The 56,806-nt window shown below is 73.0% G+C and carries 49 protein-coding genes and 2 pseudogenes (1 of these 51 running past the window's edge); 34 read left to right on the top strand and 17 right to left on the bottom strand.

Going from position 1 to position 56,806, the window contains the following annotated elements:
* Positions 1-1,617 carry the 5' portion of a DUF6049 family protein gene (locus ACFZB9_RS28985; protein ID WP_391451978.1) on the bottom strand. It extends 798 nt beyond the left edge of the window, so the window shows 1,617 of its 2,415 coding nt (coding positions 1-1,617); it begins with the start codon at positions 1,615-1,617; the stop codon falls past the left edge of the window.
* A gap of 223 nt (positions 1,618-1,840) precedes the next feature.
* Between ACFZB9_RS28985 and ACFZB9_RS28980 the strand changes: the two genes are divergently transcribed.
* Positions 1,841-3,355, top strand: a complete 1,515-nt coding sequence (locus ACFZB9_RS28980; RefSeq protein ID WP_391451976.1) for a CCA tRNA nucleotidyltransferase — start codon at positions 1,841-1,843, stop codon at positions 3,353-3,355.
* 49 nt (positions 3,356-3,404) lie between these two features.
* On the opposite strand, the gene ACFZB9_RS28975 is transcribed toward ACFZB9_RS28980, so the two are convergent.
* The 4 genes from ACFZB9_RS28975 to ACFZB9_RS28960 form a co-directional block, all read right to left on the bottom strand.
* Positions 3,405-4,529, bottom strand: a complete 1,125-nt coding sequence (locus ACFZB9_RS28975; RefSeq protein WP_391451974.1) for a hypothetical protein — start codon at positions 4,527-4,529, stop codon at positions 3,405-3,407.
* Positions 4,530-4,633: 104 nt separating this feature from the next.
* Positions 4,634-5,902 (bottom strand): MFS transporter, encoded by a 1,269-nt coding sequence (locus ACFZB9_RS28970; protein WP_391452124.1) that lies wholly within the window; start codon positions 5,900-5,902, stop codon positions 4,634-4,636.
* A 265-nt stretch (positions 5,903-6,167) separates the two neighbouring features.
* A complete protein-coding gene (locus ACFZB9_RS28965) occupies positions 6,168-7,250 on the bottom strand; it encodes an inositol-3-phosphate synthase (RefSeq protein ID WP_391451972.1) in 1,083 nt (360 codons plus the stop codon).
* Positions 7,251-7,385: 135 nt separating this feature from the next.
* Positions 7,386-8,069, bottom strand: a complete 684-nt coding sequence (locus tag ACFZB9_RS28960) for a PadR family transcriptional regulator (RefSeq protein WP_391451970.1) — start codon at positions 8,067-8,069, stop codon at positions 7,386-7,388.
* 617 nt (positions 8,070-8,686) lie between these two features.
* Between ACFZB9_RS28960 and ACFZB9_RS28955 the strand changes: the two genes are divergently transcribed.
* Together ACFZB9_RS28955 and ACFZB9_RS28950 are read left to right on the top strand one after the other, a co-directional pair.
* Entirely contained in the window at positions 8,687-11,329 is a 2,643-nt protein-coding gene (locus tag ACFZB9_RS28955; protein ID WP_391451969.1) for a transglycosylase domain-containing protein, read from the top strand.
* 129 nt (positions 11,330-11,458) lie between these two features.
* Entirely contained in the window at positions 11,459-13,078 is a 1,620-nt protein-coding gene (locus tag ACFZB9_RS28950; RefSeq protein ID WP_391451967.1) for a glycosyltransferase family 87 protein, read from the top strand.
* Positions 13,079-13,081: 3 nt separating this feature from the next.
* Here the strand turns inward: ACFZB9_RS28950 and ACFZB9_RS28945 are convergent, their stop codons facing one another.
* The 3 genes from ACFZB9_RS28945 to ACFZB9_RS28935 all read right to left on the bottom strand — a co-directional run bounded on the left by ACFZB9_RS28945 (position 13,082) and on the right by ACFZB9_RS28935 (position 15,886).
* Positions 13,082-14,158 (bottom strand): alanine racemase, encoded by a 1,077-nt coding sequence (locus tag ACFZB9_RS28945; protein WP_391451966.1) that lies wholly within the window; start codon positions 14,156-14,158, stop codon positions 13,082-13,084.
* Between the two features lie 65 nt (positions 14,159-14,223).
* Entirely contained in the window at positions 14,224-15,342 is a 1,119-nt protein-coding gene (locus ACFZB9_RS28940; RefSeq protein WP_391451964.1) for a lipid II:glycine glycyltransferase FemX, read from the bottom strand.
* 238 nt (positions 15,343-15,580) lie between these two features.
* Positions 15,581-15,886 (bottom strand): hypothetical protein, encoded by a 306-nt coding sequence (locus tag ACFZB9_RS28935; RefSeq protein ID WP_391451962.1) that lies wholly within the window; start codon positions 15,884-15,886, stop codon positions 15,581-15,583.
* 338 nt (positions 15,887-16,224) lie between these two features.
* Between ACFZB9_RS28935 and rpsF the strand changes: the two genes are divergently transcribed.
* From rpsF to rplI, 4 genes are all read left to right on the top strand, one after another.
* Positions 16,225-16,515, top strand: coding sequence for a 30S ribosomal protein S6 (gene rpsF / locus ACFZB9_RS28930; RefSeq protein ID WP_327067976.1), 291 nt, complete (start codon positions 16,225-16,227; stop codon positions 16,513-16,515).
* 101 nt (positions 16,516-16,616) lie between these two features.
* A complete protein-coding gene (locus ACFZB9_RS28925) occupies positions 16,617-17,231 on the top strand; it encodes a single-stranded DNA-binding protein (protein ID WP_391451960.1) in 615 nt (204 codons plus the stop codon).
* A 78-nt stretch (positions 17,232-17,309) separates the two neighbouring features.
* Complete coding sequence (rpsR, locus tag ACFZB9_RS28920) at positions 17,310-17,546, top strand: 30S ribosomal protein S18 (RefSeq protein WP_030304537.1); 237 nt, start codon at positions 17,310-17,312, stop codon at positions 17,544-17,546.
* 17 nt (positions 17,547-17,563) lie between these two features.
* The gene (gene rplI / locus ACFZB9_RS28915) at positions 17,564-18,010 is read left to right on the top strand and encodes a 50S ribosomal protein L9 (protein ID WP_184936428.1); all 447 of its coding nucleotides are present in this window, start codon (positions 17,564-17,566) and stop codon (positions 18,008-18,010) included.
* 126 nt (positions 18,011-18,136) lie between these two features.
* Here rplI and ACFZB9_RS28910 read toward each other — a convergent pair whose 3' ends face one another.
* The gene (locus ACFZB9_RS28910; protein WP_391451958.1) at positions 18,137-19,507 is read right to left on the bottom strand and encodes an MATE family efflux transporter; all 1,371 of its coding nucleotides are present in this window, start codon (positions 19,505-19,507) and stop codon (positions 18,137-18,139) included.
* Between the two features lie 566 nt (positions 19,508-20,073).
* On the opposite strand from ACFZB9_RS28910, the gene dnaB reads away from it, so the two are divergent.
* Positions 20,074-21,567: a replicative DNA helicase gene (dnaB, locus tag ACFZB9_RS28905; protein WP_391452122.1), complete on the top strand. Its 1,494-nt coding sequence runs from the start codon at positions 20,074-20,076 to the stop codon at positions 21,565-21,567.
* Positions 21,568-21,623: 56 nt separating this feature from the next.
* On the opposite strand, the gene ACFZB9_RS28900 is transcribed toward dnaB, so the two are convergent.
* Positions 21,624-21,995 (bottom strand): winged helix-turn-helix transcriptional regulator, encoded by a 372-nt coding sequence (locus ACFZB9_RS28900; protein WP_391451956.1) that lies wholly within the window; start codon positions 21,993-21,995, stop codon positions 21,624-21,626.
* A gap of 191 nt (positions 21,996-22,186) precedes the next feature.
* Here ACFZB9_RS28900 and ACFZB9_RS28895 point away from each other — a divergent pair, with 191 nt between their 5' ends.
* From ACFZB9_RS28895 to ACFZB9_RS28875, 5 genes and pseudogenes are all read left to right on the top strand, one after another.
* Complete coding sequence (locus ACFZB9_RS28895) at positions 22,187-22,747, top strand: NmrA family NAD(P)-binding protein (protein WP_391451955.1); 561 nt, start codon at positions 22,187-22,189, stop codon at positions 22,745-22,747.
* Between the two features lie 178 nt (positions 22,748-22,925).
* The gene (locus tag ACFZB9_RS28890) at positions 22,926-23,357 is read left to right on the top strand and encodes a YciI family protein (RefSeq protein WP_391451954.1); all 432 of its coding nucleotides are present in this window, start codon (positions 22,926-22,928) and stop codon (positions 23,355-23,357) included.
* A 133-nt stretch (positions 23,358-23,490) separates the two neighbouring features.
* A complete protein-coding gene (locus ACFZB9_RS28885) occupies positions 23,491-24,729 on the top strand; it encodes an RNA polymerase sigma factor (RefSeq protein WP_391452120.1) in 1,239 nt (412 codons plus the stop codon).
* 85 nt (positions 24,730-24,814) lie between these two features.
* Positions 24,815-25,480: pseudogene (locus ACFZB9_RS28880) on the top strand (HAD family hydrolase); the annotation flags it as partial.
* Positions 25,454-26,104 (top strand): class I SAM-dependent methyltransferase, encoded by a 651-nt coding sequence (locus ACFZB9_RS28875; protein WP_391452118.1) that lies wholly within the window; start codon positions 25,454-25,456, stop codon positions 26,102-26,104. The pseudogene ACFZB9_RS28880 and the gene ACFZB9_RS28875, both read left to right, overlap by 27 nt.
* A gap of 115 nt (positions 26,105-26,219) precedes the next feature.
* Here ACFZB9_RS28875 and ACFZB9_RS28870 read toward each other — a convergent pair whose 3' ends face one another.
* The gene (locus ACFZB9_RS28870) at positions 26,220-26,621 is read right to left on the bottom strand and encodes a winged helix-turn-helix transcriptional regulator (protein WP_391451952.1); all 402 of its coding nucleotides are present in this window, start codon (positions 26,619-26,621) and stop codon (positions 26,220-26,222) included.
* Positions 26,622-26,762: 141 nt separating this feature from the next.
* Between ACFZB9_RS28870 and ACFZB9_RS28865 the strand changes: the two genes are divergently transcribed.
* From ACFZB9_RS28865 to ACFZB9_RS28840, 6 genes and pseudogenes are all read left to right on the top strand, one after another.
* Positions 26,763-27,422 (top strand): FMN-dependent NADH-azoreductase, encoded by a 660-nt coding sequence (locus ACFZB9_RS28865; protein WP_391451950.1) that lies wholly within the window; start codon positions 26,763-26,765, stop codon positions 27,420-27,422.
* A 196-nt stretch (positions 27,423-27,618) separates the two neighbouring features.
* On the top strand, positions 27,619-28,593 hold the full coding sequence (locus ACFZB9_RS28860) for an MBL fold metallo-hydrolase (protein WP_391451948.1): 975 nt from the start codon (positions 27,619-27,621) through the stop codon (positions 28,591-28,593).
* A 43-nt stretch (positions 28,594-28,636) separates the two neighbouring features.
* A complete protein-coding gene (locus ACFZB9_RS28855) occupies positions 28,637-29,284 on the top strand; it encodes a molybdenum cofactor guanylyltransferase (RefSeq protein WP_391451947.1) in 648 nt (215 codons plus the stop codon).
* Between the two features lie 96 nt (positions 29,285-29,380).
* Positions 29,381-29,645 (top strand): annotated as a pseudogene (locus ACFZB9_RS28850) (DUF6457 domain-containing protein); the annotation flags it as partial.
* Between the two features lie 113 nt (positions 29,646-29,758).
* Positions 29,759-31,006, top strand: coding sequence for a molybdopterin molybdotransferase MoeA (locus ACFZB9_RS28845; RefSeq protein ID WP_391451945.1), 1,248 nt, complete (start codon positions 29,759-29,761; stop codon positions 31,004-31,006).
* A gap of 84 nt (positions 31,007-31,090) precedes the next feature.
* Positions 31,091-32,173, top strand: coding sequence for a potassium channel family protein (locus tag ACFZB9_RS28840; RefSeq protein ID WP_391451943.1), 1,083 nt, complete (start codon positions 31,091-31,093; stop codon positions 32,171-32,173).
* Positions 32,174-32,231: 58 nt separating this feature from the next.
* On the opposite strand, the gene ACFZB9_RS28835 is transcribed toward ACFZB9_RS28840, so the two are convergent.
* Together ACFZB9_RS28835 and ACFZB9_RS28830 are read right to left on the bottom strand one after the other, a co-directional pair.
* Positions 32,232-33,077 (bottom strand): bifunctional 5,10-methylenetetrahydrofolate dehydrogenase/5,10-methenyltetrahydrofolate cyclohydrolase, encoded by an 846-nt coding sequence (locus ACFZB9_RS28835; RefSeq protein ID WP_391451941.1) that lies wholly within the window; start codon positions 33,075-33,077, stop codon positions 32,232-32,234.
* A complete protein-coding gene (locus ACFZB9_RS28830; protein ID WP_391451939.1) occupies positions 33,074-33,694 on the bottom strand; it encodes a cyclodeaminase/cyclohydrolase family protein in 621 nt (206 codons plus the stop codon). Before ACFZB9_RS28830 ends, ACFZB9_RS28835 begins: the two co-directional genes overlap by 4 nt.
* A gap of 544 nt (positions 33,695-34,238) precedes the next feature.
* On the opposite strand from ACFZB9_RS28830, the gene ACFZB9_RS28825 reads away from it, so the two are divergent.
* The 8 genes from ACFZB9_RS28825 (at position 34,239) to ACFZB9_RS28790 (ending at position 43,224) form a co-directional block, all read left to right on the top strand.
* Positions 34,239-35,216 (top strand): NAD(P)H-quinone oxidoreductase, encoded by a 978-nt coding sequence (locus ACFZB9_RS28825; RefSeq protein WP_391451938.1) that lies wholly within the window; start codon positions 34,239-34,241, stop codon positions 35,214-35,216.
* Between the two features lie 373 nt (positions 35,217-35,589).
* Positions 35,590-36,432: a hypothetical protein gene (locus tag ACFZB9_RS28820; protein ID WP_391451936.1), complete on the top strand. Its 843-nt coding sequence runs from the start codon at positions 35,590-35,592 to the stop codon at positions 36,430-36,432.
* Between the two features lie 93 nt (positions 36,433-36,525).
* A complete protein-coding gene (locus ACFZB9_RS28815; protein ID WP_391451934.1) occupies positions 36,526-36,957 on the top strand; it encodes a hypothetical protein in 432 nt (143 codons plus the stop codon).
* A 106-nt stretch (positions 36,958-37,063) separates the two neighbouring features.
* The gene (locus tag ACFZB9_RS28810; RefSeq protein WP_391451932.1) at positions 37,064-37,558 is read left to right on the top strand and encodes an N-acetyltransferase; all 495 of its coding nucleotides are present in this window, start codon (positions 37,064-37,066) and stop codon (positions 37,556-37,558) included.
* A 134-nt stretch (positions 37,559-37,692) separates the two neighbouring features.
* Positions 37,693-38,805: a hypothetical protein gene (locus ACFZB9_RS28805; RefSeq protein ID WP_391451931.1), complete on the top strand. Its 1,113-nt coding sequence runs from the start codon at positions 37,693-37,695 to the stop codon at positions 38,803-38,805.
* Between the two features lie 189 nt (positions 38,806-38,994).
* Positions 38,995-39,513, top strand: coding sequence for a bacterial proteasome activator family protein (locus ACFZB9_RS28800; RefSeq protein WP_391452116.1), 519 nt, complete (start codon positions 38,995-38,997; stop codon positions 39,511-39,513).
* 206 nt (positions 39,514-39,719) lie between these two features.
* Positions 39,720-41,156: a protein kinase gene (locus tag ACFZB9_RS28795; RefSeq protein ID WP_391451929.1), complete on the top strand. Its 1,437-nt coding sequence runs from the start codon at positions 39,720-39,722 to the stop codon at positions 41,154-41,156.
* Positions 41,157-41,295: 139 nt separating this feature from the next.
* Entirely contained in the window at positions 41,296-43,224 is a 1,929-nt protein-coding gene (locus ACFZB9_RS28790) for a protein kinase (protein WP_391451927.1), read from the top strand.
* A gap of 7 nt (positions 43,225-43,231) precedes the next feature.
* On the opposite strand, the gene ACFZB9_RS28785 is transcribed toward ACFZB9_RS28790, so the two are convergent.
* Positions 43,232-44,257, bottom strand: a complete 1,026-nt coding sequence (locus tag ACFZB9_RS28785; protein WP_391452114.1) for a phosphotransferase — start codon at positions 44,255-44,257, stop codon at positions 43,232-43,234.
* Between the two features lie 277 nt (positions 44,258-44,534).
* Positions 44,535-45,197, bottom strand: a complete 663-nt coding sequence (locus tag ACFZB9_RS28780) for a response regulator (protein WP_391451925.1) — start codon at positions 45,195-45,197, stop codon at positions 44,535-44,537.
* 359 nt (positions 45,198-45,556) lie between these two features.
* Here ACFZB9_RS28780 and pdhA point away from each other — a divergent pair, with 359 nt between their 5' ends.
* Genes pdhA through ACFZB9_RS28765 form a run of 3 tightly spaced genes read left to right on the top strand, consistent with a single transcriptional unit; the run spans position 45,557 to position 49,136 of the window.
* A complete protein-coding gene (gene pdhA, locus ACFZB9_RS28775) occupies positions 45,557-46,702 on the top strand; it encodes a pyruvate dehydrogenase (acetyl-transferring) E1 component subunit alpha (protein WP_391451923.1) in 1,146 nt (381 codons plus the stop codon).
* 6 nt (positions 46,703-46,708) lie between these two features.
* On the top strand, positions 46,709-47,680 hold the full coding sequence (locus ACFZB9_RS28770) for an alpha-ketoacid dehydrogenase subunit beta (protein WP_391451921.1): 972 nt from the start codon (positions 46,709-46,711) through the stop codon (positions 47,678-47,680).
* A gap of 16 nt (positions 47,681-47,696) precedes the next feature.
* Positions 47,697-49,136 (top strand): dihydrolipoamide acetyltransferase family protein, encoded by a 1,440-nt coding sequence (locus tag ACFZB9_RS28765; RefSeq protein ID WP_391451919.1) that lies wholly within the window; start codon positions 47,697-47,699, stop codon positions 49,134-49,136.
* A gap of 64 nt (positions 49,137-49,200) precedes the next feature.
* On the opposite strand, the gene ACFZB9_RS28760 is transcribed toward ACFZB9_RS28765, so the two are convergent.
* A complete protein-coding gene (locus tag ACFZB9_RS28760; RefSeq protein WP_391451917.1) occupies positions 49,201-50,643 on the bottom strand; it encodes a hypothetical protein in 1,443 nt (480 codons plus the stop codon).
* A 190-nt stretch (positions 50,644-50,833) separates the two neighbouring features.
* Between ACFZB9_RS28760 and ACFZB9_RS28755 the strand changes: the two genes are divergently transcribed.
* From ACFZB9_RS28755 to ACFZB9_RS28745, 3 genes are all read left to right on the top strand, one after another.
* Positions 50,834-52,120: a benzoate/H(+) symporter BenE family transporter gene (locus ACFZB9_RS28755; RefSeq protein WP_391451916.1), complete on the top strand. Its 1,287-nt coding sequence runs from the start codon at positions 50,834-50,836 to the stop codon at positions 52,118-52,120.
* Between the two features lie 135 nt (positions 52,121-52,255).
* Complete coding sequence (locus ACFZB9_RS28750) at positions 52,256-53,506, top strand: M64 family metallopeptidase (RefSeq protein ID WP_391451914.1); 1,251 nt, start codon at positions 52,256-52,258, stop codon at positions 53,504-53,506.
* Between the two features lie 60 nt (positions 53,507-53,566).
* Positions 53,567-54,919 carry a nitrate/nitrite transporter gene (locus ACFZB9_RS28745; protein WP_391451912.1) on the top strand — a complete coding sequence of 451 codons (1,353 nt, stop codon included), beginning with the start codon at positions 53,567-53,569 and terminating at the stop codon, positions 54,917-54,919.
* 50 nt (positions 54,920-54,969) lie between these two features.
* Here the strand turns inward: ACFZB9_RS28745 and ACFZB9_RS28740 are convergent, their stop codons facing one another.
* Positions 54,970-55,806, bottom strand: coding sequence for a maleylpyruvate isomerase family mycothiol-dependent enzyme (locus ACFZB9_RS28740; protein ID WP_391451910.1), 837 nt, complete (start codon positions 55,804-55,806; stop codon positions 54,970-54,972).
* 120 nt (positions 55,807-55,926) lie between these two features.
* Between ACFZB9_RS28740 and ACFZB9_RS28735 the strand changes: the two genes are divergently transcribed.
* The gene (locus ACFZB9_RS28735; protein ID WP_391451908.1) at positions 55,927-56,724 is read left to right on the top strand and encodes a carbon-nitrogen family hydrolase; all 798 of its coding nucleotides are present in this window, start codon (positions 55,927-55,929) and stop codon (positions 56,722-56,724) included.
* Positions 56,725-56,806: the final 82 nt, after the last annotated feature.

Genomic DNA, 56,806 nt, shown 5'->3' with positions numbered 1-56,806 from the left:
GCGCAGGTCGGCGGGGTAGGCGTCGGCGGGCTGCACCGTGGTGTCGGCGGTCGCGGGGTCGGCGGGGGTGGCGGCCACCGTGTCCAGCGTCACCGGGATGGTCCACTGTCCGCTCTTGAGCAGCGCGTCCTGCAGGGTCTGCGCGCTCTGGGCGGTGAGGTCGCGCGGCGGCATCACCAGCAGGGTGCGCTGGGTACGGGGCTGCTGGAGCGTCATCGCCAGCGTCTCGGCGAGGAACCGCTGCTCGGCCGCGGTCCTGGCCTCGGGGGTGGCGAGGTCGCCCGTGAACAGGCTTGCGATGGTGCTGTCGGCCACCAGGGCCGTCTGGCCGTTCGGCAGCGGCCGCGCCGCGTTCGGGGTGTAGGGCAGCTGCGGGTCGCTGACGCTCGCGCTGCTCACCATCACCTTCGAGCCGCCCAGCTGCTGGGCGACCTGGGCGGTCTGCGGGTCCAGGGCGCCCTGGTAGGGCCAGGCGATGTCGCCCACCGGGTCCACCAGCAGCCGGCCCCCCACGGTCACCTGGCCGGCCGTCTGGGCCTTGCCCAGCACCGTGTTCAGCCCGCTCTGGCCGCTGCCGTTGTGCGCGATCGAGGCGAGGTCGGGATCGCCGTACGGCAGGGCGACCACCTCGTCGCCCTTCTGCGTGACGGCGCGGCGCAGCTCGTCCAGCCAGTGGGTGGCCACCGCCGTGCCGGTGCCGGCGACGGTGTTGTCGCTCCGGGCGGGCTCGCCGCTGTGGCCGGGCAGCTGCACCCGGTAGGGCTTGGTCATCGCCGCCACGGCGTCCAGCAGAGCCGGGTCGATCACCCAGGTGAGCGAGGGAATCTGCTCACCGAGGGTGAGCAGCTGGCCGAGCCGCCCGTTCGGGGCCAGGTCGGTGGCCAGGCTGTCGTCCCGCAGCACCGAGCTCTGGTCGGTGTCCATGGTCTGGGTGACCAGCTCGGCCGCGTGTGTGAGCGGCCACACCGTGGCGACCTGGGTCTTCTCCGGGATGTCCTTGGCGCTGGAGAAGTACGGCAGCACGCTGCGGCCGATGCCGACCTCGTGCGGCGTCGGATCGTCGTTGGTGCCGGCCTGCACCTCCACTGCCAGTTCGTAGACCGTGGTCCCCTCGCTCGGGTCGAGCTTCAGGTCGCTTATCGCCACCGAGGGCAGGTGGAACGCGGTGCTGGCGCCGGGCGCCAGGTCGCCCACCGGGCTCACCGGGGCGGCCAGCGGTTTGCCGTCGGCGCCGGCCGGGTCGGTCCGGGCGAGCATCGTGCCGATCGCGTCGCGGGTCTTCAGCGGCGCCGTGCTGCGCCCCAGCGACAGGCCCACCTGTGCGGCCTTGAGCGGAGTCGAGCCGCTGTTGGTGATGGTGCCGGAGATCTGCAGCGAGTCGCCGGCGGTGGGCACCGGGGGCTGGACGCTGGAGATGGTGACCGAGACCGGGAAATCGGCCGAGACCCCGGCCAGAGCGGGCCGGGCCGGTGCGGCGACGGCCGGGACGACGCCGGTGGCACCGAGCAGCGCGAGCGTGCCGGTGACCAGGGCGGTGGACCGCAGTGCCCGGGTCAGCCGCCGAGAACCGCGGCCTGACCTGCGGGGACCCTCGGTGTGCCGTGCTGGCTCGCCCACGCGCTTCGTCCTCGCCGTTCTGGTTCGCGGTCGTCTTCGCTTCGGTCCGCGCTGCCCCCGCAACCACGCGCGGTGTCGGGCTCACGCCCTCGGCGGACCATCGGCCCCACCGGCATGGTAACGACGCTGCCGGGCCCGCAGTGTTGCGGGCCTTGGGATGGGCGGCCTCCGGGCGAAAAAGGTGCGGGCTGCCGACCGCCCCGGGCACGTACCCTTGTGTGCCGTGCCCAACGCCAATGAACCCACCGCCGCCCGTCCCGCTGCCGCCGCTCCCCAGGCCGCCGGCCCCGCCGGAACTCTGCCAGGCCTGAGCGAGGCCCAGACGCTGGGTCTGCAGGAGCTGCTCCGGGTCTCCCCGGTCGCGGACGAGATCGCCCGGCGGTTCCAGGAGGCCGGCTTCCGGCTGGCCCTGGTGGGTGGGTCGGTGCGCGACGCGCTGCTCGGCCGGCTCGGCAACGACCTGGACTTCACCACCGACGCCCGGCCGAACCAGGTGCTCAAGCTGGTCAAGGGCTGGGCGGACGCGGTGTGGGACGTCGGCATCGCCTTCGGCACGGTCGGGGCCCGCAAGGACACCCCGGCGGGCAGCTTCCTGATCGAGATCACCACCTACCGCAGCGAGGCCTACGACCGCACCTCGCGCAAGCCCGAGGTGACCTACGGCGACACCATCGATCAGGACCTGGTCCGCCGGGACTTCACGGTCAACGCGATGGCGGTCGACCTGCCGGGGCGCGGCTTCGTCGACCCGCACCACGGGCTGGACGACCTGGAGGCCCGGGTCCTGCGCACGCCCGCCACGCCCGAGGAGTCGTTCTCGGACGACCCGCTGCGGATGATGCGCGCCGCCCGGTTCGCCGCCCAGCTGGACTTCACGCCCGCTCCCGAGGTGGTGGCCGCGATGACGGCGATGGCCGAGCGGATCACCATCGTGTCGGCCGAGCGGGTCCAGGCCGAGCTGAACAAGCTGCTGCTGGCCGAGCACCCGCTGCTGGGCCTGCGGCTGCTGGTCGACACCGGCCTGGCCGGCCACGTGCTGCCCGAACTGCCCGCCCTGCGGCTGGAGGAGGACGAGCACCACCGGCACAAGGACGTCTACGAGCACTCGCTCACCGTGCTGGAGCAGGCGATCGCGCTGGAGCAGGACGGCCCCGACCTGACGCTGCGACTGGCCGCGCTGCTGCACGACATCGGCAAGCCGCGCACCCGTCGCTTCGAGTCGGACGGCCGGGTCTCCTTCCACCACCACGAGATGGTCGGCGCCAAGCTCACCCGCAAGCGGATGCGGGAGCTGAAGTACTCCAAGGAGCTGATCGACGACGTCTCGCGCCTGGTCGAGCTGCACCTGCGGTTCCACGGCTACGGCGGCGGCGAGTGGACCGACTCCGCGGTGCGCCGCTACGTCACCGACGCGGGCCCGCTGCTGGAGCGGCTGCACAAGCTGACCCGCTCCGACTGCACCACCCGCAACAAGCGGAAGGCCGCCTCGCTGTCGCGGACCTATGACGGCCTGGAAGAGCGGATCGCCCAGCTGAAGGAACAGGAGGAGCTGGACTCGATCCGCCCCGCGCTGGACGGCAACCAGATCATGGAGCTGCTCGGCCTGGCGCCGGGCCCGGTGATCGGCAAGGCCTACAAGCACCTGCTGGAACTGCGCCTGGAGCACGGCCCGATGGAGCAGGAGGCGGCCGAGGCGGCGCTCAAGGAGTGGTGGGCGCAGGAGCAGCAGGGCCACTGACCAACGCTCGGGCCGCGGTGGCGCACCACCGCGGCCCACGGACGGACCGTCAGACGCTGTTTCCCGAGCCGGTCGAGCCGGTCGAGCCGCCCGAGGAGCCGGTGCCGCCGGAGGAGCCGTCGGGTGCGGTGGGGGCGTCGGGGGCGTCCTTGGCGGCCAGGCAGAGCGCGAAGCTGGCGCCGCCGTCCTGGTGCAGGAGCCAGGAGGTGGCGGCCTGGTAGCCGGAACAGGCGCGCTGCGGGTCGTCCACGGTGGCCACCCTGCCGAGCACCCGGTACTGCGCCTTGGGGCTGCTGCAGGGGAGCACGGTGACGTTCGGGTGGGCGTCCGGCTGGCCCAGCGAGCCGTTGGTGTCGCGCAGGCAGTCGCCGCCGGTCGCGGTGACCACCGGGCGGCCGGCCGGCCCCGAGTCGTCGCTGTTCGCCCCGGACACCAGCAGCACCAGCAGCGTGACGCAGGCCGCCACCGAGACCACCGGCAGCAGCAGCATCCAGATCGCACCGCGCTTGGTGAGCGGGGTGCCCGGGTCCAGCTGCGGGCCATGGGTTCCCGGTGCGGGCGGCGGGAGTTGACGGATCTTCTGATAGGCGGTCCGGGTGCGCAGCAGCGCGATCAGCGTGAAGAGCGGTGAGAGGAGGGCCCACCAGCCGCGCACCAGGGTCCGCTGCGCCATCTCGCGGACCGTGGCGGTGCCGCAGACCTGGCAGTACGGGCCGGGGCGGCTGGGGAACTTCCACAGCACGATCACGCCCTGGTGCCCGCGCACCGTGACGTCCACCGCCGGGAAGCCGCCGCACACCCGGCAGACGGCGGGCGGGCCCGGGATCCCGGGGCCCGGGTAGCCGTAGGCCGGTGCGATGGCCGGCGTGCCGTACGGGCTCGGCGCGGCATAAGGGTTCGGCGCCGCGTAGGGGTTCGGCGCGGGCTGCGCCGGGACCTGGACCGGGGCCGGGGCCTGGCTCGGCTGGGCGAAGACCGGCGGCGGGAGCACGGTAGCCGTCGGCTGTGCGAGCGTGGCATCGACGGGTGCGGCGTCGACGAGCGTGGTGTCGGCCGGTGCGGACTCCGCGGGCGTCACGGGCGCGGGCGCGGAAGCCGGCGGCGCGGGAACGCGCGGCGGGTTCGGCGGTGGCGGCGGGACGTTCGGGTTCGGCGGCTGGGGCGGATTGCTCACGACGGCTCTCCGAGGATGGCACGACGGCCGAGGGGTGGCGGAAGTGGAGCGAAAGCGTCAACTCGTTGGTGCGGACGTACCCTAGCGAGTCGCCGTGTCCCCGGTCACCGGGGCCCGGGCGGCGGCGTGCGCCGACCGGCCCGGGCGTAGAGCACCGCACTCAGCGCGTAGGCCACCGCGACCCCGAGCAGTACGCCCACGGACCGTCCGTTCAGCGGCAGAACCAGCGCGGTGACACCGGCGGCCGCGACGAAGGCGACGTTGAACAGCACGTCGTAGAGGGCGAAGACCCGCCCTCGGTAGTCGTCCTCGACCGCGTTCTGCACGATGGTGTCGGCACAGATCTTGCTGCCTTGGGTGACCACGCCGAGCAGCAGCGCGGCGGCCATCACCGGGCCGGCGTCGAAGAAGAGGCCCAGTGCCGGGACGAAGAGGGCGGCCGAGCCGAGGCAGGCCACCATCCAGCCGGTGAGCCCGAGCCGCCGGGTGAACCAGGGGCTGACCACAGCGGCCAGGAAGAAGCCGACCGCCGAGAAGCCGAGCGCCGTGCCCAGGGTGGCGAGCCCGGCCCGGCTGTCGGCCGGGTCGTTGAAGGTGTAGCGGGAGAGCATCAGCACCGTGACGATCAGGACGCCGTAGCAGAACCGCGCTGCCGTCACCGCGGCGAGCGCGTGCACGGCGGGCCGGCTCTCCTTGACGAGGTGGCGCACGCCGTCGACCAGTGACGTGCCGGCCTGGCCGAGCGCCGCGCGCAGGTCGGGGCGGTCGGGGTGGTGCTCGGGGCCGAGCAGGTCGGGGGCCATCCGGTGGGCGGCCAGCGCGGCGGCCAGGTAGAGCACGGCGGCCAGCGTCACCAGCGCGGCGTCGGCCCGTGGCCCGGGCGCCATCACCTGGTGGAAGAGGAAGCCGATGCCACCACCGCAGGCGGCCGCGACGGTGCCCGCGGTGGGGGAGAGGGCGTTGGCGGTGATCAGCTGGGCGGGTGCCACGACGCGGGGCAGCGCGGCCGAGAGCCCGGCCAGGATGAACCGGTTGAGCGCCGTGACCAGTAGCGCGGAGGCGAAGAAGAGCCACTCGGGCACTTGGCCGAGCAGCAGCCCGGCGGTCACCAGACCGAGGCCGAAGCGGGCCAGGTTACCGAGGTAGAGCACCTGGCGGCGGCGCCAGCGGTCCAGCAGTACCCCCGCGAACGGGCCGATCACCGAGAACGGCAGCAGCAGGACCGCGAGCATCGAGGCGATGTCGGTGGGGGAGGACTGGCGCTCCGGAGAGAAGATCACGTACGAGGCCAGGGAGACCTGGAAGACGCCGTCGGAGAGTTGGGAGAGCAGCCGGGCAGCCAGCAGCCGGCGGAAGTCCCGGGTACGCAGCAGCGAACCGAGCGAGGCACGGCCGGTGTCGGGCGTGCTGGGAGCCGGGGCCTGCCGTCGGGTGATCGCCACGTGCTCAGGGTGTCATGACGACGGCCGATGTTTCACGTGAAACATCGGCCGTCGTCATTGTGTACTCAGCGACGAGCACTCAGCGCTCAGCCTGAACAGCTCGCAGGCTTCGCTTCGCTCAGCGCTCAGCCTGAACAGCTCGCAGGCTTCGCTTCGCTCAGCGCTCAGCCTGAACAGCTCGCAGGCTTCGCTTCGCTCAGCGCTCGACCTCGCCGCGGATGAACTTCTCGACGTTGTCCCGCGCCTCGTCGTCGAAGTACTGCACCGGCGGCGACTTCATGAAGTACGAGGAGGCCGACAGGATCGGGCCACCGATGCCGCGGTCCTTGGCGATCTTCGCGGCCCGGACGGCGTCGATGATGACACCGGCGGAGTTCGGCGAGTCCCAGACCTCGAGCTTGTACTCCAGGTTCAGCGGCACGTTGCCGAAGGCGCGACCCTCAAGGCGGACGTACGCCCACTTGCGGTCGTCGAGCCACGCGACGTAGTCGGACGGGCCGATGTGGACGTTCTTGGCGCCCATGTCGCGGTCGCGGACCTGCGAGGTGACGGCCTGGGTCTTCGAGATCTTCTTGGACTCGAGGCGGTCACGCTCGAGCATGTTCTTGAAGTCCATGTTGCCGCCGACGTTCAGCTGCATGGTGCGCTCGAGGACGACACCGCGGTCCTCGAAGAGCTTCGCCATCACGCGGTGCGTGATGGTGGCGCCCACCTGCGACTTGATGTCGTCACCGACGATCGGCACGCCGGCCTCGGTGAACTTGTCCGCCCACTCCTTGGTGCCCGCGATGAACACCGGCAGGGCGTTCACGAAGGCGACCTTGGCGTCGATGGCGCACTGCGCGTAGAACTTGGCAGCGGCCTCGGAGCCGACGGGCAGGTAGCAGACGAGGACGTCGACCTGGCGGTCCTTCAGGACCTGCACCACGTCGACCGGCTCCTCGGCGGACTGCTCGATGGTCTCGAGGTAGTACTTGCCGAGGCCGTCGAGGGTGTGGCCACGCTGCACGGTGACGCCGGTCGGCGGCACGTCGCAGATCTTGATGGTGTTGTTCTCGCTGGCGCCGATGGCGTCGGCCAGGTCGAAGCCGACCTTCTTGGCGTCGACGTCGAACGCGGCGACGAACTCCACGTCCTTGACGTGGTACTCGCCGAACTGCACGTGCATCAGGCCGGGGACCTTACCGGCCGGGTCGGCGTCCTTGTAGAACTCGACACCCTGCACCAGCGACGCGGCGCAGTTGCCCACGCCCACGATGGCTACGCGAACCGAACCCATTCCGGTTGCTCCCTGTGATCTCGTGAGGTCCACCGGAGACCGGCGGTCCTCGTCCTGCTTCTCATCTGACTATCTGACGGGCGCACTGCGCCCACTTCCGCTGCGTGGCGCCAGGCGGACGCGGCGGCGGCACTCCTAGTCGGAGTGCCCCGGGCGGTCGTGCGGTGGCCGGGACGGAAGGGGGGATCCGTCCTCGTCGCCACGGCCGTCCGAAGACTGTGGTACGGCGGTTCTGCCCGGCGGGGCGGCGGTGCGCCCGGTCCGGTTGGCCCGCTCGGTCTCGATCAGCTCGTTCAGCCAGCGGACCTCGCGCTCCACCGACTCCAGACCGTGCCGCTGCAGTTCGAGCGTGTAGTCGTCGAACCGCTCGCGGGTGCGGGCGATCGAGCTGCGCATCCGCTCCAGGCGCTCCTCAAGGCGGCTGCGGCGGCCCTCCAGGACGCGCATCCGCACCGCCCGGTCGGTCTGACCGAAGAAGGCGAAGTGCACCCCGAAGTGCTCGTCCTCCCAGGCGTCCGGGCCCGAGTCGGCGAGCAGCTCCTCGAAACGCTGCTTGCCGTCCGGGGAGAGCCGGTAGACGATCTTCGACCGCTTACCGTTCAGCGCGGTGGCCGGGACGTACTCGGTGTCCGGGTTGTCCTCGACCAGGAAGCCCTGGGCGACCAGGCTCTTCAGGCACGGATAGAGCGTGCCGTAGGAGAAGGCGCGGAACGAGCCGAGCAGCACGTTGAGACGTTTGCGCAGCTCATAGCCGTGCATCGGGGCATCGTGCAGAAGGCCGAGGACGGCGAATTCCAGCACTCCTGAGCGCCTGCTCACGCGGTCCGGCCTCCCTTCGACGCCTCGGTCGCCGGTACCTCGCGATTGGCTATGCCGCTGCGATGTATCGACTCGATATATCGAGAACGATAGGCGGAGGTCACGATTGGGGCAAGAGGGGCACGGGTGAATGTGATCACAAGAGCACTCAGAGCTTGCGACCAGGCCTGCACCGAAGCCCCAGGACAAGGCCAACCCGGGCTTTCTTGGCAACGGGCATGTAATGATCTGTTGTCCTTTCACGGCTCTTGTGCGCAAATGCCCGATTGATGACTCATCAGGCATGCGTACGCTGTCGCGTGTGCACGAGGACCACCACCTGGGTAGCGGCCTGATCCCCGCCTAGGGCGGGTTGCGGGCATCGGAAGTGGATCCTGTCTACAGGCGTCCGTGCCTGGCCTAGGAGTTACTGGACTATGAGCGAACACCGGCGCCGATCGGCGAACCCGGGCGGCGACGAGCAGCCGCCCGGCCGATCGAACGACCAACGCCCGTACGCCTACGGCTCTGCGCCTGAAGGCGCGCCGTCCTATGACACCCCGGGGCGGCCGCGCGCGGCCCGGCCCGGTGGTGCACGGGGCCCGCAGGCGAGCCGCGAGACCGCCCAGCAGCCGCGGATGACCCGCGCTGAGATGCGCAAGGCGGCCCAGAAGGGCGGCGGTCGCAAGGGCGGCGGTTCGGGCGGCGGCGGTGGCCGGGACGGCCGGGGGGCGGGTGCCCAGCCGCCGGGCAAGAAGCGGTTCATCGACTACCCGCGCTGGGGCAAGAGCGGGGTGCGGCGCTGGCTGCCCTCGTGGAAGCAGCTGCTGTCGATCTTCCTGATCTTCTTCGGCGGCGGCGTCGCCGCGGTCGGCACCGCGTACGCGATGACCTCGGTGCCGGACCCCAAGAGCATGGTGAACAACCAGCCCAACATCTACTACTGGGCCGACGGCAGTGAGATGACCCGCACGGGCAGCCTGACCCGCCAGGTCGTCCCGATCGGGGACATCAACAGGTCCGCGCAGGACGCGGTGATCGCGGCCGAGAACGAGAGCTTCCGCACGGACCCCGGCATCGACCCCAAGGGCATCGCCCGAGCGGTCTACAACATGGCCTCGGGCCAGGCCACCCAGGGTGGTTCCACGATCACCCAGCAGTACGTGAAGAACGCCTACCTGAACCAGAGCCAGACCCTGAGCCGCAAGCTCAAGGAGTTCTTCATCACGCTGAAGATCAATCAGAAGATGTCCAAGGACGACATCCTGGACGGCTACCTGAACACCAGCTGGTTCGGCCGCCAGTCCTACGGCATCCAGGCCGCCGCCCACAACTACTACAACGTGGACGCCAAGGACCTGAACGTCTGCCAGAGCGCGATGCTGGCCGGTCTGCTGAAGGGCGCCGGCCTCTACGACCCCTCGCTCAGCGCGGCCAACCACGCACGCATGTTCGGTGCGCCGACCGACCCCCCGGGCAGTGGCCGCTGGGGGTACGTCCTGAGCCGGATGGTGGTCACCAAGGCCATCACCCAGGACCAGATGAACCAGTGCGAGAAGGCCGGCCTGCCCGAGCCGGTCAAGCCGCAGACCGCGACCAACATGACCGGTCAGATCGGCTACATCGTCGCCACCGTCGACAAGTACATGGAGCAGAAGGACCCGACGATCACCGACGCCTCGCTGGGCGTGGGCGGCTACAAGATCTACACCACGCTGCAGAAGGACAAGGTCGACGAGCTCAGCGCGGCCGTGACGCAGATGCAGCAGCAGAACCTCGACGCCGTCAAGCACCCCACCACCGACAGCAACGTCCAGGTCGGCGCGGCCTCGGTGGTTCCCGGGGACGGCGCACTGGTGGCCCTCTACGGCGGCCCGGGCCAGGACAAGGGCCAGTACAGCAACAACGCGGACACCGCCGGTGTCCCGGTCGGCTCGACCTTCAAGCCCTATGTGCTGGCCACCGCGATGCAGGTCGGCCTGCAGACCCAGACCGGTCCGGACGGCAAGCCCGAGCGGATCAACGAGGACAGCCGCTACAACGCCGACGACCTGAGCACCATCCGCAAGCCGGACGGCTCGCTGGTGACCAACCCCGACGGCTCGGTCTTCAAGCAGAAGAACGACGAGGACGGACCGCAGGGCTATGTGACGCTGCGCGACGCCATGATCAACTCGTTCAACGTCCCCTACGTGCAGCTCGGCGAGGACGTCGGCGGGCCCAACGTGGCCAAGCTGGCGGCGCAGATGGGCCTGAGCCCGGCGAGCATGCCGGTCCAGAACCAGAGCACCGCCGCCTTCGCGATCGGCACCTCGACCCCGAGCGCGATCCAGATGGCCTCCGGCTACTCGGTCTTCGCCGCCCGTGGGCAGCAGACCGACATGTACCCGGTGACCAAGGTGGAGTTCGACGACAAGGCGTTGAGCGGCTTCACCAAGCCCACCCCGAAGGCGGTGCTCGACCAGGCGGTGGCGGACAACATCACCAGCGTGCTCCAGGACGTGGTCCAGAAGGGCACCGGTAAGAAGGCGCTGGCGGTCGGCCGCCCGGTGGCCGGCAAGACCGGTACCACCGACAAGGGCACCTCGGCCTGGTTCGACGGCTTCACCCCGCAGCTGGCCACCGCGATCACCATGTTCCGCGAGGACCCCAACCACCCCGGGCTGCAGTCCCTGGTCGGCACCGGTGGCCGGACCGAGTTCGCCGGTGGTGACCTGCCGACCGAGGTCTTCGCCAACTACATGAAGGCCGCGCTGGCCAACACCCCGGTGCTGGACTTCCCGGCCCCGGAACCGGTCAACCAGGAGGTCGACGCCTCGGGCGCGCCCAGCACCTCCTCGCCCTCGCCGTCGACCTCCCCGTCGACCACGGCGAGCCCCACGCCGAGCAGCACCCCGAGTGCCCCGCCGAGCAGCCAGGCCCCGCCGCCGGCGGCGCCCACCAGCCAGGGTCCGACCCAGCCGCCGGCCGGCGGTGGCCCGGAGACCTGTCTGCCCGGCGTGGACTGCGGCGGCCAGCCCAGCCCGCCCAAGTCGTCGCCGCCCGGTGGCGGCACCGGCGGTGGCACCGGTGGTGGCACGGGCGGCAGCCCCGGCGGTGGTGGTTCGACCTGTGCCTTCGGGGACCTGTTCTGCGGCGGTGGTGGCCAGACCTCGCAGCCGCCGACCTCCAAGCCGCCGCACAGCCCGGGCGGTGGTGCGGGCGGTGCTACCGGTGGCACCTCGAACCCGCCGGTCAGCGGTAACCCGGGCGCCGGCGGCCAGGGGCAGCCGGGCACCTGAGCAGCCGATACGAACGAGGGCGGTCCCGCACTGGCGGGGCCGCCCTCGGCCGTCTCCGGCACGGATCCCTGGCACGGATCCCCGGACCGGTCCTCGTACCGGCCGCACGGGTGCGGCAGTATGTCCGGCATGACGTCCAGCACACGTGACGAGATCCCCGCCGCCGAGGCCGCGGAGGCACCGGCCCAGGGCCCGCTGCCCAACACCGTGGTCGTGCCCGCGGACGAGGACCCGGTCGCGGCGGCCGGCAGCGAGCTGCTCGGCGGCCCGCCCGGACGGCGTGCCCTGCTCGGCGTCTCCTGGTGGATCCCCGCCCGCTTCCTGGCGCTGGCCACCATCGTCACGTACATCGTCGGACTGGCGCAGAAGCTGCCCTGCTACACCAGCGGCTGGTTCTTCGGCGCGACCGCGCAGTACACCCACGCCTGCTACAGCGACATCCCGCACCTGTACACCGCGCGTGGTTTCGCCGCCGGGCTGCACCCCTACGTGGACATGCTGCCCTCGCCCACGCCGGACATGAAGTACCTGGAGTACCCGGTCCTGACCGGTGGCTTCATGCAGATCGCCGGCTGGCTGACCCCCACCGGCGGCATCATCGAGGACCGCGAGCGCTGGTTCTGGATGGTCAACGCCGCGATGCTGCTGATCTGCGCGGTGGTCACGGTGATCGCGCTCACCCGCACCCACCGCCGCCGTCCGTGGGACGCGCTGCTCTTCGCGCTGGCGCCCTGCCTGGCGCTGGACGCCACGATCAACTGGGACCTGCTCGCGGTCGCGCTGACCGCCGTCGCGATGGCCTACTGGTCCTCCAACCGCACGGTCTGGGCCGGCGTCTTCATCGGTCTGGCCACCGCCGCCAAGCTCTATCCCCTGCTGCTGCTCGGCCCGCTGCTGGTGCTCTGCTGGCGCACCGGGCGCTGGCGGGCGTTCTGGCAGGCCACCGGTGGAGCGGTGGGCGCCTGGCTGCTGGTCAACGTCCCGATCATGATCGCCAGCTGGGACGGCTGGGCCACCTTCTACACCTTCAGCCAGACCCGCAAGGAGGACTTCGGGTCGTTCTGGATGATCCTCATGCAGGACCGCAACGAGTCGCTGGCGGGCCTCAACAACTGGATCGCCGCGCTGCTGATCGCCTGCTTCCTGGGCATCGCCTGGCTGGCCCTGTCCGCCCCGCGCCGGCCGCGCTACGCCCAGCTGGTCTTCCTGATCGTGGCGGCCTTCGTGCTCACCAACAAGGTGTACTCGCCGCAGTACGTGCTCTGGCTGATCCCGCTGGCCGTGCTGGCCCGGCCGCGCTGGCGGGACTTCCTGATCTGGCAGGCCTGCGAGGTGCTGTACTTCCTCGGCATCTGGTCCTACCTGGCCTTCCTCGGCGACTCCAAGCAGCACGGGATCGGCCAGGACTGGTACCACTTCGCCGTCATCCTGCACCTGGGCGGCACGCTCTACCTGTGCGCGAAGGTGATCCGCGACATCCTTCGCCCCGACCGCGACCCGGTGCGCTGGGACGGCAGCGACGACCCGTCGGGCGGGGTGCTCGACTTCGCCCCCGACGTCTTCGTGCTCGGTGCGGCCCGCCGGCTGCGCGAGCAGGAGTCCTACGCGGCCTTCGCCCCGGTACCGGGCGCCGACTGGCTCGGGTACGAGCCGGACGCCGACCAGCTGGGCGCCGATGAGCCGCGCGCCGATGAGCCGCGCGCCGAGGTGCTGGAGGACGGCGTGCCGGGGCAGCCCCAGGGCGCCTAGCGCCTAACGGTCCGTCACCCGGTCGAAGTGCGTGGTGGTGTGCCGGACGTTGACCGGCAGCTCGTCGCCGATGGCCGGCGGCTTGGCGCCACCAGGCAGGAAGAGGATGCTCACCTGCATGTGCGGCGGCTCGGCGAACCAGAGCTGGCGGCCGTTCCACTGGTAGGGCGACAGGGTGCGGTTGAGAGTGGCCAGCCCGGCCCGGGCGATTCCCTTGGCGCGGGGCAGCAGGCCCTTCACGTACGTGGGCGCCTGCAGGCCGATGCCGTGCGCGGTGCCGCCGGCGAGCACCAGCAGGTGGCCGTCGGAGGGGGCCTTGTGCTGGCGGTAGCCGTAGCGCTCGCCGCGGGCCACCGGCGTCACGTCCAGCACGGTGGCCCGGGCGGTGAGCGCCTCGACGGTGCCGAGCCAGAGCCGGGTGCCGATCCGGGAGTGGAAGGCGGTCGCGGGGTGGCGCACGTTCAGCCAGGCGATGCCGCCCGCGTCCAGGTGGCTGAGGTAGATGTGCTCGGCGGGCAGCCCGGCCGTCTCGATCGCCTGGACCCAGTGGGAGACCTCGGCCGCCGGGTCGGAGCCGTCCCGGCGGTCCAGCGGCTGGTGCAGCGCGAAACCCTCGATCACGCTGCCCCCGCCGCCCGCGGCCGACGCCTCGGCCAGGTGTGCGAGCTCGGCGGGCGCGATGCCGTGGCGGCGCATGCTGGTCATGCACTCCACCACCACCCGCTTGCGGCCCGGCGCCTGGGAGAGCGCGCGCAGCGCCTCCACGCCGGCCACCGTGCGCAGCACCACCTCGTCCGGCAGCTCGGCGTTCTCCTCGCCGACCCGGTACGGCGTCAGGACCATGAGCTCGCCCGGGAAGCCGCCCGGTCGCTCGCGGTCGTGGAGCAGCTCGGCGGCCTCCGCCGCGGTGCCGACCGCCAGGCAGCCGGTGCCCAGCAGCGCGGCCTCCTCGGCCAGCCGGCGGTTGCCGAACCCGTAGCCGTTGCCCTTGGCCACCGGGACCAGACCCGGGAACTCGGCCAGCACCGCGCGCTGATGCGCCCGCCAGCGGTCGGTGTCCACGTGCAGCGAAAGGGTCATCGAGCTCTCCCCGGGGGTGGTGCGGGTGGTGCGCGGCGGTGCGGCAGGGGCGCGGCAGAGGGCCGTCAGCGGCGGGACATGTAGATGTCGAGCGCCTTGTGCAGCAGCTTGTTCAACGGGAAGTCCCACTCGCCCAGGTACTCGGCCGCCTGTCCGCCGGTACCCAGCTTGAACTGGATCAGCCCGAACAGCGGGTCGTCCTCGTCCAGCGTGTCGCTGATTCCGCGCAGGTCGTACACGCTCGCACCCAGCGCGTAGGCGTCGCGCATCATCCGCCACTGGATCGCGTTGGAGGGCTTGACCTCGCGCTTGTGGTTGGCGGAGGCGCCGTAGGAGTACCAGACGTGCTCGCCGACGGCGAGCATCGTGGTGGCGGCCAGCGGCTCGCCGTCCAGGTAGGCGATGTACAGCCGCATCCGGTTGGGGTCCTCGGCGGCCAGCGCCGTCCACATCCGCTGGAAGTAGGCCAGCGGGCGCGGGGTGAAGCGGTCGCGTTCGGCGGTGACCACGTAGAGGCGGTGGAAGACCGCGAGGTCCTCGTAGCCGCCCTGGACCACCTCGACGCCGCTCTTCTCGGCCTTCTTGATGTTGCGCCGCCACAGCTGGTTGAAGCCGCGCTGGATGTCGTCCAGTGACCGGCCCGCGAGCGGCACCTGGAAGACGTAGCGCGGCTGCACGTCGCCGAAGCCGGCACCGCCGTCCTCGCCCTGCAGCCAGCCGGCCCGGCGCAGCCGCTCGGCCAGCTCGAAGGCCCGGGGCTCGTGCCAGTCGGGCTCGATGTCGCGCAGCCGCTTGGCCTGTCCGCCGGAGATCGCCTCCTTGATGGTCGTGGTCTCCCAGCGCCGGATCACCACCGGCGGCCCCATCTTCACGGAGAACGCGCCCTGCGCCTTGAGGTGCGCCAGCATCGGGCGCAGCCAGTCGTCCAGGTCCTGGTCGAACCAGTCGATCACCGGGCCCTCGGGCAGGTAGGCCAGGTAGCGCTTGAGCTTGGGCAGCTGCCGGTAGAGCACCAGGCCCACCCCGACCACCGTGCCCGAGGCATCCGTCCAGCCGATCGACTCGCTGCGCCACTCCGACTTGAGCTCGCCCCAGGACGGCACCTGCATATGGCTGGCCGACGGGCGGGTGCGCAGAAAGGCGAGGTGCTCCTCACGGGTGATCGTCCTCAGACGCAGGCTCATGCTCGGGATGCTCCTTGGAGTGATGACGGACCTCTGCTCTGTGACCCTATCGCCCGAATGGTCCGTTTCTGCTCCGTTTCGGGCGGGTCGCGCGCGGCGTGCTGACGGAACCATAGGCCCAACCGTGTGACCCGGCGCGGAACATCGCGGACGGCGCCCTCCGGTGGAGGGCGCCGTCCTGTGTGCGGGGTGCGCGCCGGTTGCCGGCCGCTCGCGCGATGCCGTTCCCGGGCCGGGGCTACACGCCGCCGAAGAGGCCGCCGTGGGCCAGGGCGACGCCGAAGCCGAACGCGGAGGCGGCCAGTGCGATCACCAGCACGAAGCGCTCCGAGGTGGTGACGGAGATGAACTGGCCCCACAGGCCGGTGGCGATCCCGCCCAGTCCGGTCCAGGAGGTCAGCATGTTCAGGCCGTGCCAGAACGAGGTGATGAAGGCCACCAGGCCGAAGATCACGGTCAGCCCCACCAGGGTGTTCTCCAGGGGGTGCGTGTGGCCGTCGCTGTTGAGGGTGAACGCGGGGAATCGGCGGATGGTCTGTGCCATGGAACCCACCTCCTGCGGAGGGCGAGCGCTGCGTGTGTGTACCCGTTCTGCCCAGATTGCGCCGCTTGAGACCCGACGGCAATCCATGAGTGTTTTGTTCGGCCGGATGGGTGCGGGTAGGCTGAGCGATCTGCACTGGTGTATCTGTGCCCTTCCATGTCCGCCGGCGGGTCCTCGTGACCCCTGCCGGCCTGGTGGGGCCGAATGTCCGACCCGGTGGCTAGCGTGGTCCTGAACCACGGTGGTCCGCGGTCGGCACCGCTCCAGTGCCGACGCCGTACAACCCTCCTGCCACGGAGAGACCGTGGCCGCTGAGTCCAAAGGAGGTGGGTTTACCCATGCGTCACTACGAGGTGATGGTCATCCTCGACCCCTCGGTCGAGGAGCGCGCTGTCTCCCCCCTGATCGAGAACTTCCTCAACGTCGTCCGCACCGGCGGTGGCACCGTTGAGAAGATCGACACCTGGGGTCGTCGCCGTCTGGCGTACGAGATCAAGAAGCAGCCCGAGGGCATTTACTCGGTCATCGACCTCAAGGCCACGCCTGAGGTCGTCAAGGAGCTCGACCGCCAGATGTCCCTGAGCGAGTCGGTTCTGCGGACCAAGGTCCTGCGCCCGGACACTCACTGAGCCACCGTCGGGACTCCTGTTGAGTCCCGGACGGCTCATGTCCGATGTTTCACGTGAAACATCGCTGAACGGAACTCTTCCTCCCGAGAGGTCAGCACGCCATGGCAGGCGAGACCGTCATCACCCTCGTCGGCAATCTCGTCGACGATCCCGAGCTGCGTTTCACCCCCTCGGGTGCGGCGGTCGCGAAGTTCCGCATCGCGTCCACTCCCCGCACCTTTGACCGCCAGACCAACGAGTGGAAGGACGGCGAGAGCCTCTTCCTCACGTGCAATGTCTGGCGTCAGCCGGCGGAGAACGTGGCCGAGTCGCTGCAGCGCGGCATGCGCGTGATCGTGCAGGGCCGACTGCGCCAGCGGTCTTACGAGACCAAGGAAGGCGAGAAGCGGACGGTCTTCGAGGTCGAGGTCGATGAGGTCGGCCCGAGCCTGCGCTCGGCGACCGCCAAGGTGACCCGGGCCAACCGGTCCGGTGCGCCCGGCGGTGGTGGTGGCGGCGGCTTCGGCGGCGGCCAGCAGGGCGGCGGCCAGGGCAACTGGGGCGGCGGTGGCGGCCAGCAGGGTGGCGGCAGCTGGGGCGGCAACGCCTCCGGCGGCGGCCAGTCCGGTCCCGCCGACGACCCGTGGGCGTCCAGCCCGCCCGCTGGTGGAAACCAGGGTGGCGGCGGCTGGGGTGCCCCGTCCGGTGGCGGCTTCTCGGAAGAGCCCCCGTTCTAAGAGCTGACAGATTTCGTGCGACCCGGGATCCCGCCCTTCGGGGCGGTCCCGGATCGTGATCCTCATTTGGAGCACACCATGGCGAAGCCGCCTGCTCGCAAGCCTAAGAAGAAGGTTTGCGTCTTCTGCAAGGACAAGGTCAACTACGTTGACTACAAGGACACGAACCTGCTTCGGAAGTTCATTTCCGACCGCGGGAAGATCCGTGCCCGCCGGGTCACCGGCAACTGCACCCAGCACCAGCGTGACGTCGCCACGGCCGTGAAGAACAGCCGTGAGATGGCGCTGCTGCCCTACACCAGCACCGCGCGCTAAGAGAGGGTGACCAAGTAATGAAGATCATCCTCACGCACGAGGTGACCGGCCTCGGTGGCGCCGGCGAGGTCGTCGAGGTCAAGGACGGCTACGCCCGCAACTTCCTGGTCCCGCGTGGCTTTGCCATCCGCTGGACCAAGGGCGGCCAGAAGGACGTCGACGCGATCCGTCGTGCCCGCAAGGTGCACGAGATCCAGACCCTTGAGGCTGCCAACGAGTTCAAGGGCAAGCTCGAGGGCCTGCAGGTCAAGCTGGCCGTTCGCTCCGGCGAGGCCGGCCGCCTGTTCGGCTCGGTCACGCAGGCCGACGTCGTCGAGGCCGTCAAGGCCGCCGGCGGCCCGGTTGTGGACAAGCGCGCCGTCACGATCGCTTCGCCGATCAAGACCGTGGGCACCCACAAGGTGACCGTCAAGCTGCACGCCGACGTCCAGGCCAACCTCGACGTCGCCGTCGTCGCTGCCTGACACAGGTCGCGGTAACGCACAACCGGCGGGCCGGTCCTCCCCACGCGGGAGGGCCGGCCCGCCGGCGTGTCACCGGGTGGGTGGCGGGGCAGGTCAGGCCCCGGCCCGGACCCGGACAGCGGCAGATCAGGCCCGGACCGCGCCGGTGACGAGCCAGCGGCCGGTCCGCAGCCGGGCGACCAGGAACGCGCAGCGCGCCAGGATGAACAGGTTCAGCGCCCACCAGAGCCCGGCCAGCCCCCAGCCGAGGTGCAGCGCGGCCAGGGCCACCGGGGCGAAGGCGGCCAGGGTGCCCAGCATCGCCCAGGCCAGGTAGCCGCCGTCGCCCGCGCCGGTCAGTACCCCGTCCAGCACGAAGACCGGACCCGAGGCCGGCTGGGTCAGCGCGACCAGCAGCAGCACGACGGCCAGCTGGGAGCGCACGCCCGGGTCGGCGCTGAACACCGGGATGTACAGCGGCCGGGCGACCACCACCAGCACGCCGAGCAGCACACCCCCGGCCAGCCCCCACTCGACCATCCGTCGGGCCTGGGCCCTGGCCCCCGTGCGGTCGCCGGCTCCCAGGTAGCGGCCGATGATCGCCTGCCCGGCGATCGCGATCGCATCCAGCGCGTAGGCCAGGAAGCTCCACACGGCCATCGCTATCTGGTGGGCCGCCAGCTCCCGGTCGCCGAGGCGCGCCGCGATCGCGGTGGCCAGCAGCAGCACCGCCCGCAGGCTCAGGGTGCGGATCATCAGCGGCCCGCCGGCCCGGGCGCAGGCCCGGATGCCGGTCGGGTCGGGGCGCAGCACCGCCCCCTCCCGGCGGGCGCCACGGACCACCACGGCCAGGTAGACGGCCGCCATCGCGTTCTGCGCCAGCACCGTGCCCCAGGCCGAGCCGGCCACCCCGAGGCCGGCGCCGTAGACCAGGGCGAGGTTGAGGGCGAGGTTGGCGGCGAAGCCGCCGACGGCCACCAGCAGCGGTGTCCGGGTGTCCTGCAGGCCGCGCAGCACCCCGGTGGCGGCCAGCACCATCAGCATCGCCGGGATGCCCAGGGTGCTGATCCGCAGATAGGTCACCGCGTACGGCGCCGCGGTGGCGGAGGCGCCGAGCAGGTGGGCCACCTGCGGGGCCAGGGCGAGCGCCAGCAGCGCGACGGGCACCGCGAGCAGCAGGGACAGCCAGATGCCGTCGACGCCCTGCGCAATGGCCGCCCTGCGGTCCCCGGCGCCGATCCGGCGGGCGACGGCGGCGGTGGTGGCGTAGGCGAGGAAGACGAAGACCCCGGTGAGGGTGGTGAGCGCGGCGCCGGCCACGCCGAGGCCGGCCAGCTGTGCGGTGCCGAGGTGCCCGACGATCGCCGAGTCGCCGAGCAGGAAGAGCGGCTCGGCGACGAGTGCGCCGAAGGCGGGCACGGCCAGCGCCAGGATCTCGCGGTCGTGGCGGCGGCGGTCGGCTCGCGCGGCCTTCGCGGCCTCGGGGGCGGCGGGCGCGGGTATGGGGCCACCGGTCATGCGGACACGGTAGCCAACCGTTGGTAAGTAGCACAAGGAGCTACGGCCATTACGAGGGCCTGTTCGAGGTGTGTGAAGAATTTCTCATGCACAGCCAGTGGAAAGACTCATCGCAGGTCAGCGAGTTGACACCAGGTCGATCGTGTGGTTATCCACAGGACCTTCCACATGCTTGTGCACAGGTTTCGGGCAGTTGTCCACAGTGATGGGCCGTTCATCCACACCCCCTGTGGATAACCGTGTTGGTCGGAGGCCCGCCCGCCCCTTAGCGTGGTCGCTCACCCGACGCGCCGTGCCCCGACCCGGGCGGCCGTTCCGTCGGCCGCGTGGCGTATGAAGGAGGTGGCCCGGACCGTGTCCGCGTCCGCCGACCCAGGCCACTGCGCCTTCGCACCACACTCGCACCGCTTGCTGAACGGGGAACACGCGTGACCGGCCCCCAGTACGACGACCACGACGTACCGCCGCCCCCGGAGGACGACTGGCAGCCGTCCGACGACGCCTTCGGACCCTCGTTCGCACCCGGTGGCCCCGCCGACGGGTTCCCCGACGGCCCCAGCGACCGCCTGCCGGTCTCCCGCGGCCGCGGCCAGGACGCGGCGGGCGGTGGCAAGGGCGAGTTCCGCAAGGACTTCCGCAAGCGCGACAAGGACGGTGCCCGCGACGGTCGGGACGGCGATCGCAACGGCGGTCGGAACAGCGATCGGGAGGCCGGCCGCGACGGCGCCGGGGAGGGCTTCGAGCGGGTTCCGCCGCAGGACCTCCCGGCCGAGCAGTCCGTGCTCGGCGGCATGATGCTCTCCAAGGACGCCATCGCCGACGTGGTCGAGGTCCTGAAGCCGATCGACTACTACCGCCCGGCCCACGAGCTCATCCACAGCGCGATCCTCGACCTCTACGCCCGCGGCGAGCCGGCCGACCCGATCACCGTGGCCAGCGAGCTGACCAAGCGCGGCGAGCTGACCCGGGTGGGCGGCCCCGGCTATCTGCACACCCTGGTCAACTCCGTCCCCACCGCCGCCAACGCCGAGTACTACGCGGAGATCGTCCACGAGCGCGCCGTGCTGCGCCGCCTGGTCGAGGCCGGTACCCGGATCGCCGGCATGGGCTACGCCGCCGAGGGCGACGTGGACGAGATCGTCAACGCCGCCCAGGCCGAGATCTACGCCGTCACCGAGCAGCGCACCAGCGAGGACTACGCCCCGCTCGCCGACATCATGGAGGGCGCGCTCGACGAGATCGAGGCGATCGGCTCCCGGCAGGGCCAGATGTCCGGCGTCCCGACCGGCTTCGCCGACCTCGACGCGCTGACCAACGGCCTGCACCCCGGTCAGATGATCGTCATCGCGGCCCGCCCCGCGATGGGAAAGTCGACCCTCGCGCTGGACTTCTCCAGGGCCTGCTCGATCACCAACGGGCTGCCGAGCGTGATCTTCTCGCTCGAAATGGGGCGCAACGAGATCGCCATGCGTCTGCTCTCGGCCGAGGCCCGGGTGGCGCTGCACCACATGCGCTCGGGCAACATGACCGACGACGACTGGACCCGGGTGGCCCGGCGGATGCCCGACGTCACCGCCGCGCCGCTCTACATCGACGACTCGCCGAACCTGTCGATGATGGAGATCCGGGCCAAGTGCCGGCGGCTGAAGCAGCGGGCCGACCTCAAGCTGGTGGTCATCGACTACCTCCAGCTGATGCAGTCCGGCGGCTCGCGGCGCGCCGAGAGCCGGCAGCAGGAGGTCTCCGACATGTCGCGAAACCTGAAGCTGCTGGCGAAGGAGCTGGAGGTCCCGGTGATCGCGCTGTCCCAGCTGAACCGTGGTCCCGAGCAGCGCACCGACAAGAAGCCGATGGTCTCCGACCTGCGTGAGTCGGGCTCGATCGAGCAGGACGCCGACATGGTGATCCTGCTCCACCGCGAGGACGCCTACGAGAAGGAGTCCCCCCGCGCGGGCGAGGCCGACCTGATCGTGGCCAAGCACCGAAACGGCCCCACGGCGACCATCACCGTGGCGTTCCAGGGCCACTACTCGCGCTTCGTGGACATGACGCGCGACTAGGGCTGTCCGGGCGGCGAGGCCCTACCCACCTCACCGCAGCGGCGACATCGGTCTTGTCAGCGAGCCGGTGGGGTGAGGGCGGTGCGGTCGAACGGGCCACCGTGTGAGGCGGCGTACGTGACGGCGTCGTTGACGGCAGTCAGCACGGCGATCGGCTTCACCAGCGTCCGGCCCAGGTCTGTCAGCACGTACTCGATCTTCCCGGCCTCGCAGTGGCGGTCGACCAGGCCGTACCCCTGCAACCGACGCAGCGTCTGAGTCAGCACCTTCCGCGAGATTCCGCCGATCACGTCGACCAACTCGCCGTGCCTGCACGGTTCCCGGCTCAACGCGAACAGCACGACCACCGCCCACTTGTCGGCGATGATCTCGATCGCCAGCCGAGCCGGGCAGTCGGCGAGGAAGACGCTGCCGGAGTACTCACGCATGCCCCGACGGTAGCCCGCCGCCAGGAACCCGGAGGTACCCACCGCCTCACTAGCGTCCACGTCGGAGGCCGACCGCTGCTCGCGGGCATGGTCGGCCAGATCCTCGACCACATCCGTGAGTCCGGCGAGGTCTGGGCCGCCACCCACGCCCAGGTGGCCGAACACGTCCTGACACACCAGGGAAGAACGCGATGACCCACGTCCTCGTCGTCGGCGGCACCGGAGCCATGGGCAGCCACGTGGTCCGACACCTGTTGGCCACCACCGACGCCACCATCACCGTCCCCACCCGCCACCCGGAGTCCGCCCACGCCACCGAACTCGCCGCCACCGCGCCCGACCGCGTGCGACTGGTCCGCTGCGACTCGGCGGCCTTCAGGCTCCCCCTCGGCGCCGCCCACTACCCGCTCGTCGCCCTCGACGACATCGCCTGGTTCGCCTGCCACATGTTCGACACCTGGCAGTCCTGGGGCGCCCGCGACCTCGCGGTGATCGGCGACAGCCTCACCGGCGACGAGATCGCCGCTACCTTCGCTCAGGTCACGGGCACCCCCAGCAGCTACCTCCCGATGCCGCACGACGACCTGCGCGCCGCCCTCCCCGACTTCGGCCACGACTACGCAGCGATGTTCCAGTTCTTCGCCGACCGTGATCTCTACGCCCGGGACCGGTACATCAACCTCCTGCGCCGCCTGCACCCCGACTTGATGACCTTCGAGGACTGGCTGCACCACACCGGATGGACGGGATGACCACCCACCGGGCCGGCCTGCCGGAAAAAAAGTTCACCCGAGGTGTCGATCCAGCGCGCTCCCGATCGACGCATGGGTGAAGGCTGGACCGGAGCCGGGTGGCAGGGCCACCGGAACCCTCCTCAGCCTTCGGCCGGGAGGGACCCCGACCGGCCGGGACCGAGAAGGAGCTGGCGAGATGCGCTACATGATGCTGGTACGGGCCGACGAGAACACCGAGTCCGGCGTGCTGCCGCCGCCGGAGGTGTTCGAGGAGATGAGCCGGTACAACGAGGAGCTGGTGAAGGCCGGCGTGCTGCTGGCCGCCGACGGGCTGCACCCGAGCGAGAAGGGCTTCCGGGTGACCTGGCCCGGCGGGAAGCCGACCGTGACCGACGGCCCGTTCGCGGAGGCGAAGGAGCTGATCGCGGGCTACTGGGTGATCCAGGTCAAGTCGCGCGAGGAGGCCGTGCAGTGGGCCAGCCGGGTGCCGTTCGGGGAGGGCGGGGTGCTGGAACTGCGGCAGATCTTCGAGCCCACCGACTTCCCCGCCGAGGTGCTGCCGCCGGACGCGATGGAGCGGGAGCAGGCGCTGCGCGAGGAAGTGGAGCGGCAGGCCGGTAACCGGTAGCGGGGCACGGCCGGGGTGCTGCGGGTTTGCGGCGCCCCGGCCGCCGCTGCTGTGATGGGGTGTCGTGACGAGTACGCAGGCACGGCACCCCGAGGACGACCCCGTGCACCGCACGGTTGCCGCGGTGTGGCGGATGGAGTCGCCGCGGCTGATCGCCGGCCTGACCCGGATCGTCCGTGATCTGGAGGCGGCCGAGGAGCTGGCCCAGGACGCGCTGGTGGCCGCGCTGGAGCAGTGGCCCGCCGAGGGGGTGCCGCGCAACCCCGGTGCCTGGCTGATGACCACCGCCCGGCGGCGCGCGATCGACCTGGTGCGCCGCGAGCAGCGGCTGGCCGGCAAGCTCGACCGGTTCGGCCCCGAGCTGGCCGGTGAGCCTGCCGCCGGGCCCGAGCAACTCGCCGAGCAGGCCGAGGAGATCGAGGACGACCTGCTGCGGCTGGTGTTCACCGCCTGCCACCCGGTGCTCGCCACCGAGGCGCGGGTGGCGCTGACCCTGCGGTTGCTGGGCGGCCTGACCACGGACGAGATCGCGCGGGCGTTCCTGGTCCCGGAGGCCACCCTCGCGCAACGGATCGTGCGGGCGAAGCGGACGCTGTCCCGGGCCGAGGTGCCGTTCGAGGTGCCGAGCGGGGCGGAGCTGGCCGGGCGGCTGGAATCGGTCCTGGAGGTCATCTATCTGATCTTCAACGAGGGGTACGCGGCGACGGCCGGCGACGACTGGATGCGGCCCGCGCTCTGCGAGGACGCACTGCGGCTGGGCCGGGTGCTGGCCGGCCTGATGCCCGCCGAGCCGGAGGTGCACGGGCTGGTCGCACTGATGGAGATCCAGGCCTCCCGCTCGACGGCGCGCAGCGGACCGGACGGCGCGCCGGTGCTGCTGCTCGACCAGGACCGCGGACGCTGGGACCAGTTGCTGATCCACCGGGGTCTGACGGCGCTCGGGCGGGCCGAGGAGCTGGCCGCGGGCCGGCCGGGTCCGTACGCGCTGCAGGCCGCGATCGCCGCCTGCCACGCGCGGGCGGTCACCGCCGAGCAGACCGACTGGATCCGGATCGCGGCGCTGTACGAGGCGCTGGCCCACCGTGCGCCGTCACCGGTGGTGGAGCTGAACCGCGCGGTGGCGCTGGGCATGGCGTTCGGCCCGGGGACCGGCCTGGCGCTGATCGACCAGCTGACCGGTGAGCCCACGCTGCGCGGCTACCACCTGCTGCCCGCCGTCCGCGGCGATCTGCTGGCCAAGCTCGGTCGCCCGGCCGAGGCCCGCGTGGAGTTCGAACGGGCGGCGGCGCTCACCCGCAACGAACGGGAGCGCGCGCTGCTGCTGGCCCGGGCGGCGGACTGTGCCGCCGACCGAGGAGGCCGCCGGGCCTGAGGCCGCCGGGCCGGGCCCGAGGATGCCGAGCCTGAGGCCGCCGGGGGCCTGGTGACGGTCACGGCCGGCTGGCTAGCCTGGCGCGATGACAGAAAATGATCATCGTATCGACGAACTCCCGCTTGAGCTGGTCATCTTCGACTGTGACGGCGTGCTGGTGGACAGTGAGCGGATCGCGGTCCGGGTGCAGGTCGCCCTCGGCGCCGAGCTGGGGTGGGCGCTGACCGAGGCGGAGGTGATCGACCGCTTCATCGGCCGTTCCACCGCCTCGATCGGCGAGCAGGTGGCCGAGCGCCTGGGTGAGCGGACGGCCGCCGAGTGGCAGCGCCGCTTCGAGGAGCAGCACCGGGTGGCGGTGGACGAGGGGCTGACGGCGGTCGACGGCATCGAGCAGGCGCTGGCCGCGCTGCGCCTGCCGACCTGCGTGGCCTCCAGCGGCAGTCCGCAGAAGATGCGCCACACGCTGGGGCACACCGGCCTGTACGACTACTTCGACGGCCGGATCTTCAGCGCCGCCGAGGTCGCCCGTGGCAAGCCCGCCCCGGACCTGTTCCTGCACGCGGCCGCCCGGATGGGCGTGCGCCCCCAGGCCTGCGTGGTGGTCGAGGACAGCACGGCCGGGGTGCGGGCGGCCCGGGCGGCCGGGATGCGGGTGCTCGGTTACGCGGGCGGGCTGACCCCGGCCGACCGGCTGGCGGCGGCGGGCGCCCGGGTCTTCCACGACATGCGCGAGCTGCCCGGCCTGCTGGCCGGCTGGGAGGCGGCCGACGGGGCGGGCGCCGCGGGCACCGCCGGGTACACGGCGGCGGCCGCGGCGCTGGCCGAGCAGTACGAGGAGGTCGGCTTCGAGCAGGTGCACCACCGGATGCTGCACCTACTGCCGACCGTGCCCTCCCGGGTGCTGGACGTGGGCGCCGGCACCGGCCGGGACGCCGCCGCGCTGGCCTGCCTGGGCCACGCGGTCACCGCTGTGGAGCCGACCGCCGCGCTGCGCGCGCACGGCGAGCGGCTGCACGCCGGCAGCGCGGTGCGCTGGGTGGACGACGCGCTGCCCGGGCTGCCCGAGCTCGCAGCGGCGGGCGAGCGGTACGACCTGATCATGCTGACCGCGGTCTGGATGCACCTCGCGCCGCGCGAGCGGGCCGTGGCGATGCCTGCCGTGGCGGGGCTGCTCGCGCCCGGCGGCACGCTGCTGATGACGGTGCGCCAAGGACAGGTGCCGGCCGGGCGGCGGATGTTCGCGGTGCCGACGGCGGAGGTTCTCGCCCAGGCGGGCGCGCTGGGGCTGCGCCCGGTGCACCAGGACGAGCGGGCGGACCTGCACGGACGGGACGGCGTGCGGTGGGCCGAGCTGGGGTTCGTCCGGCAGCCGTGAGAGCGGCCGTGAGAGCAGCCGTGCGAGAAGCCGTGCGAGAAGCTGCGAGGGCAGCCGTGAAACCGGTGCCGGACCGGACCGTACTGCGTCAGGCCGGCGCCGGGACCGCGTCAGGTCAGCAGGGCGGCGGGGCCTGCGGCAGGTGGGTGGCGGCCCAGTCGCGCAGCTCGTCCAGCGCCGGGCGCAGCGCCTGGCCCGCCTCGGTCAGCTCGTAGCGCACCCGCAGCGGCGGGCCCTCGTCCACCTGCCGGAGCACCAGCTTGGCCTCGGCCAGCTCGGTCAGCCGGTCGGAGAGCATCCGCTCGCTGATCCCCGGGATCGCCCGCCGCAGCTCGGAGAAGTACGCGGGCTGGTAGCTGAGAACCGCGACCACCAACCCTGACCAGCGCTTCCCGAGCAGCGTGAAGACCCGGGTCAGCGCCTCGTCGGCGCCGGTGCACGGGCCGGCCGCCGGCCCCGACGCCCCGCACACCGGGATCGCGGACGGCACTTCGGTGTTCTGCTCCACCTGCGTCATGCCCGCCTCCGGCAGTGTCCTGGCTCGCCCATGCCTCCAGACTACGACCATCCGATAGTGACTGCGGAAAAGTAAGCTGCTACGTTATTACCAGCTGCCGACGAAACGGCAGTGACTATCGCAAGGTATGGAGGGACTGCCATGTCCACGCTTCTGCACATCGACTCGTCGGCCATGACCCAGGGCTCGGTCTCGCGTGAGGTCGCGGCGACCTTCCGCCAGGAGTGGCAGGCCGCCCACCCGGACGGCACGGTGGTCTACCGCGACCTCGCCGTCACCCAGGTGCCGCACCTGAGCGCCGCCGCCATCACCGCCCAGTACAGCGCTCCCGAGGCGCACACCGAGGAGCAGCGGGCCGCCGTGGCGCTGCGCGAGGAGCTGATCGTCGAGCTGGAGCAGGCCGACGCCGTGCTGATCAGCAGCCCGATGTACAACTTCACCATCCCGTCCTCGCTCAAGGCCTGGCTGGACCAGGTGGTGCAGTTCGGCCGCACCGGCGGCGAGGGCGGCACGGTCGCCGGCAAGCCGATCACCGTGGTCGTCTCGCGCGGTGGCGCGTACGGGCCCGGCACCCCGCGCGAGTCCTTCGAGTTCGCCACCAGCTACCTGGAGAAGGCGCTGACCGGACTGCTCGGCGCCGAGGTCGACCTGGTGGTCGCGGAGCTGACGCTGGCCCGGGTCAACCCGGCGATGGCCGAGTTCATCGAGCTGGCGGACGCCTCCAAGGCGCAGGCCCACGAGCAGGCGGCGGCCAAGGGCAAGGCGCTGGCCGCGCGACTGGCGGAGCCGGCCGCGGTCTGACGACCGGTCGACTGCCGCTGCCCGGCGCGCGGCTGACGGCCCGTCGAGCGGGGGACGACGGACCGTGGCGGCGCCGGGCCCCGCGCTCACCCGCCCGGGCGCGCCTGCCGGGCGGTGCGGGGGGTCCACTCCCATGCTGGTGCCGACAGCGCCCCCGCCCGGTGGGGCGCGGGGGCCGTCGGACCAGGGAGAGCCAGTGACGTCGTCGCCACCGCCGCAGGAGCACGCCGAGGGGAGCGGCAACGGCGTCGCCCCGGTGGGCGCCGAGGCGGCCGGGCGCCCCGGGCCGCCGCTGGCGATCGAGGTCTTCACCGGCCCCGAGTCGGCCTTCTTCGCCACCTCCAGTCTGATCATCGGTGCCCGGGACGCGATCCTGGTCGACGCCCAGCTGACCCGCAGCGCCGGTCGCGAACTGGCCGAGTGGATCGCCGGCAAGGGCCGCAACCTGCTGGCCGTGGTGATCACCCACCCGCACCCCGACCACTACTTCGGGGTCGAGGAGGTGCTGCGGCTCTTCCCGCAGGCGCATGTGCTGGCGGCCCCGCCGGTGGTGGCCGCCATCGCCGCCACGGCCGCCGCCAAGGTCCGGCAGTGGCGGCCGGTGTACGGGGCCGACATCCCCGAGAACCCGGTGCTGCCCCGCCCGTTGCGTCCGCAGCCGCTGATGATCGACCGTCAGCTGATCCGGGTGCTCTACCTCGGCCAGGGCGACTGCGACACCTCGACCGTCGTGCACGTGCCCGGCTCGCGCACGGTGATCGCCGGTGACCTGGTCTACAACGGCACCCACCTCTGGACCGCCGACACCACCACCGAGCAGCGCATCGCCTGGATCCGCAACCTGGGCCGGATCGCCGAACTCGACGTGACGAGGGTGATCGCCGGCCACCGGGCGCCGGACCAGGACGACGACGCGGGCCGGGTGCTGGCCTTCACCGGCGAGTACCTGCAGGACTACGACCGGCTGCTGGCCGCGCACCCGGGGGATCCGGAGGGCCTGATCGCGGCGGTCGGCGAGCGCTACGGCGAGCTGACGCTGCCGCCGGTGCTGGCGGCGGCCGCGGCGGCGCACACCGCGGCGGAGGTGGTGGCGGACGGCGGCGGGGCGGCAGGCGGGGGAGAGGACGAGGCGGCGGCCGAGGGCGGGGCGACTGCCGAGGCCGAGGACTGACCGAGCGGCCGAGGCCGAGCCGCCGAGGCTCGATACTGGCCCCATGACCAGTGGCCCCACGCCCACGCCCTTCGACGCGATCGTGCTGGCCGGCGGTGCGGCCCGCCGGCTCGGCGGCGTCGACAAGCCGCGGCTGACGGTCGGCGGCCGCAGCCTGCTCGACCGGGTGCTCGACGCCTGCGCGGCGGCGGACACCACGGTGGTGGTCGGGCCCGAAAGCCCGCGTCCGGAGGAACCGGCGGACCCGGCGGCGCCCCGCGGGCCGCGCTGGACCAGGGAGCAGCCGCCCGGCGGCGGCCCGGTGGCCGCCGTCGCGGCCGCACTCGTCGAGCCGGCGCTGCGTTCGCCGGTGGTCCTGCTGCTCGCCGCCGACCTGCCGTTCCTGGACGCCCGCACGGTGCGCGCGCTGGTCGCCGCGGTCGCCCGGGACGGCGCACCGCACCCGCAGGCCGCGATGCTGGTGGACGCCGACGGACGGGACCAGCCGCTGGCCGCCGCCTACCGGGCCGCGCCGCTGCGTGCGACGCTGGCGGCACTGGGCGATCCGGTGGGCCGGCCGCTGCGCCGGCTGGTCGGCGGCCTGCGCACGGTGCGGCTGGCCGATCCTGACGGCGTGTCGCAGGACTGCGACACCTGGGAGGACCTGGAGCGGGCCCGCCGCCGGGCGGCGGAGCGGGCCGCGGACGGGTGAGCTCAGGCCGCTCCGGTCACCCCGGTGAGCGAAACGCCTGCCCCGCGTCACACCGCGGCACGGTCGGGTGCCGTCGAGTGCGGCAGCATGGTCCACCATGGAACGCACGCTGAACGACTGGATGACCGAGGCGGCGGCCGAGCTGGGCATCGACCCGGAGGCCGACCTGCGGGAGCTGCTCGACCTCGCGAGGGTGGTCGCGCACGGGGTGGAGCGCCCGGCCGCACCGCTGACCACCTTCCTGGTCGGTTACGCCGCGGCCGCCCGCGGCGGTGGCCCCGGCGCGCTCACCGAGGCGGTGCGGCAGGTCACCGCCCTGGCCGAGCGCTGGGCGGCCCAGTCCGCAGCCGAACAGTCGGCAGCCGGACAGCCCGCGGCCGGACAGCCGGCGGCCGGACAGCAGTCGACGGACGGTCAGCCCGCCGCCGGGCCCGGCCCGCACCCCGGCCCGCGCCCCGGGCCGGAGCACCGGCCGTGAACGCGGCCGCCCCGCCGCTCGGCGCCGCCGGGACGGCCACCCCCACCCCGATCGCCCGGTGGCCGCAGGCCCGTGCGATCGCCCGGCGGGCCGCCGCCCGGCTGCCGAGGCCGGTCCTGGAGCTCGACCTCGCCGCCGCGCTCGGCCACACCCTGGCCGGCCCGCTCGCCGCGCTCACCGACCTGCCCGCCTTCGACACCGCCGCGATGGACGGCTGGGCGGTGGCCGGGCCCGGCCCCTGGCGGCTGGCCGGCCGGGTGCTGGCGGGCCGGACCCCGCCGCCGCTGGCCGACGGCTGGGCCACCGAGATCGCCACCGGCGCGCAGCTGCCGCCCGGCGCCACCGCCGTGCTGCGCCGCGAGCACGGCCGGGTGGAGCGGCGGACCCTCGCCGCCGGGACGCTGCACCCGAGCGGCCCGGGCCCGCTGGCCCCGGGGCAGGACGTGCGGCCGCGCGCCCAGGAGTGCCGTCGCGGTGAGGAGTTGCTGCCCGCCGGGACGCCGGTCACCCCGGCCGTCCTCGGCCTGGCCGCCGCCTGCGGCTACGACCGGCTGACGGTCGGCCGCCCACCCACCGTGGAGCTGCTGGTGCTCGGCGACGAGGTGGTGCCGGCCGGCCTGCCGGGGCCGGGCCTGGTCCGCGACGCGCTCGGGCCGATGCTGCAGCCGTGGCTGCGGGCCGCGGGCGCCGAGCTGCTCGGCCGGCGCGCGGTGCGCGACGACTTCGCGCTGCTGCGGGACGCGGTGCGCCGTTCGCCGGCCGAACTGATCATCACCACCGGCGGGACGGCCGCGGGTCCGGCCGACTTCCTGCACACGGCGCTGGCCGAGAGCGGCGCCCGGCTGCTGGTGGACGGCGTCGCCGTCCGGCCCGGGCACCCGATGCTGCTCGCCGAGCTGCCGCCGGCCGGCCCCGACGGGCGGATCCGTCACCTGGTCGGTCTGCCCGGCAACCCGCTGGCCGCCGTGGCGGGCACCGTCACCCTGGCGCTGCCCCTGCTGCACGCGAGCAGCGGGCGCGAGGCGGGGTCGGGCCGCTGGGCCAGGACGGCCCGGGCGCTGTCGGGGCATCCCGGCGACACCCGGCTGCTGCCGGTGCGACTGACCGAGGACGGCCCGGTGCCGCTGGCCTTCGACGGCCCGGCGATGCTGCGCGGACTGGCGCTCGCCGAGGCGCTGGCGGTCGTCCCGCCGGGCGGGGTGGCGGCGGGGGAGCGGGTGGAGCTGCTGGGCGTACCGGACTGACCGCCCGGTCAGGGCGGTGGCCCGGCCACGACACACACCCGCGGCCTCCCGGGCGCCCGCCACCGGGCCCCGCATGCTGGGCAGATGATCGACGGTGACCAGCGCCCGCGCCTGCCGCGCCGCGGTGCCCGGCGTGCCCAGGACACCGACGGCGAGACGGGCAGCCGGATCGAGCTGCCGGCCCGGGGCAGCGCACCGCCGCTGCGGCAGGTCGGGCTGCGGGTCGCGATCGCGCTCGCGGTGCTCTTCGCCACCGCGCTGATCGTCTGGCTGGACCGGGACGGCTACCACGACAACGCGCACGCCACGCTGAGCTTCCTCGACGCCGCCTACTACGCGACCGTCACCCTCTCCACCACCGGCTACGGCGACATCACCCCGGTCAGCGACGGCGCGCGGCTGGCCAACATCCTGGTGATCACCCCGCTGCGGGTGGTCTTCCTGATCATCTTGGTCGGCACCACCCTGGAGGTGCTGGCCGAACGGACCCGTCGGCAGTGGCGGATCGGACGCTGGAGGTCCCAGGTGCACGACCACGCCGTGATCGTCGGTTACGGGACCAAGGGGCGCAGCGCGGTCCAGACCCTGCTCGGCCAGGGGGTGGCCAAGGAGGCGGTCGTGGTGGTGGACCCGCAGCGCCGGGCCATCGAAGCGGCCACCCTGGACGGCCTGGTGGGCGTGGTGGGCGACGCCACCAGGACGGAGACCCTGCTGCGGGCCGAGGTGCCGAAGGCGGCCCAGGTGGTGGTGGCCACCGAGCGCGACGACACGGCGGTGCTGGTCACCCTGACGGCCCGGCAGCTGAACAAGGCGGCCACCGTGGTCGCCGCCGTGCGGGAGGACGAGAACGCCCCGCTGCTGCGGCAGAGCGGGGCCGACGTCGTGGTGACCAGCTCCAGCTCGGCCGGGCGGCTGCTGGGCATGTCGATGCTCAGCCCGAACGCCGGGGCGGTGATGGAGGACCTGCTGACCTACGGCCGGGGCCTGAACGTGGTGGAGCGTCCGGTCACCCGGGCCGAGGCCGGGCAGAGCCCGCGGGCCTGCCCCGACCTCGTGGTCGCGGTGGTGCGCGGCCGGCGGGTGCTGGACTTCGCCGACCCGGAGGCCGCCACGCTCCAGCTCACCGACCGGGTGATCACCATCGCGCGCTCCACACCGGTGTCCTGAGCGGCCGGCGTCCTGAGCGGCCGGCGTCCTGAGGCGCCCGCGTGCTCAGGGACCGGCCTCAGCCCGCCCGGTCGGCTGCCAGCACCGTGTGCCGCAGCAGCAGCGCGGTGGTCACCGGCCCCACCCCACCGGGCACCGGGGTCAGCGAGCCCGCCCGCTCGGCCACCTCGGGGGCCACGTCGCCGACCAGCCCGCCCTCGGGCGTGGGGTTGGTCCCGACGTCGATCACCACCGCGCCCGGACGCACATGGGCGGCCGTGATCAGCCCGGGCCGGCCCACCGCGGCCACCAGCACGTCGGCGGTGCCGGTCACCGCGGCCAGGTCGGCGGTGCGCGAGTGGCAGACCGTCACCGTGGCGTCCCGGTCGAGCAGCAGGTGCGCGGCGGGCTTGCCGACCACCGTGGAGCGGCCCACCACCACGGCCTGACGGCCACTCAGCGGCACCTTGTAGTGGTCGAGCAGGGTGACCACGGCCTCGGCGGTGGCCGGTGCGAAGGCCGGCAGACCGCTGGCCAGGCGGCCCAGCGAGAGCGGGTTGGCGCCGTCGACGTCCTTCTCGAAGGCGATCGCCGAGGCCAGCTCCTCCAGCGTGGTGCCGCTCGGCAGCGGGGTCTGCAGCATCAGGCCGTGCACCAGCGGATCCGCACCGAGCCGGGTCAACCGCTCGCGGATCGCCTCCGGCGCGGCGTCCGCGCCCAGGTCGTGGACGGTGCACTCCAGGCCGGTCTTCAGCGCCGCGCGCTGGATCGAACGCACGTACCAGGCGCTCGACTTGTCGTCGGTGGCGGTGACCACGGCCAGCTGCGGCCGGCGTCCGGCGGCGGCCAACTCCTCGGCGCGGGCGGCGGCCTCGGCCCGGATCGAGGCGGCCAGCTCGGTGCCGGACAGGACGATGGCGGTCACTTGGCGATCTCCGCCCGGACGGCGGCGGTGATCTGTTCGGCGCGGGTGGCGATCTCGTCCACCCGGGCGGTCTCGGCCAGCAGCGCCTCGCGGGTGCGCTCCTCGCGGATCCCACCGAGGTTGACCTCCACGTTGACCCGGGCGGTGGTGGCCGCGGCGCGGGCCGCCTCGGCGGCGGCCGCGATGTCGGTGATCACGTTGGGGTTGCCGATCGGCAGCAGCACCTCGGCGAGTTCCACGGCGTCCAGGGCGGCGGTGATGACCTCGGCCGGCGGCCGGGCGGCGCCGGCCAGCGCCTGGCCGATGGCGGCCGAGCGGGCCGCCCTGGCCGCCTCGTCGTCCGTGGGCAGCCGGTAGGCGCCGGTCACCGCGGTGAACGCGGCGGCGTCCTGCTCGGCGAGGGTGAGGGCGCGCTCGCGCAGCGCGTCGCTCTCCCGGATGATCCGCTCCACCACCGCCTCGTGGGCGGCGTACTTCTCGCCGGTGCTGTAGCGGGCCACCATGGCCAGCAGGGCCGCCGCCTGGGCGGCGTGCAGGGCGGCTGACGCGCCACCCCCGGGCGCGGGGATCCGGTCGGCCAGGCGGTCCAGGAAATCGCTGATCGTCTCGTCGCGCACGGCGGCTCTTCCTTACGGTGGGTCGGTGTCCGCATTCTGGCATATCTGACTGTCCGTCAGATTTCCGGACGATCGCGTGCACGGGCGGCTTCGGTGGGCGGCCGGTGAAGTGATCCGGAACCCTTGACTGCCTTATAGGTCTAGTCCAGTGTCAGGGCCGTACGCTTCGCACCGCCCCGCCGCCCCCCACCGGAGGGCTCCGTGCGCAAGCCCAACTCCCTTGTCGCCATGCTCGGTTCGGCAGCACTCCTAGCGGGCTGCACGCTCGCGCTGAGCAGTCCGGCGCACGCCGACGGCAGCAACCTGGTCGTCAACTCCGGCTTCGAGACGCGTCGACAGCTTCTTCAACGGCCTCAAGTCCCATGGCAAGCTGCCGGACTACGGCTACGAGTACCTGGTCGGCAACGACCTCCCGAACCAAGTCCTACCTGGTGGCGCCCACCCCGCTCCCGTAGCAACCGCCCCAGGGCCCGCAGGAGGAAGTCCGTCCCGGCGCGGGTGGCGAACGGCCCGCGCGCCGGGGCGGCCGGGTAGCGTCGGACGCATGTACGCAATCACGATTCCCGAGCCCGGCGGTCCCGAGGCGCTCGTCTGGGCCGAGGTGGAGGACCCGGTTCCCGGTGAGGGCGAGGTCCTGGTCGAGGTCGCCGCCACCGCCGTCAACCGGGCGGACACCCTCCAGCGCCAGGGCAGCTACAACCCGCCGCCCGGCGCCTCGCCCTACCCGGGCCTGGAGTGCTCGGGCCGGATCGCGGCGCTCGGCCCCGGTGTCGCCGGCTGGGCGGTCGGCGACGAGGTCTGCGCGCTGCTGGCGGGCGGCGGCTACGCCGAGAAGGTCGCCATCCCGGTCGGCCAACTGCTGCCGGTGCCCAGGGGGCTGGGTCTGGTGGCGGCCGCCGCGCTGCCCGAGGTGGCCGCGACCGTCTGGTCCAACGTCTTCATGGTCGCCCACCTGCGCCCGGGCGAGACGGTGCTGCTGCACGGTGGCGCGAGCGGGATCGGGACGCTGGCGATCCAGCTGGCGAAGGCGGTCGGCGCCAAGGTGATCGTGACCGCGGGCAGCGCGAAGAAGCTGGCGCGCTGCAAGGAGCTGGGCGCGGACGTGGGCATCAACTACCGCGAGCAGGACTTCGTGGCGGCGGTCGGCGAGGCCACCGGCGGCCATGGCGTGGACGTGATCCTGGACATCATGGGTGCCAAGTACCTGCAGCGGAACGTGGACGCGCTGGCGATGTCGGGCCGGCTGGTGATCATCGGCCTGCAGGGCGGCCGCACCGGCGAGTTGGACCTGGGCAAGCTGCTCGCCAAGCGCGGCGCGGTGGTGGCCACCTCGCTGCGCCCCCGTCCGCTGGCCGAGAAGGCGGCGATCGTGGCGGCGGTGCGCGAGCACGTCTGGCCGCTGGTGGAGTCGGGGGTGGTGAAGCCGGTGATCGACCGGGTGCTGCCGCTGACCGAGGTCGGCGAGGCGCACCGGGCGCTGGAGGCGGGCGAGCAGGTGGGCAAGATCGTGCTGCAGGTGTGACCCGCGGCAGCGCGAGGCGGGCCCGGCCCGCCTCGCGGCTCCGCCCGGATTCCGCCCGGATTCCGCATGGTCATGCCGGATCGGCACAGGGAAGGCATAGGGAAATCACGGGGGGGGGGGTAATGCGCGGAGACCCGGATCCCGCTGTGTGCCGGGCCCGAAGTCGCGGTACGAGGCGGTACCGTCACCCGATCCGGCCGGTGAATAACAATTCCCTTTGAGGTCCGGCCAAGGCCTGTCTGGGGTTCCGCGGGAGCCCTAGGCTGCGCGAATGTCGATCCTTCGAAGATTTCGGAGTTCCGGGCCGCGCATGCTGCCGGAACTCGATGACGCCAGACTCGGTCAGGTCCGCCGACAGCTGGACTCACCCCCGATGCCGGGCCAGAGCGAGATCCAGATCGACCAGGTGGAGCGGGTCCTCAAGGAGGCCGGCGCCGACTGGGACCGGCGCGCCCACCGCTGCGGCGTGCTCGCGGAGGCCGCCGCGCACTCCGGCCTGGCCCGCTCCTGGCGGTCGCGGCAGCCGCGCAGCGCGGACGCGCTGGTCTTCGACGCCTGGGTCGAGCTGGTGCGCGGCCGCCGGCGGGGCACGATGGAGGACGCCCGGGCCACCGCCGACCACTGCCACCGGGCGGCCGCCGCCAAGCCGAACGACCCGACTCCCTGGGTGGTCCTGCTCGGGATGCTGCGCCTGCTGCGCGCCGACTCGCGGGACGTCTTCGAGGTCTGGCACGAGGTGACCGCCCGCGACGCCTGGCACCGCGAGGCGCACCTGCAGATGCTGCACTACCTCTCGCCGGAGGAGTGCGGCTCGCGCAGCCATCAGCTGGACTTCGTGGACGCCGTCCGCTCCGGGATCCCCGCGACGGCACCGGCGGTGGGGGTGGAACTGACCGCGCTGGTCGAGGACTACGAGCGCACCACCGCCAAGGGCGGGGTGGAGGCCCTGCTGGCCCGCAGGCAGTGGTCGCAGAACCGCGCGAACTCGGCCCTGGAGCGCGCCCTGGCCGGCTGGACCGGCCCCGACGGGCTGCCGCACGCCAACGCCCTGGCCGACCTGAACCTGCTGGCCTACGCCCTGGTCCAGGCCGGGCGGGTGCGCGAGGCGACGCGGACCTTCGAGCTGATCGGCGAGACGGTGACCCCGTGGCCGTGGCAGCTGGACGGAGAACCGCTGGAGCAGTTCGGCTACTGGCGTTCGAAGGCGCTGCGCTGACGCAGCGTCAACGGCCGGTGGCGCGGCGCGCGTGAGATCGGACGCATGATCAGGAACCTTCCGGTGCAGGAAAGGTGTTGATGAGTCAGGGGAGTGAGCGGACTCGTCATCGAGGGGGAGATCATGCGGATCGGACTGCGCCGTCCGGCGGTCGCCGTGTCCACGCTGTTCCTGGCGGTGCCGGTCGTCGCGGGCTGCAACAACGTCGACAACGCGCGCGACTGCGGGAAGCGGGCCATCAGCGTCACCGGTGACGTCCAGGACCTGAAGGACTCCGCCCTCAACGTCGGCCAGTTGACCGACGCGAGCCGTCGGCAGCACACCGCCGACGCGCTGCACAAGCTGCAGGGCGACGTGAAGAAGATCGGCGGCAAGGGCGCCCACGCCGATCTGAACAGCGCGGTCGACAAGCTCTCCAAGGCGATCCAGAACGCCGAGGACGGCCTCGCCCACAACCAGCAGCCCGACCTGTCGCCGATCACCGACGCGGCAGGGGAGTTGGGCAAGGCCTGCGTCTCCGGCTGACGGCGCGGGCGGCGCGGGGTGGGGCGGGGTGGGGCGGGGTGGGGCGGCGCTGGGCGGCCGCAAAACCCCTGGGTCCCGGGCCCGCCCGCGGGTACTGTGCGGCGCTATGACCTGGTTGCCCGCGGAGTTCGTCCACCCTGTCCATGTCCCCGTCCTCGATGGCTACCACCTGCGCCCGATCAAGGCGGCCGACACCGACATCGACTATCCGGCGGTGATGGGCTCGCGCGAGCGGCTCTGGTCGATCTACGGCCCGGCCTTCGGCTGGCCGCCGGCCTCGATGACCTACGAGGCGGACCGGATCGACCTGGCCCGGCACGAGGCCGAGATCGCGGCCCACCAGTCGTTCAACTACGCGCTGCTGGACACCGCGCAGACCGCGCTGCTGGGCTGCGTCTACATCGATCCGCCGACCAGGGTGGGCGCCGACGCCGATGTCTCCTGGTGGGTGGTGGACGAGCTGGTCGGCGGCGAGATCGAGGAGGCGCTGGAGGCGCTGGTGCCGTCCTGGATCGCCGCCGACTGGCCGTTCGCCCGCCCGCGCTACCCGGGGCGCGGCATCTCCTGGGCGGACTGGCTGGCGCTGCCGGAACAGGGCTGAGGCCGCTCCTGCCAAGGGGGATAAGGGCCCCGGACGGCCGACATGCCCGGCCCGGCGGTCTGTGTGACGCTGGTCCGGAGCTGTCCCGCCGCCGGAGCCCCCCCGGGCGCCGGCCGTCGGAAGGACCGTCGTCCGTGGCCAAGCCCTCGCTCTCGTCGTCCCCGCTCTCGCGTTACGCCGCCGCGCGTGCCCGCCGGGTCTGCCGCGCGACCCGCTCCGGTCTCCATTCCCGTACCGTCCGCTGCCGCTCGGCGGTCTGCCGCGGCCTCGGCCGCCGCGGGGCCGTGCGGCGCACCGCCCGGCTCGCCGCCGGGGCGGGGCTGACCGCACCGGTGCTGTTCTCCCTGGTGCTGCCGGTGACCACCGCGCAGGCGGCGCCCGCCGGTGCGGTGGCACAGCCGGCCGCGGTCGTGGCCGGCCTGCCGTCCGAACAGCCGCGACCGATATCCGAGTCGGCGTCGGCCACGGGGGAGTCCCTGGCGGGGGAGTCGGCCGCGGCGCCCGACCCGGACAGCGGCGAAGGGTCGGCCGCGAGCCCGACCCGCGGCGGTGCGGGTGGTGCGGCGAGCGCGGCCGGGCCGGTCGGCGTGCAGCGGCCGACACCGGCCCAGCTGCCGCCGTCGCCCTCCCGGCCGCAGTCCTCGGGGCCGGCCGCGAGCCCGCCCCGGACCGCCACGCCCACGCCCGTGGCGAGCGTCACCGGGAGGCCGACGCCGCGGCCCGGTACGACTCCGGCCCCGAGCGCCTCCGCCACCGGGAGTGCGGCCCCCACCACCGACGCGGCGTCCCCCACGGGCGATCCCGCGGTGCTGCCCGCCGCGGCCCCGCCCGCCGACCTGTCGGCGAGCGACCCGCCGAACGACCCGGCCGGCGACCGGACCGCCGACGCGGGTGACGCCCCGGGCAGCGGACCCGCCGATGCCGCGGCCGCCGGCCCCGCCGATGCCGCCGCCGGTCCCGTCGCCGGCGGACCCGCCGATGTCGAGGCCGACCTGCCGGTCGCCCCGGGCGCCTCCCTCCTGGTGCCGGCGACGCCGCCCGGCACCGAGGCGGACCCGCCGGCCCCCGCGGACGCCCCCGCCGCCACCCCCGCCGCCACCGAGCAGGCCGCCGCGGTCACCACCGTCATGGTGACCCTGCGGGACCCGGCCACACTGGTGCTCTCGCTCGGCATCGGGCTGCTGCTGATCGGCTGCGGGCTGGGGCTGGTCGGGCTGCGCCTGCGGCTGCGGCCGCGCCGTGGCTGACCAGGGGCGGCCGGGCGGGCGGTGACCGGGACCGGAGGTCGGTTGACCCCCTCACCGGCCGGAGCATATGAAGGAGCTATGACGAAGCCGAACGAACGGCCCGAGCACGAGCCGTACCAGGGATCGACGGGACCGACCGGGCCGTCGGACGACAGCCTGCAGCAGGTGCTGATCGTGGGCCCGGACGGCATGGCGGTCGGCGGCGCGCCGGGCGCCCAGAGCCGTGTCTTCGGCCGCACCGGCGCGGACGGGGAGCACCGCGAGCTGCCGGTGACCGAGATGGTCGAGCAGCCCGCCAAGGTGATGCGGATCGGCAGCATGATCAAGCAGCTGCTGGAGGAGGTCCGCGCGGCTCCCCTCGACGAGGCCAGCCGGGCCCGGTTGAAGGACATCCACGCCAGCTCGATCAAGGAGCTGGAGCTGGGGCTGGCCCCGGAGCTGGTGGAGGAGCTGGAGCGGCTCTCGCTGCCGTTCACCGAGGACACCATCCCCACCGAGGCCGAGCTGCGGATCGCCCAGGCCCAGCTGGTCGGCTGGCTGGAGGGGCTCTTCCACGGGATCCAGACCGCGCTCTTCGCCCAGCAGATGGCCGCCCGGGCCCAGCTGGAGCAGATGCGCCGCGCGCTGCCGCCGGGCAGTGTGCCGATGGACCAGGAGTTCGAGGACCCGGGCGAGGGGCACGGCATGCGCTCCGGCCCCTACCTGTAGCCGTCGGCCCCGAGGCCGGTCATCCGAGGCCGGTCGTCCGAGACCCTCCTTTGAGGCGGCCCGGTCGCGGCGACCTGCTGCGACCGGGCCGTTCGGACACCGCCCGGTGCACCGCGGCGGTGCGGCCGGGCGCGGTGGCGGTGGGCGCGGCGGCAGCCGATACCCTGACCCCTGTTGTAGGCCCGCCGAGGGGGAAGCAGAGGACCATGAGCGAGGACGGCAGCACCGGAGTGGACCAGTCGCAGGGGCAGCTCACCTCGCTGGGCCACGGCCGGTATGTCCTGCAGCGGCTGCTGGGCGAGGGCGGTATGGCCTCGGTCCACCTGGCCTACGACAACGTGCTCGGCCGCAACGTCGCGGTGAAGACGCTGCACACCGAGCTGGGCCGCGAGCAGTCCTTCCGCGAGCGCTTCCGGCGCGAGGCGCAGGCGGTCGCCCGCCTCCAGCACCCCAACATCGTCGCGGTCCACGACACCGGCGAGGAGGTGGCGCCGGACGGTGCCACCACCCCGTACATCGTCATGGAGTACGTCGAGGGCCACTCGCTGCGCGACGTGCTCAACCAGGCGATCGCCGAGCACGGTGCGATGCCCGCCGACCAGGCGCTGAAGATCACCAGCGCGGTGCTGGCCGCCCTGGACACCTCGCACGACCAGGGCCTGGTGCACCGCGACATCAAGCCGGGCAACGTCATGGTGAACACCAAGGGCGAGGTCAAGGTGATGGACTTCGGCATCGCCCGGGCCATGCAGTCGGGGGTGACCTCGATGACCCAGACCGGCATGGTGGTCGGCACCCCGCAGTACCTCTCGCCCGAGCAGGCGCTGGGCAAGAGCGTGGACGCCCGCTCCGACCTCTACTCGGTCGGCTGCATGCTCTTCGAACTGCTCACCGGCCGGCTGCCGTTCGACGGGGACTCGCCGTTCTCGATCGCCTACAAGCACGTGCAGGAGCAGCCGCCGGCTCCCTCCACGGTGAACCGGGCGGTGACCCCGGCGGTGGACGCGCTGGTGGCCCGCTCGCTGCGCAAGGACCCCTCGCACCGCTTTCCCACCGCGCAGACCATGCGCGACGAGGTCGAGCGGGTGGCCGGCGGGGAGAAGAACGGCGGCGCGTCGCTGGCCGCCTCCCCGCTGGTGATCAGCGAGGGGCCGCGGGCCACCCACGCCTCCAGCTCGCTGGCCAACTTCCCGCCGGTCGGCGGGGACATCAACACCCCCGGCCCGCAGGTGCACCAGCCCTACCAGCCGCAGCCGATGGCCGGTCCGTACGGGCCGCAGACGCCGCCGCCGGCGTACGGGCCCGGGCCGAGCACCCCGACCCCGCAGCCCTACCAGCAGCCGTACCAGACCCCGGCGCCGCAGGCCTACCAGACGCCGCCGGCCTTCCCGCAGCAGGCGCCCACCCCGGCGCCGATGCCGCAGGCCGTCCCGTACGCGCCGCCGCGACCGGTGAAGGCCAACAACAGCGGCTGCTCGACGGCGCTCGTGGTGGTCGGTGTGATCATCGGCGTGATTGTTCTGCTGATCATCATCATTGCGATCGTGGCCAAGAGCAGCACCGACAGCACCAGCCAGCCGCCGCTGCCCTCCCAGGTCAGCCGCCTCGACCCGGCCGCCGGGCCGTCGCCGGACCTGGCGTAGCGGCGCGAATACGCAACGGACTGCCCGCTCCCCGGCAGCCGGACGCATTCGGGGTGCGGGCGCCTCAGGCGGTAGCGTTCTCGGGGAGCGAATCGAAAGGGCGACCGCGACCAGAGCGTCGGCCCGGGGCGAGGGAGTAATGGCACAGACGCATGAGTCGGGCGACGGCGAGGGTGAGTTCACCCCTGCCCCCGGTGCCGGTCCCGGTCCTGAGCACGAGCACGAGTACCCCTACGAGCGGGGTGCGGCCGACGAGGCGCCCTTGGACTACGACCCCGAGCAGACCACGGCCGCCCGCGCCCAGGGCCAGCCGTACGGCGGTCCGAGCACCCCGAGCCGTGGCGTCGCCGCCGCGCTCGGCACCCTCGGCGACGGCCGCTACCGGCTGACCCACCGGCTGGGCCGCGGTGGCATGGCCGAGGTGCTGGCCGCCCAGGACGTGCGCCTGGGCCGCCAGGTCGCGGTCAAGCTGCTCCGCCCCGAGCTGGCCCAGGACGAGGTGTCCCGGCTGCGCTTCACCCGTGAGGCGCACTCGGTGGCCTCGCTCAACCACCACTCGATCGTTGCGGTCTACGACACCGGCGAGGAGCTGGTGGGCGGGGAGTCCACCCCGTACATCGTGATGGAGCTGGTGGAGGGCAAGACCGTCCGCGAGCTGCTGGTGGACGAGGAGGCGCCGCCGGTCGACCAGGCGCTGATCATCATCGCCGGGGTGCTGGAGGCGTTGGACTACAGCCACCGGCACGGCATCGTGCACCGCGACATCAAGCCCGCGAACGTGATCATCACGACCACCGGCGCGGTCAAGGTGATGGACTTCGGCATCGCCCGCGCGCTCGACGGCGCGGCCAGCACCATGACCCAGACCGGCATGGTGATGGGCACCCCGCAGTACCTCTCGCCCGAGCAGGCGCTGGGCAAGCCGGTGGACCACCGCTCCGACCTGTACGCGGCCGGCTGCATGCTCTACGAGCTGCTGGCGCTGCGCCCGCCGTTCACCGGCGACACCCCGCTCTCGGTGGTCTACCAGCACGTCCAGGACGCGCCGGTGCCGCCCGCGCAGGCCAACGGCCGGGTGCCCTGGCAGCTGGACGAGCTGGTGCTGCGCTCGCTGGCGAAGAACCCGGACGAGCGGTTCCAGAGCGCGGACGAGTTCCGCGCCCACATCCAGCACGCGCTGCGCGAGATGCACGGCGCGGGCGGCTACCCCACCGCGCAGCTCGGCGGCTTCGGGCAGTCGGGCTACGACGGCACCCCGGGCCAGGGGACCGCGGTCACGGCGGTCTTCGGGGCGGCCGGGGCCGGCCGGCCCGCCGACCAGACCGCCGTGCTGCCCTACGGCGGTCAGACCTCCGGCTACCCGACCCCGGCCACGCCGTACGGCGGCGCGGGCGGCGGTGGCGGCAACGGTGGTGGTGGTGACGGCTACGGCGGCGGCTACGAGGAGCAGCCGCGGCCCGGCCGGCGCAAGGCGCTGGCCTGGGCGGCCGGCGTGGTGCTGGTGCTGGCGGCCGGCATCGGCATCGCGGTGGCGGCCACCGGTGGTGGCACCGGCGGCGGGGGCAGCAACGTGAACCCGGTGGCGCCCAGCGCCCCGACCTCGGCCTCGGACTCGCCGTCCACCTCGCCGACCACGCTCAGCCCGAGCCCCACGCCGAGCCTGAGCCCCAGCCGCAGCCGCACGCCGTACCAGCCGCCCACCGAGCCGTCGCAGCCGAGCTACCAGCCGACCTACCGGCCGCCGCACTCCACCTCGCCGACCGCCAGCCCGTCCACCAGCGGGGTGCCGAGCGGCACGGCGTCCTCCACGGCGCCGGGGACCGGCCAGCCGACCGGCGCCAGCCCGGGGACCGGTCAGCCGACCGGCGCCAGCCCGGGGACCGGTCAGCCGACCGGCAGCACCGGTGGCGGAACGGCCGGTGGTACCGGCGGCGGCACCGGTGGGAGCACGGGTGGTGGGACCACCGGCGGCGGTACTGCCGGTGGCACCGGCGGTACCACCGGTGGCGGCCAGGCCGGTGGCACCGGGCACAGCATTCTGCCGATCAACCCGAGCCCCCAGAACTGACGGGTAGTCAGTTCACGAACGCGTCGAGGACCTGCTCGTACTCCTGGCACCACCAGACCGTCTGTCCGGCGGCTGCCGGGAAGAGCGGGTCGGCGCGTGGGTCGGCGCGCTGGTAGCGCCACTGGAGCATCCAGAAGTCGTTGAGCCGCTCCCACCAGACCCGGTGCACGGCCAGCGCCAGCTCCGGACGCCCGGCGCCGCAGGCGGCCCGGTAGCCGCGCGCGTACTGGCGCACCCGGGCCAGGTCCAGCTCGCCGCTGACCGGGTCGTTGAAGATCAGCGTGGCGGCCCGGACCGTCTCCTCGGCGCGCGGGCGCACCCGCAGCCGGTCCCAGTCCAGCACGCCCGCCACCCGGCCGCCGCGGTACAGCAGGTTGAGGCCGTGGAAGTCGCCGTGCACCCAGCCGCAGCGGCCGAACTCCGCCGGTGCGGGCCGGCGGTGCCGGTGGGCGGCCAGCAACTCGGCCCGCTCGGCCAGCCGTTCTTCGGCGAGATGCTCGAACGGCCCGTACGGGCGGTGCTCGGCGGCCAGGGCGCGCAGCTGCTCGATCAGTTCGGCGGTCTCCTCGGGGTCGGCGCTGGGCAGTTCGGCGGGCTGGCTGACGGGGGCGCAGACCTCGTCGAGTGCGCCGTGCAGTTCGGCGAGCAGCGCGCCGAGTTCGGCGGACTGCGGCAGGTTCAGCTCGGCTCCGGTGCGGTGCCGCCCCGCCACCCAGGGGTACAGGGCGAAGTGGCGGCCCTGGTGGTCGGTGACGGTGCGGCCGTCCCGGTCGGCCAGCGGGGCGGGCACCGGCAGGCCGCGGGCGGCCAGTGCGGTGGTGGCCCGGTGCTGGGCCGCGATCGCGGCGCGGCCGGCGGTGGCCTGGTCCACGTAGCACTTGAGGAAGTAGGGCCCGTCCTCGGTGGTGACCCGGTAGCCGCGGTTGAGCAGGCCCTCGGCCACCGGCTCGGCCGTGAGCAGCCGGCCGGTGGCGTAGCCGCGCAGCACCCGGGCCAGTGCCTCGTGCGGGACCGGCGGGCTGAGGGTGCCCACCGGTGGTGCGGCGGCGTCCGGGCCGTCCGGGCCGTGCGCCGGGGTGTGCGGAGCGTGCGCCGGTCCGTCCAGGGCGTGGACGGGGTTGTCCGGATCATGGTCAACCGGCTTGCCGGAAAGGATGGTTGGAGCGGAGAGGAGTTGACGGTCAATCACGCTCCGTCATCGTAGCCGGGCGTGTCGATCGAGGCGCCGATGGCGGAAATTGCCCGGTTGTGAGCACCGTTCCGACGGTCATGATCGCTGACGGTGCGTTAACCAACCGCTGGTGGGACGGTTAGTGATGCTGCTGGTCGGCGCCGAGCCGGGCCACGTAGGCGGCCGCCTGGGTGCGTCGCGCCATACCCATTTTGGCCAGCAGGCTGGAGACGTAGTTCTTGACCGTCTTCTCCGCCAGGTGCAGCTCGCCGCCGATCTGACGGTTCGTCATGCCCTCGCCGATCAGGTCCAGGATCCGCCGCTCCTGCTTGGTCAGTTGGGCGAGCTTCTCGTCCTCCTTCTCGCCGCCCTCGCGCAGCCGCTGCAGCACCCGGCTGGTGGCCGCCGGGTCGAGCAGCGACTTGCCGGCCGCCACGTCGCGCACGGCCGAGAGCAGGTCGGTGCCGCGGATCGCCTTGAGCACGTAACCCGAGGCCCCGGCCATGATCGAGTCGAACAGGGCCTCGTCGTCGGAGAACGAGGTGAGCATCAGGCAGCGGATCTCGGGCCGCTGCGAGCGGACCTCGCGGCAGACCTCCACCCCGTTGCCGTCCGGCAGCCGCACGTCGAGGACGGCGACGTCCGGAGCCACGGCCGGGATCCGGGCGAGCGCCTCGGCGGCGGTGCCGGCCTCGCCGACCACCTCGATGTCCGCCTCACCGGACAGCAGCTCGTGCACTCCGCGACGGACCACCTCGTGATCGTCGAGCAGGAAAACCCTGATTCGCCCGTTTTCGTTCATCGCCAAATACTCCCATAACGCCACAGAGAGGGCCTATCGTCCGCACCACCTGCCACACAATCTGTCCGATCAACCCCCTTACGCGAAACGCGCTGCCCGGATAGCGTGCGCAGGTGTCCTGACGGCACCCGCCGGTGCGAGCTGTGAGCCCGGTTCGACCCCACCCAGGTCGGAACAAGTAGGACGTCCTAGCGCAGGCGCGCCAAGAGCGCCCGCTGGGTAACGTTCTCGTGAGGACGCCGTCGGAAAAGGATCACCACCTGCCGCGTATTCGGTGCGCCCACCCCGCGCGCTGTGCGAGGAGGTGACCGGACCGGTCACCGGCGACCCCGGGCGGCCGGACAGACCGAGGAGTGAACGTGACCGTCAAAAGCACGGCGAGGGCGCGCAAGAAGGCCGCCCCCGGCGTCCCCGAGAACGTCCCCGCGGGGAAGGACGCCCCGGCGGAGCTCATCCAGCTGCTGACCCCGGAAGGCGAGCGGGTCGAGCACCCGGACTACCCGCTGACCGTCACCCCCGAGGAGCTGCGCTCCCTCTACCGCGACCTGGTGCTGGTGCGGCGCTTCGACGCCGAGGCCACCGCGCTGCAGCGCCAGGGCGAGCTGGGCCTGTGGGCCTCGCTGCTCGGCCAGGAGGCGGCACAGGTCGGCAGCGGCCGTGCGATGCGCGAGCACGACTACGCCTTCCCCACCTACCGTGAGCACGGCGTCGCCTGGTGTCGCGGGGTGGACCCGCTCAACCTGCTCGGGATGTTCCGCGGTGTGAACCACGGCGGCTGGGACCCGAACGAGAAGAACTTCCACCTCTACACGATCGTGATCGGCTCGCAGACCCTGCACGCGACCGGCTACGCGATGGGCATCACCAAGGACGGCGCCGACGACGCGGTGATCGCCTACTTCGGCGACGGCGCCTCCAGCCAGGGCGACGTCAACGAGGCCTTCACCTTCGCCTCGGTCTACAACGCCCCGGTGGTCTTCTTCTGCCAGAACAACCAGTGGGCGATCTCCGAGCCGACCACCACCCAGACCCGGATCCCGCTCTACCGCCGTGCCTCCGGCTTCGGCTTCCCCGGCGTGCGGGTGGACGGCAACGACGTGCTGGCCTGCCTGGCGGTCACCCGCTGGGCGCTGGACCACGCCCGCAGTGGCAGCGGCCCGGTGCTGGTCGAGGCGTTCACCTACCGGATGGGCGCGCACACCACCTCCGACGACCCGACCCGCTACCGGGCCACCGAGGAGACCGAGGCCTGGAAGGCCAAGGACCCGATCTCCCGGCTGAAGGCGCACCTGGAGCACGAGAAGCTGGCCGACGAGGAGTTCTTCGCGGCGGTGGAGGCGGAGAGCGAGGTGCTGGGCCTGCGGGTGCGCGAGGGCGTGCGCTCGATGCCGGACCCCGACCCGACGCTGATCTTCGACCATGTCTACGCCGAGCCGCACGCCCTGGTGGCCGAGGAGCGGGCCGAGTATGTCGCGTATGCGGAGTCGTTCGAGGGCGGGGAGTAACCGATCATGTCCAAGCTCAGTATGTCGAAGGCCATCAATGAGGGCCTTCGCTCCTGCCTGGAGACCGACCCGAAGACCCTGGTGATGGGTGAGGACGTCGGCAAGCTCGGCGGCGTCTTCCGGGTCACCGACGGCCTGCAGAAGGACTTCGGCGAGGACCGGGTGATCGACACGCCGCTCGCCGAGTCCGGCATCGTCGGCACCGCGATCGGCCTGGCGCTGCGCGGCTACCGCCCGATCGTGGAGATCCAGTTCGACGGCTTCGTCTACCCGGCCTTCGACCAGATCGTCACCCAGCTGGCCAAGATGCACGCCCGCGCGCTCGGGCACGTCAAGATGCCGGTCACCATCCGGATCCCGTACGCCGGCGGCATCGGCGCGGTCGAGCACCACAGCGAGTCGCACGAGGCGTACTTCACGCACACCGCGGGCCTGCGGGTGGTCACCCCGTCCAACCCGGACGACGCGTACTGGATGCTGCGGCAGTCGGTGGAGTCCGACGACCCGGTGATCTTCCTGGAGCCCAAGGCCCGGTACTGGGACAAGGCCGAGATCAGCAGTGCGCCCGCGCTGGACCTGCACGCCGCCAAGGTGGTGCGCCCCGGCACCGACCTGACGCTGCTGGCCTACGGTCCGATGGTGAAGGTCTGCCTGGAGGCGGCCACGGCCGCCGCGCAGGACGGGCGCAACCTGGAGGTGGTCGACCTGCGCTCACTCTCGCCGGTCGACTTCGCCACCCTGCAGGCCTCGGTGCAGCGCACCGGGCGGGCCGTGGTGGTGCACGAGGCACCGGTCTTCATGGGCATGGGCGCCGAGCTGGCCGCCCGGCTCACCGAGAAGTGCTTCTACCACCTGGAGGCGCCGATCCTGCGGGTCGGCGGCTACCACGCGCCGTACCCGCCGTCCCGGGTCGAGGAGCAGTACCTGCCCGACCTGGACCGGGTGCTGGACGCCGTCGACCGCGCCATGGCGTTCTGAGAACGGAGTGACAACCATGACCACAGATGTCGGCTCACTCCGTGAGTTCAAGATGCCCGATGTGGGCGAGGGCCTGACCGAGGCCGAGATCCTCAAGTGGTACGTGCAGCCCGGCGACACCGTCACCGACGGCCAGATCGTCTGTGAGGTGGAGACCGCCAAGGCGGCCGTGGAGCTGCCGATCCCGTTCAACGGGACGGTGCAGGCGCTGCACTTCGCCGAGGGCGCCACGGTCGACGTCGGCACCTCGATCATCGCGGTCGCGGTGGCCGGTGCGGCGCCCGCCGCCGCTCCGGTCGCCGCCGCGGTGGCCGCGCCCGCCCCGGCGGCCCTCGACGAGGAGCCGGCCGAGCCGGCCCGCCGCGAGGTGCTGGTCGGCTACGGGCCGCGCACCGGTGGCACCCAGCGCCGGGCCCGGCGGACGACCGTCACGGCGGTTGCCGCCGCCCCGGCTCCGGTCGCCGTCCCGGTCGCCGCCGCGGCTGCGGTCGCCGCTCCGGCCCGGGCGTTGGCCCCGGTGGTCCCGGCACAGCAGTCGGTGTCCGGCGAACGGCCGCTGGCCAAGCCGCCGGTCCGCAAGCTGGCCAAGGACCTGGGGATCGACCTGCGCACCGTGGTGCCGACCGGCCGTGACGGGATCATCACCCGCGAGGACGTGCACGCCGCCGCGGCCCCGGCTCCCGCGCCGGTCGCCGAGACCGTCGTGGCGAGCGCCGTCGAGAGCGCCCCGGCGGCACCGGTGGCCGCCGCCGGCACCGATGTGCGGGTGCCGATCAAGGGCGTGCGCAAGGCCACCGCCCAGGCGATGGTCGCCTCCGCCTTCACCGCGCCGCACGTGACCGAGTTCGTCCAGGTCGACGTCACCCGCACGATGAAACTGGTGCGCACCCTCAAGGAGAGCGGCGAGCTGGGCCCGGGGGTGCGGGTCAGCCCGCTGCTGCTGGTGGCCAAGGCGCTGCTCACCGCGATCAAGCGCAACCCCGAGGTCAACGCCAGCTGGGACGAGGCCGCCCAGGAGATCGTGCTGCGCGGCCAGGTCAACCTCGGCATCGCGGCCGCCACGCCGCGCGGCCTGATCGTGCCGAACATCAAGAACGCCGGCGCGCTGACCCTGACGGGCCTGGCGACCGAGCTGGGCTCGCTGGTCGACACCGCCCGCCAGGGCAGGACCTCCCCGGCCGACATGGCCGGCGGCAGCGTCACCATCACCAACGTCGGCGTCTTCGGCGTCGACACCGGCACCCCGATCCTCAACCCCGGCGAGGCCGCCATCCTGGCCTTCGGCGCGGTCCGGGAGCTGCCGTGGGTCCACAAGGGCAAGGTGGTGCCCCGTCAGGTCACCACGCTGGCACTCTCCTTCGACCACCGGATGGTCGACGGCGAGCTGGGCTCCAAGGTGCTGGCCGATGTGGCCGCGATCCTGGAGCGCCCGAAGCGGTTGATCACCTGGGCCTGACGGTCCGTCAAAAAGGGTCCGGGCCCCGCACCTGTGGCAGGTGCGGGGCCCGACTGCGTTCGGATCAGTGGTGGGTGGCCCGGCGGCGCCGGGTGACGACGAGTGCGCCGGCGCCCAGCAGGACCAGCGCGCCGCCCGCGCCGGCCAGCGGGAGGGCGGAGCTGCCGCCGCCGGTGAAGGCCAGGCGCGGGGTGGCGGTGGGGGAGCTGCTGCCGGTGGACCCGGTGCCGGGGGCGACGGCGGCCGGGGTGGCCGGCTGGGTGGCGGTCGGCTCGGTGGCGTCCGGCCGGGTCGGCGCGGCGCTGGTGGCGGCGGCCGGGGCGGCCGGCGCGGTGGCCTGCCGGGTCGGGGCCGGGGCCGGGGTCTTGGCCGGCGCGGTGGTGGGGTGCAGGACGGTGAGGTCGCGGACCTGGCTGTCCGAGCCCCGGCCGTTCTCCGCCACGGCGGAGACCCGGACCTGCAGGTTCGTCGTGTTCTGCGCGGCGCCGGCCTTCAGCGCCAGCCGGTAGGTGAAGTGCACCGCGTGGCCGTTGACCATGGGGCTGCCCTTGATGCCGGACAGGTCGGCGGTCAGGGAGTAGTGGCCGGTCGAGCGGACCGGGACCGGCTGCCAGCCGTCGGCGGTGCGCAGTTCGAGGACCACGTCGGGCCGGCCCACGAAGCGGGGTGAGTTGTCGGAGGAGAGCACGAGCTCCGGCCGGACGTCCTGGTAGGGCGCGCCGCTGTCCTTGCCGGCCTCGACGTCGATCTCGAGCGGCGCACCGCCCGGGGTGATCGTCAGGGGCTTGGTGCCCATCATGAAGAAGCCGGCCCGGAAGCCGTTCTCCTCGGCCGGGTTGGCCGGGGCCGGGGTGCTGGAGCTGCTGGGGGCCGGGGCGGGCGTGGCGGCCGGGCGCACGACCTTGAGGACGTGGGAGGGGACCTTGCCCTGCGCGTCCGGCCCCGAGTACATCGTGAAGTCGTGCAGGTCGGCCGGGGCGTTGGCGGACAGGCTGACCCGGAACATGAAGCGGGTGGCGCGGCCGTTCTCCAGGTGCTGGGCGAGGGAGGACGTGTCGGCGTGGACGGCCGGGTCGCAGCCGTGCAGCATCGGCAGCGTCCGCCAGCTGCCGTCGACCATCACCTGGACGTCGAGGTCCTGCAGGCGCGGGAAGGTGCCGGTGCCGTCGAGGGCGTTGGCGAAGGACAGCTGCGGGGTGATGCCGTCGTAGGCGACGCCGGTGAAGTTGGTGACCTCCTCGCCCACCTCGACCGCGGGGCCACCGGCCGTGATGGTGTCGGCGAAGCCCGGGACGAAGCCGCTGCCGACGTTGCCCCGGGGCGCCGGCTGGGACTGGACGGGCGTGGGGACCACCGTCCTGGCCGGGGCGTCACCACAGGCCCAGGCCGGGGTGCCGCCGCTCAGCAACGGCAGCGCGGCGCCCAGGGCGAGGGTCGCGACGCCGGTGGCGAGGGCGCGACGCGAGACGACATGGGCGGCAATACGGGAGAAAGCGGGCATACGCATGACGCGCTCCTTCAAGGACCTGGTTCTGATGGTGTGTTGGGCGAAGGAGTCCGGCGTCGCGTCCCCCCGGCTGCGCCGGTCCCGCTCTCCGTGCCTTCATCCGTATAGACGCGCATCCTTGTCGGGGGTTGCAGGTGAGTTCGAAAATATTTTCCGGCCCGTCCCGGGCCCGCTCCTGAATACTGCTCAGATGGCCGAACACCGCACCTTGGACGCCCCCGCCGATCCGCTCGCCGATCCCCCGCCACCTGCGTACTCGCTGCGCCGCGACGTCTCCTTCTCGGCGCTGCTGGCCGGTCTGATCGCCGTGGTGGTCTGCTACTCGGGGCCGCTGGTGGTGGTGCTGGCGGCGGCCCGGGCCGGGCACCTGGACCAGGCGCACACCGCCTCGTGGATCTGGGCGATATCGATCGGCAGCGGGGTGACCTCGCTGCTGCTCAGCTGGCGGACCAGGCTGCCGGTGATCACCGCCTGGTCGACGCCGGGGACCGCGCTGCTGGTCAGCAGCCTGGGCGCGTACAGCTACCCGGAGGCGATCGGGGCCTACCTGGTCAGCGGGGTGGCGGTGACGGTGCTCGCGGTCACCGGGCTGTTCGGGCGGCTGGTGCGGGCGATCCCGGCCGCGGTGGTGAACGCGATGCTGGCAGGCATCCTGTTCAGCTTCGGGACCGAGATCTTCACCTCGCTGCACACGGCGCCCGTCGTGGTGCTCGCCGCGCTGGCGGCCTATCTGACGGCCAAGCGGCTGCTGCCCAGGTACGCGGTGCCGGCCGCGCTGCTGGTCGGGGCGGTCGCGGCCGCGTGCACCGTGGGCCTGCCGCTCGACCTGGGCCACGGCGGCCTGACCCGGCCGGTGCTGACCGTGCCCGCCTTCGGCGGTGCGGCGCTGGTGGGCCTGGCGCTGCCGCTCACCCTGGTCGCGCTGGCCTCGCAGAACGCGCCGGGGCTCGGGGTGCTGCGCGGCTTCGGCTACCAGCCCGACGACCGGCTGCTGGTCGGTGCGACCGGGGTGGTCTCGATCCTGCTGGCGCCGTTCGGCGGCCCCGGGGTCAACATCGCCGCCATCACCGCCGCGATCTGCGCCGGCCCGGAGAGCCACCCGCAGCCGCGCCGGCGCTATCCGGCCGGGATGTCGATCGGGGTGCTCTACCTGCTGGTCGGCTGCTTCGGCGGGGTGCTGGTCAGCCTCTTCTCCGCGCTGCCCGCCGCGCTGGTCGCGGTGGTCGGCGGGGTGGCGCTGATCGGCGCCTTCCAGGGCAGTCTGGCGGCCGCGCTGGCCGAGGAGCGGGGCCGGGAGGCGGCGGCGGTGACCTTCCTCGCCACCACCTCGGGCATGACGCTGTTCGGCGTCGGGGCCGCCTTCTGGGGCCTGCTGTTGGGAGTCGGCACCCAGCTGGTCCTCGGCGCCGGTACGGCCCGGGGCGGGCGGAGCGGAGCGGCACAACCGGAGCCGCGGGCGGTGCGCAAGCCGGGCTGAGCCTACGGGTGGCAGCGGTGGGCCTGGCGGGTGAGAAGCGCGGGCCGAGGTCGGTAGGCCCGGGCGGGGCGGGTACGGCTGTGCGACCCCCACCCGCGCGCCCGCCGGGTGACCGGAGCACCGAGGACCATCGGTATGGCGCCTGGCAACCCTGGCCGTCTCATCCGGAGTCTGGCCGCACTCGTCCTGCTCGCGGCGGCTGTGCTGCCCGCCGCCCTGGAGCTCGCCGGGCCGGCGCCCTTCGCGCCGGCCTGGTCGACCGGAGCCCTCGGCACCTCGGCCACCGACCGGGCCGCCCCGCCCAGAGGCGGCGTGGGCGTCGCGCCCGCCCGGCTGCGGGCCGGCGCACCGACGGTCGACATACGCCGCACCGGTGATCCGGCCAACCGGATCACCCTGGTGCTGCTCGGCGACGGCTACACGGCCGGCCAGCAGGACCTCTTCCGACAGCAGGCCGACAACGCCTGGCGGGCGCTGATGGACATCGAGCCGTTCCGCACCTACCAGGGCTTCTTCAACATACGGCGGGTCGAGGTGGTCTCCCCGACCTCCGGGATCGTCGAGGGGCAGGTCAAGGGCCGCCGGCCCGGCACCCCGCTGGGCATGCACTTCTGGTGCGAGGGGACCGCGCGGCTGCTGTGCGCCGACGAGAACGCCACCGCCCAGTACGCGGGCCAGGGGCCCGGACCGCAGTACCTGATCGCGCTCGCCAACTCGACCGAGTACGGCGGGGCCGGCGGCACCGGGGTGACCACCCTGTCGGGCGGCAGCCCGGACGCCGGGCGGATCATCCAGCACGAGATAGGGCACACCGTCGGTGATCTCGGCGACGAGTACGACAGTGCTCCGAAGGACGCCGGCTACCCCAACCTCTCCAGCCAGGGCGACGAGGTCATGCGCCGCGACCACCTCAAGTGGTGGCGCTGGCTGGGGACCGACTCGCCGGACGGTGGCGGCCCGGTGGGCGCCTACCGCAGCGCCAACGGCATCTACCGCCCCACCGCCGACTCGGTGATGCGCACCCTGGGCGGCAGCTACAACCTCCCCTCGCGGGAGGCGATCATCGAGCAGCTCTACCGCCGGGTCAGCCCGCTGGACGGCATCTCGCCCGCGGCCGGCCGGGTGGCGGGGCGGCCCCGGCTGACCGTGCGGCCGCTGACACTGACCGGCGGCCGCCAGCTCCAGGTGGAGTGGAAGGTGGACGGCAAGGTGGTGCCGCCCCCGACCTCCGACCACAGCTCGTTCGACACCGCGACGCTGGCGCTGGCGCCCGGGCAGCGGGCCACGGTGAACGCGACGGTGCGGGACACCACCGACTGGGTGCGCGACGAGGCGTTCCGGGACCAGCACATGACGCGCAGCGTCAGCTGGGTCCTGACGGGGTGAGAGGGATCACCGCCAAGGGCGGCGCCATCCAATGATGGGATGACTAATCTAAAGTCCACTATGACCGTGGACCCAGCCGTCACCCGCCCTTCCGCCGTCCCTGGTCCCCGACTGCGCGGCGACCAGCCGCCCGCCGCACCGGACCTCCAGCCGCCGGGCGGGCGGGCCGCCTGGTTCGCCTGGGGCATCGGTGTCAGCTGTTACGTGCTCGCGGTGATCCACCGCACCAGCCTCGGGGTCGCCGGCCTGGAGGCCGCGCACCGGTTCGGGGTGGACGCCTCCACCCTCGCCACCTTCTCCATCCTGCAGGTGCTGGTCTACGCCGCGATGCAGGTCCCGGTCGGCCTGCTGATCGACCGCGTCGGGCCGCGCCGGGTGCTGCTGCTGGGCACGGTGCTGCTCAGCGCCGGCCAGCTGGCCTTCGCGCTCAGCGGCGCGTTCGGGCCCGCCCTCGTCTCCCGGGCGGTGATCGGCTGCGGGGACGCGATGACCTTCATCAGCGTGCTGCGGGTCGCCGCCCGCTGGTTCCCGGCGGCGAAGAACCCGCTGGTCGTCCAGCTCACCGGGCTGGCCGGGATGGGCGGCAACCTGATCACCACGGTGGTGCTCTCGCAGACCCTGCACACCGAGGGCTGGACCGCCAGCTTCAGCGCGGTCGCCCTGCTCGGCACGGTGGTGTTCGCGCTGGTGGCGCTGCTGCTGCGGGAGGCTCCGCCGGGTGCCGCGGTCGCGGCCGCGCAGGCCGCGCCCGTGCGGCGGGCGCCGATCCGCGAGCAGATCCGCGACTCCTGGCGGCAGCCCGGCACCCGGCTGGGCCTGTGGGTGCACTTCACCACCCAGTTCCCCTCCAACGTCTTCGCGCTGCTCTGGGGGATGCCCTACCTGGTCGAGGGCCAGGGGATGAGCCGGGGCGAGGCCGGCGGGCTGCTCACCGTGCTGGTCCTGTCGAACATGTTCTTCGGCCTGCTCTTCGGCCGGCTGCTCTCCCGCGGCCCCGCGCTGCGGATGCCGCTGGTCTTCACCGTGCTCGCCGCCACCGGCACCTGCTGGGCCCTGGTGCTGGCCTGGCCCGGCGGCCACCCGCCGCTCTGGCTGCTGGTGCTGCTGCTCCTGGTGATGGGCAGCAACGGCTCCGCCTCGCTGGTCGGCCTGGACTACGCCCGCGCGCACAACCCGGCGCATCGCCTCGGCACCGCTTCGGGCATCGTGAACATGGGGGGCTTCATCGCCACCATGATCAGCCTGCTCGGGATCGGGGTGCTGCTGGACCTGCTCTCGCCGGCCGGGGCCGGCGGCTACTCGGCCCAGGCGTACCGGGGGGCGTTCTGCTGGCTGTACGTGCCGCTGGTGCTCGGCACGGTGATGATCCTGCGGCTGCGGGCGAAGGCCGAGGGGCGCGGCGCGGAGGGCTGACCCGGCGCCGCCGGGGTCCGGCGGCGCCGAGCGAGCGGTGGGCCGCCCGGTCAGTGCGTCTGGGCGAAGTGCTCCAGGATCCGGGCTGCCAGCTCGTCGTCCCCGTCGATGCGCAGCGCGCCGGCCGGCAGGGCCTCGGGGCGCACCCGGCCGCAGGCCAGCCGCAGGAAGGTCTCCCAGCCGAGGGTGAACTGGACGTCGGGGCCCAGGCTGATCTGGCCGTCGATCGCGCCGCGGCCGCTCTCGTCCACCCGCACGGTGCGCAGGAACTCCAGCGGGCGGGTGACGTCGAAGACGATCACGGAGCCGGCGGGGGCACCGGCCTGCTTGGCGATGAGCTTCGGCAGGCCCTGGAGCAGCAGGTCCCGGGTGACCTGGGCGGCCGCCGAGTCCAGGTTGCCGGGCAGCCGCAGGGCGCGGCGCAGGTCCTGCTCGTGCACCCAGACGTCGAGCGCCCGCATCTGGAGCAGCCGTTGGTAGGGCAGCTCGAAGGAGTACGGTCCGGCCGGGAAGCGCACCACGTCCTCGGCGGCGGTGGTGGCGTTCCGCAGTGCCCGCGCGCGGCGGATGATCACGTACTCCAGCTCCGAGGTCATCTCGGGCGCGGTGTGGCAGCGGCGCTTGTCCACCGGGAGTTCGAGGTAGCGGGAGACCTCGTCCTTGATGTGCCGCAGGTCGCTGGGGAGCGAATGGATCGGCCGCGGGTCGCCGAGCAGCTCGGACTCGACGGCGATCACGTGCGAGACCACGTCGCGCACCGACCAGCCGGGGCAGTCGGTGGGCCGGTTCCAGGAGTCGCCGGGCAGGGCGGCCAGGAGCTCCGCTATGGACCCGATGGTCTGGGTCCAGGCATCCGTGAGGGACTCTACGGCCTGATTGTCGGTCACAGCTGTTCTTCTCCGGCCATCCGTCGGCTTTACGCGCTAACCGCACGTTACGCTGCCGGGAGAGAGCAGGCAGCGCTTTCGGGTGACGATCGTAGGTCTCTTGTCGTGGACGGTGGTAGTGTGCGCGCCTCATTGATCCAACTCTCCGTGTCCGACGCCGAACCGGCGGCCGAGCGGCGGGCCCGTGCCGCGGCGCTGGTACGGGCGCAGCAGGGCGCCGACCTGGTGGTCCTGCCGGAGCTCTGGCCGCTCGGCGGATTCGCCTATGACGCCTGGTCAGACGGGGCGGAGCCGCTGGACGGCCCGACGGCTGAGGTGATGTCAGCGGCGGCGAAGGCCACCGGGGCCTGGCTGCACGCCGGCTCGATCGTCGAGCGCGATCCGGACGGGCCGGTCTACAACACCTCGCTGCTCTTCTCACCCGGTGGCGATCTGGTGCACACCTATCGCAAGATCCACCGCTTCGGCTTCGACAGCGGCGAGGCGGTCACGATGGGGGCCGGGCAGGAGATCGTCACGGCCGCCACCGACTTCGGCACGCTGGGCCTGGCCACCTGCTACGACCTGCGTTTCCCCGAGCTGTTCCGGGCCCTGCTGGACGCCGGCGCGCAACTGCTGGTGGTCCCGGCCGCCTGGCCCGAGCGGCGGCGCGAGCACTGGACCCTGCTGGCCCGGGCCCGGGCGGTGGAGGAGCAGGCGTTTGTGCTGGCCTGCAACACCGCCGGCACCCACGGCGGGGTCGAGCAGGCCGGGCACAGCCTGGTGGTGGACCCGTGGGGCAAGGTGCTGGCCGAGGCGGGGATGGGCGAGGAGGTGCTGACCGTCGAGTTCGACCCGGCGGAGGTGGCCCAGGCCCGCGCCGACTTCCCGGTGCTGCGCGACCGGCTGCTGGGGATTCCGGCGCCGGTGCAGCGCTGAGCGGGCCGGGTGCGCTGAGCGGGCCGGGTGCGCGCCGGCGCGCCGGTGCGGACGGGGCCGGGGAGCAGCGGTGTGGCCGTTG

It is taken from the genome of Kitasatospora sp. NPDC008050 (genome assembly GCF_042957465.1).
Lineage (GTDB): Bacteria > Actinomycetota > Actinomycetes > Streptomycetales > Streptomycetaceae > Kitasatospora.
This window is presented reverse-complemented; position numbering and strand designations above follow the sequence as displayed.

Bases quoted from the DNA above. Each gene is read 5' to 3' on its own strand.
- ACFZB9_RS28855 (WP_391451947.1), top strand. From the start codon at position 28,637: ATGACCAGTGGCCCCACGCCCACGCCCTTCGACGCGATCGTGCTGGCC.
- ACFZB9_RS28900 (WP_391451956.1), bottom strand. From the start codon at position 21,995: ATGCGTGAGTACTCCGGCAGCGTCTTCCTCGCCGACTGCCCGGCTCGG.
- ACFZB9_RS28910 (WP_391451958.1), bottom strand. From the start codon at position 19,507: ATGACCGGTGGCCCCATACCCGCGCCCGCCGCCCCCGAGGCCGCGAAG.
- ACFZB9_RS28890 (WP_391451954.1), top strand. From the start codon at position 22,926: ATGCGCTACATGATGCTGGTACGGGCCGACGAGAACACCGAGTCCGGC.
- ACFZB9_RS28840 (WP_391451943.1), top strand. From the start codon at position 31,091: ATGATCGACGGTGACCAGCGCCCGCGCCTGCCGCGCCGCGGTGCCCGG.
- ACFZB9_RS28750 (WP_391451914.1), top strand. From the start codon at position 52,256: ATGGCGCCTGGCAACCCTGGCCGTCTCATCCGGAGTCTGGCCGCACTC.
- ACFZB9_RS28950 (WP_391451967.1), top strand. From the start codon at position 11,459: ATGACGTCCAGCACACGTGACGAGATCCCCGCCGCCGAGGCCGCGGAG.
- ACFZB9_RS28940 (WP_391451964.1), bottom strand. From the start codon at position 15,342: ATGAGCCTGCGTCTGAGGACGATCACCCGTGAGGAGCACCTCGCCTTT.
- ACFZB9_RS28820 (WP_391451936.1), top strand. From the start codon at position 35,590: ATGCCGGGCCAGAGCGAGATCCAGATCGACCAGGTGGAGCGGGTCCTC.
- ACFZB9_RS28810 (WP_391451932.1), top strand. From the start codon at position 37,064: ATGACCTGGTTGCCCGCGGAGTTCGTCCACCCTGTCCATGTCCCCGTC.
- rplI (WP_184936428.1), top strand. From the start codon at position 17,564: ATGAAGATCATCCTCACGCACGAGGTGACCGGCCTCGGTGGCGCCGGC.
- ACFZB9_RS28795 (WP_391451929.1), top strand. From the start codon at position 39,720: ATGAGCGAGGACGGCAGCACCGGAGTGGACCAGTCGCAGGGGCAGCTC.
- ACFZB9_RS28935 (WP_391451962.1), bottom strand. From the start codon at position 15,886: ATGGCACAGACCATCCGCCGATTCCCCGCGTTCACCCTCAACAGCGAC.
- ACFZB9_RS28790 (WP_391451927.1), top strand. From the start codon at position 41,296: ATGGCACAGACGCATGAGTCGGGCGACGGCGAGGGTGAGTTCACCCCT.
- ACFZB9_RS28895 (WP_391451955.1), top strand. From the start codon at position 22,187: ATGACCCACGTCCTCGTCGTCGGCGGCACCGGAGCCATGGGCAGCCAC.
- ACFZB9_RS28965 (WP_391451972.1), bottom strand. From the start codon at position 7,250: ATGGGTTCGGTTCGCGTAGCCATCGTGGGCGTGGGCAACTGCGCCGCG.
- ACFZB9_RS28870 (WP_391451952.1), bottom strand. From the start codon at position 26,621: ATGACGCAGGTGGAGCAGAACACCGAAGTGCCGTCCGCGATCCCGGTG.
- ACFZB9_RS28800 (WP_391452116.1), top strand. From the start codon at position 38,995: ATGGCGGTCGGCGGCGCGCCGGGCGCCCAGAGCCGTGTCTTCGGCCGC.
- rpsR (WP_030304537.1), top strand. From the start codon at position 17,310: ATGGCGAAGCCGCCTGCTCGCAAGCCTAAGAAGAAGGTTTGCGTCTTC.
- ACFZB9_RS28955 (WP_391451969.1), top strand. From the start codon at position 8,687: ATGACCCGCGCTGAGATGCGCAAGGCGGCCCAGAAGGGCGGCGGTCGC.
- ACFZB9_RS28780 (WP_391451925.1), bottom strand. From the start codon at position 45,197: ATGAACGAAAACGGGCGAATCAGGGTTTTCCTGCTCGACGATCACGAG.
- ACFZB9_RS28885 (WP_391452120.1), top strand. From the start codon at position 23,491: ATGGAGTCGCCGCGGCTGATCGCCGGCCTGACCCGGATCGTCCGTGAT.
- ACFZB9_RS28765 (WP_391451919.1), top strand. From the start codon at position 47,697: ATGACCACAGATGTCGGCTCACTCCGTGAGTTCAAGATGCCCGATGTG.
- ACFZB9_RS28755 (WP_391451916.1), top strand. From the start codon at position 50,834: ATGGCCGAACACCGCACCTTGGACGCCCCCGCCGATCCGCTCGCCGAT.
- rpsF (WP_327067976.1), top strand. From the start codon at position 16,225: ATGCGTCACTACGAGGTGATGGTCATCCTCGACCCCTCGGTCGAGGAG.
- ACFZB9_RS28745 (WP_391451912.1), top strand. From the start codon at position 53,567: ATGACCGTGGACCCAGCCGTCACCCGCCCTTCCGCCGTCCCTGGTCCC.
- ACFZB9_RS28925 (WP_391451960.1), top strand. From the start codon at position 16,617: ATGGCAGGCGAGACCGTCATCACCCTCGTCGGCAATCTCGTCGACGAT.
- ACFZB9_RS28875 (WP_391452118.1), top strand. From the start codon at position 25,454: ATGCGCGAGCTGCCCGGCCTGCTGGCCGGCTGGGAGGCGGCCGACGGG.
- ACFZB9_RS28825 (WP_391451938.1), top strand. From the start codon at position 34,239: ATGTACGCAATCACGATTCCCGAGCCCGGCGGTCCCGAGGCGCTCGTC.
- ACFZB9_RS28945 (WP_391451966.1), bottom strand. From the start codon at position 14,158: ATGACCCTTTCGCTGCACGTGGACACCGACCGCTGGCGGGCGCATCAG.
- ACFZB9_RS28760 (WP_391451917.1), bottom strand. From the start codon at position 50,643: ATGCGTATGCCCGCTTTCTCCCGTATTGCCGCCCATGTCGTCTCGCGT.
- ACFZB9_RS28865 (WP_391451950.1), top strand. From the start codon at position 26,763: ATGTCCACGCTTCTGCACATCGACTCGTCGGCCATGACCCAGGGCTCG.
- ACFZB9_RS28770 (WP_391451921.1), top strand. From the start codon at position 46,709: ATGTCCAAGCTCAGTATGTCGAAGGCCATCAATGAGGGCCTTCGCTCC.